The 57,671-nt window shown below is 70.0% G+C and carries 46 protein-coding genes, 1 tRNA gene and 6 rRNA genes (2 of these 53 running past the window's edge); 10 read left to right on the forward strand and 43 right to left on the reverse strand.

Annotated features, from left to right (window positions below):
- From G7072_RS09355 to G7072_RS09395, 9 genes are all read left to right on the forward strand, one after another.
- On the forward strand, positions 1-667 hold the 3' portion of the coding sequence (locus G7072_RS09355; protein ID WP_206063336.1) for a spermidine synthase. The gene continues 44 nt to the left of window position 1, outside the view; the window shows 667 of its 711 coding nt (coding positions 45-711); its start codon lies beyond the left edge, outside the window; its stop codon occupies positions 665-667.
- A 223-nt stretch (positions 668-890) separates the two neighbouring features.
- Positions 891-1,214 carry a hypothetical protein gene (locus G7072_RS09360; protein ID WP_166085712.1) on the forward strand — a complete coding sequence of 108 codons (324 nt, stop codon included), beginning with the start codon at positions 891-893 and terminating at the stop codon, positions 1,212-1,214.
- Positions 1,215-1,410: 196 nt separating this feature from the next.
- Positions 1,411-2,823 carry a chromate efflux transporter gene (gene chrA / locus G7072_RS09365; RefSeq protein ID WP_166085714.1) on the forward strand — a complete coding sequence of 471 codons (1,413 nt, stop codon included), beginning with the start codon at positions 1,411-1,413 and terminating at the stop codon, positions 2,821-2,823.
- 196 nt (positions 2,824-3,019) lie between these two features.
- A complete protein-coding gene (locus G7072_RS09370; protein WP_166085716.1) occupies positions 3,020-3,187 on the forward strand; it encodes a hypothetical protein in 168 nt (55 codons plus the stop codon).
- A gap of 46 nt (positions 3,188-3,233) precedes the next feature.
- Positions 3,234-4,487 carry a TerC family protein gene (locus G7072_RS09375; protein ID WP_166085718.1) on the forward strand — a complete coding sequence of 418 codons (1,254 nt, stop codon included), beginning with the start codon at positions 3,234-3,236 and terminating at the stop codon, positions 4,485-4,487.
- A gap of 105 nt (positions 4,488-4,592) precedes the next feature.
- On the forward strand, positions 4,593-4,976 hold the full coding sequence (locus G7072_RS09380; RefSeq protein WP_166085720.1) for a hypothetical protein: 384 nt from the start codon (positions 4,593-4,595) through the stop codon (positions 4,974-4,976).
- A gap of 121 nt (positions 4,977-5,097) precedes the next feature.
- Positions 5,098-5,721: a hypothetical protein gene (locus G7072_RS09385; protein WP_166085722.1), complete on the forward strand. Its 624-nt coding sequence runs from the start codon at positions 5,098-5,100 to the stop codon at positions 5,719-5,721.
- A gap of 92 nt (positions 5,722-5,813) precedes the next feature.
- A complete protein-coding gene (locus G7072_RS09390; RefSeq protein WP_166085724.1) occupies positions 5,814-6,332 on the forward strand; it encodes a VOC family protein in 519 nt (172 codons plus the stop codon).
- The gene (locus tag G7072_RS09395; protein ID WP_166085726.1) at positions 6,329-7,516 is read left to right on the forward strand and encodes a luciferase family protein; all 1,188 of its coding nucleotides are present in this window, start codon (positions 6,329-6,331) and stop codon (positions 7,514-7,516) included. Before G7072_RS09390 ends, G7072_RS09395 begins: the two co-directional genes overlap by 4 nt.
- Here G7072_RS09395 and G7072_RS09400 read toward each other — a convergent pair.
- Positions 7,483-8,319: a formate/nitrite transporter family protein gene (locus tag G7072_RS09400; RefSeq protein ID WP_166085729.1), complete on the reverse strand. Its 837-nt coding sequence runs from the start codon at positions 8,317-8,319 to the stop codon at positions 7,483-7,485. The genes G7072_RS09395 and G7072_RS09400 overlap by 34 nt on opposite strands.
- 153 nt (positions 8,320-8,472) lie before the next feature.
- On the opposite strand from G7072_RS09400, the gene G7072_RS09405 reads away from it, so the two are divergent.
- Entirely contained in the window at positions 8,473-8,643 is a 171-nt protein-coding gene (locus G7072_RS09405) for a hypothetical protein (protein ID WP_166085731.1), read from the forward strand.
- A gap of 73 nt (positions 8,644-8,716) precedes the next feature.
- Here the strand turns inward: G7072_RS09405 and G7072_RS20210 are convergent, their stop codons facing one another.
- From G7072_RS20210 to glpD, 42 genes are all read right to left on the reverse strand, one after another.
- Positions 8,717-10,096 carry an ATP-binding protein gene (locus G7072_RS20210; RefSeq protein WP_166085733.1) on the reverse strand — a complete coding sequence of 460 codons (1,380 nt, stop codon included), beginning with the start codon at positions 10,094-10,096 and terminating at the stop codon, positions 8,717-8,719.
- Positions 10,096-11,754 (reverse strand): FAD-dependent oxidoreductase, encoded by a 1,659-nt coding sequence (locus G7072_RS09415; protein ID WP_166085735.1) that lies wholly within the window; start codon positions 11,752-11,754, stop codon positions 10,096-10,098. The genes G7072_RS20210 and G7072_RS09415 overlap by 1 nt, the downstream gene beginning before the upstream one ends.
- 379 nt (positions 11,755-12,133) lie before the next feature.
- A complete protein-coding gene (locus tag G7072_RS09420) occupies positions 12,134-12,340 on the reverse strand; it encodes a DUF4262 domain-containing protein (RefSeq protein ID WP_166085737.1) in 207 nt (68 codons plus the stop codon).
- Positions 12,337-12,579: a hypothetical protein gene (locus G7072_RS09425; protein ID WP_166085740.1), complete on the reverse strand. Its 243-nt coding sequence runs from the start codon at positions 12,577-12,579 to the stop codon at positions 12,337-12,339. Before G7072_RS09425 ends, G7072_RS09420 begins: the two co-directional genes overlap by 4 nt.
- Positions 12,580-12,690: 111 nt before the next feature.
- A tRNA-Pro gene (locus tag G7072_RS09430) sits at positions 12,691-12,764 on the reverse strand.
- A 77-nt stretch (positions 12,765-12,841) separates the two neighbouring features.
- On the reverse strand, positions 12,842-13,651 hold the full coding sequence (locus tag G7072_RS09435) for an SDR family oxidoreductase (RefSeq protein ID WP_166085743.1): 810 nt from the start codon (positions 13,649-13,651) through the stop codon (positions 12,842-12,844).
- Between the two features lie 18 nt (positions 13,652-13,669).
- Positions 13,670-14,917, reverse strand: a complete 1,248-nt coding sequence (locus G7072_RS09440; RefSeq protein WP_166085745.1) for a hypothetical protein — start codon at positions 14,915-14,917, stop codon at positions 13,670-13,672.
- A 60-nt stretch (positions 14,918-14,977) separates the two neighbouring features.
- Positions 14,978-16,336, reverse strand: coding sequence for a ribosome biogenesis GTPase Der (der, locus tag G7072_RS09445; protein ID WP_166085747.1), 1,359 nt, complete (start codon positions 16,334-16,336; stop codon positions 14,978-14,980).
- Positions 16,333-17,049: a (d)CMP kinase gene (cmk, locus tag G7072_RS09450; protein ID WP_240917231.1), complete on the reverse strand. Its 717-nt coding sequence runs from the start codon at positions 17,047-17,049 to the stop codon at positions 16,333-16,335. The genes der and cmk overlap by 4 nt, the downstream gene beginning before the upstream one ends.
- Before the next feature lie 122 nt (positions 17,050-17,171).
- Complete coding sequence (locus G7072_RS09455; RefSeq protein ID WP_166085749.1) at positions 17,172-18,260, reverse strand: prephenate dehydrogenase; 1,089 nt, start codon at positions 18,258-18,260, stop codon at positions 17,172-17,174.
- Positions 18,257-18,649: a chorismate mutase gene (gene aroH / locus G7072_RS09460; protein WP_166085752.1), complete on the reverse strand. Its 393-nt coding sequence runs from the start codon at positions 18,647-18,649 to the stop codon at positions 18,257-18,259. Before aroH ends, G7072_RS09455 begins: the two co-directional genes overlap by 4 nt.
- Before the next feature lie 26 nt (positions 18,650-18,675).
- Positions 18,676-19,446: a pseudouridine synthase gene (locus G7072_RS09465; protein ID WP_166085754.1), complete on the reverse strand. Its 771-nt coding sequence runs from the start codon at positions 19,444-19,446 to the stop codon at positions 18,676-18,678.
- Positions 19,443-20,228 (reverse strand): SMC-Scp complex subunit ScpB, encoded by a 786-nt coding sequence (gene scpB / locus G7072_RS09470; RefSeq protein WP_240917232.1) that lies wholly within the window; start codon positions 20,226-20,228, stop codon positions 19,443-19,445. Before scpB ends, G7072_RS09465 begins: the two co-directional genes overlap by 4 nt.
- Positions 20,225-21,160, reverse strand: a complete 936-nt coding sequence (locus tag G7072_RS09475; RefSeq protein WP_166085756.1) for a segregation/condensation protein A — start codon at positions 21,158-21,160, stop codon at positions 20,225-20,227. Before G7072_RS09475 ends, scpB begins: the two co-directional genes overlap by 4 nt.
- Before the next feature lie 7 nt (positions 21,161-21,167).
- Positions 21,168-21,524 (reverse strand): hypothetical protein, encoded by a 357-nt coding sequence (locus G7072_RS09480; RefSeq protein WP_166085758.1) that lies wholly within the window; start codon positions 21,522-21,524, stop codon positions 21,168-21,170.
- Positions 21,509-22,363: an AAA family ATPase gene (locus G7072_RS09485; protein ID WP_240917273.1), complete on the reverse strand. Its 855-nt coding sequence runs from the start codon at positions 22,361-22,363 to the stop codon at positions 21,509-21,511. The genes G7072_RS09480 and G7072_RS09485 overlap by 16 nt, the downstream gene beginning before the upstream one ends.
- A gap of 325 nt (positions 22,364-22,688) precedes the next feature.
- Positions 22,689-23,597: a site-specific tyrosine recombinase XerD gene (xerD, locus tag G7072_RS09490; RefSeq protein WP_206063431.1), complete on the reverse strand. Its 909-nt coding sequence runs from the start codon at positions 23,595-23,597 to the stop codon at positions 22,689-22,691.
- Positions 23,598-23,686: 89 nt separating this feature from the next.
- The gene (locus G7072_RS09495) at positions 23,687-24,289 is read right to left on the reverse strand and encodes an NUDIX hydrolase (protein WP_166085760.1); all 603 of its coding nucleotides are present in this window, start codon (positions 24,287-24,289) and stop codon (positions 23,687-23,689) included.
- Positions 24,290-24,366: 77 nt separating this feature from the next.
- Positions 24,367-26,490: a M14 family zinc carboxypeptidase gene (locus G7072_RS09500; RefSeq protein ID WP_166085762.1), complete on the reverse strand. Its 2,124-nt coding sequence runs from the start codon at positions 26,488-26,490 to the stop codon at positions 24,367-24,369.
- Between the two features lie 63 nt (positions 26,491-26,553).
- Positions 26,554-28,272 (reverse strand): CTP synthase, encoded by a 1,719-nt coding sequence (locus G7072_RS09505; protein ID WP_166085764.1) that lies wholly within the window; start codon positions 28,270-28,272, stop codon positions 26,554-26,556.
- 125 nt (positions 28,273-28,397) lie between these two features.
- Entirely contained in the window at positions 28,398-29,348 is a 951-nt protein-coding gene (locus G7072_RS09510) for a copper transporter (RefSeq protein WP_166085766.1), read from the reverse strand.
- Positions 29,345-30,580 (reverse strand): putative cytokinetic ring protein SteA, encoded by a 1,236-nt coding sequence (gene steA / locus G7072_RS09515; RefSeq protein WP_166085769.1) that lies wholly within the window; start codon positions 30,578-30,580, stop codon positions 29,345-29,347. Before steA ends, G7072_RS09510 begins: the two co-directional genes overlap by 4 nt.
- Before the next feature lie 43 nt (positions 30,581-30,623).
- Positions 30,624-32,369, reverse strand: a complete 1,746-nt coding sequence (recN, locus tag G7072_RS09520) for a DNA repair protein RecN (RefSeq protein WP_166085771.1) — start codon at positions 32,367-32,369, stop codon at positions 30,624-30,626.
- Positions 32,362-33,309, reverse strand: a complete 948-nt coding sequence (locus G7072_RS09525; protein WP_206063338.1) for an NAD kinase — start codon at positions 33,307-33,309, stop codon at positions 32,362-32,364. Before G7072_RS09525 ends, recN begins: the two co-directional genes overlap by 8 nt.
- Complete coding sequence (locus G7072_RS09530; RefSeq protein WP_166085773.1) at positions 33,306-34,145, reverse strand: TlyA family RNA methyltransferase; 840 nt, start codon at positions 34,143-34,145, stop codon at positions 33,306-33,308. The genes G7072_RS09525 and G7072_RS09530 overlap by 4 nt, the downstream gene beginning before the upstream one ends.
- Positions 34,146-34,169: 24 nt before the next feature.
- A complete protein-coding gene (locus G7072_RS09535; protein WP_166085775.1) occupies positions 34,170-34,340 on the reverse strand; it encodes a hypothetical protein in 171 nt (56 codons plus the stop codon).
- A gap of 83 nt (positions 34,341-34,423) precedes the next feature.
- Positions 34,424-35,524: an HAD-IIA family hydrolase gene (locus tag G7072_RS09540; RefSeq protein ID WP_166085776.1), complete on the reverse strand. Its 1,101-nt coding sequence runs from the start codon at positions 35,522-35,524 to the stop codon at positions 34,424-34,426.
- Between the two features lie 19 nt (positions 35,525-35,543).
- Positions 35,544-35,915, reverse strand: coding sequence for a single-stranded DNA-binding protein (locus tag G7072_RS09545; RefSeq protein WP_166085778.1), 372 nt, complete (start codon positions 35,913-35,915; stop codon positions 35,544-35,546).
- Positions 35,916-36,098: 183 nt separating this feature from the next.
- Entirely contained in the window at positions 36,099-36,800 is a 702-nt protein-coding gene (locus G7072_RS09550) for a hypothetical protein (protein ID WP_240917233.1), read from the reverse strand.
- A 290-nt stretch (positions 36,801-37,090) separates the two neighbouring features.
- Positions 37,091-37,207, reverse strand: a 5S ribosomal RNA gene (rrf, locus tag G7072_RS09555).
- A gap of 122 nt (positions 37,208-37,329) precedes the next feature.
- Positions 37,330-40,437 (reverse strand): 23S ribosomal RNA (locus G7072_RS09560).
- Between the two features lie 356 nt (positions 40,438-40,793).
- A 16S ribosomal RNA gene (locus tag G7072_RS09565) occupies positions 40,794-42,311 on the reverse strand.
- A 769-nt stretch (positions 42,312-43,080) separates the two neighbouring features.
- Positions 43,081-43,197: ribosomal RNA gene (rrf, locus tag G7072_RS09570) — 5S ribosomal RNA — on the reverse strand.
- A gap of 122 nt (positions 43,198-43,319) precedes the next feature.
- A 23S ribosomal RNA gene (locus tag G7072_RS09575) occupies positions 43,320-46,426 on the reverse strand.
- A 356-nt stretch (positions 46,427-46,782) separates the two neighbouring features.
- Positions 46,783-48,300 (reverse strand): 16S ribosomal RNA (locus tag G7072_RS09580).
- The 16S, 23S and 5S rRNA genes sit together here, the layout of an rRNA operon.
- Before the next feature lie 517 nt (positions 48,301-48,817).
- On the reverse strand, positions 48,818-49,903 hold the full coding sequence (locus G7072_RS09585) for an alpha-hydroxy acid oxidase (RefSeq protein WP_240917234.1): 1,086 nt from the start codon (positions 49,901-49,903) through the stop codon (positions 48,818-48,820).
- A gap of 66 nt (positions 49,904-49,969) precedes the next feature.
- Positions 49,970-51,262 (reverse strand): tyrosine--tRNA ligase, encoded by a 1,293-nt coding sequence (gene tyrS, locus G7072_RS09590; RefSeq protein WP_166089932.1) that lies wholly within the window; start codon positions 51,260-51,262, stop codon positions 49,970-49,972.
- A gap of 57 nt (positions 51,263-51,319) precedes the next feature.
- A complete protein-coding gene (locus G7072_RS09595; protein ID WP_166085782.1) occupies positions 51,320-52,855 on the reverse strand; it encodes an OFA family MFS transporter in 1,536 nt (511 codons plus the stop codon).
- 89 nt (positions 52,856-52,944) lie between these two features.
- Positions 52,945-54,054, reverse strand: a complete 1,110-nt coding sequence (locus tag G7072_RS09600; protein ID WP_166085784.1) for a zinc-binding dehydrogenase — start codon at positions 54,052-54,054, stop codon at positions 52,945-52,947.
- A 186-nt stretch (positions 54,055-54,240) separates the two neighbouring features.
- On the reverse strand, positions 54,241-54,960 hold the full coding sequence (locus G7072_RS09605) for a DNA-3-methyladenine glycosylase (RefSeq protein ID WP_166085786.1): 720 nt from the start codon (positions 54,958-54,960) through the stop codon (positions 54,241-54,243).
- Positions 54,957-56,351, reverse strand: a complete 1,395-nt coding sequence (argH, locus tag G7072_RS09610; RefSeq protein WP_166089934.1) for an argininosuccinate lyase — start codon at positions 56,349-56,351, stop codon at positions 54,957-54,959. Before argH ends, G7072_RS09605 begins: the two co-directional genes overlap by 4 nt.
- A gap of 74 nt (positions 56,352-56,425) precedes the next feature.
- On the reverse strand, positions 56,426-57,671 hold the 3' portion of the coding sequence (gene glpD / locus G7072_RS09615) for a glycerol-3-phosphate dehydrogenase (protein ID WP_166085788.1). The gene runs 473 nt beyond the window's last position; only the last 1,246 of its 1,719 coding nucleotides appear in the window; the start codon falls outside the window, past its right edge; its stop codon occupies positions 56,426-56,428.

The following is a 57,671-nucleotide window of genomic DNA, read 5'->3' on the forward strand; positions in this document are numbered from 1 at the left end:
CATCGGCGAGATCAGCCTGCGCAAGCGCTGGGACCGCCTCACCGAGCGGTGGGTCCACGAGGTCCGGCTCGGCGACGAGTACCTCATGTCGAGCCAGTTCAACGCCACCGAGATCGCTCTCGCCCGGATCGGGCTGGCCGAGGCGCCGGACCGCGACCTGAGCGTGGTGGTCGGCGGCCTGGGGCTCGGGTTCACCGCCCACGAGGCGCTGACGGACCCGCGGGTCAGCAGCCTCCGGGTGGTCGAGCTGGTCGGGGCCGTCGTCGCGTGGCACCGGGCGGACCTGATCCCGGACACGGCCGGCCTGGCCGCCGACCCGCGGTGCGAGCTCGTCGAGGCGGACTTCTTCGACCTGGTCCGCAGCGGCCGCTGCCCGGCGAGCGACGTGCTGCTCGTCGATATCGACCACTCCCCCGACAACCTGCTGTCGCCCGGCAACCAGGACTTCTACGGTGAGGCCGGCCTGCAGGCGGCCGCCGCGACCCTCGCCGACGACGGCGTCCTCGCGCTGTGGTCCGACGACGACCCGGACGACGCGTTGGTCGCGTTGCTGCTGACCGTCTTCGCCCGCGTGCGCGCCGAGGTCGTCTCCTTCGACAACCCCATCACCGGAGGCAGCTCGTCCTGCACGGTATACGTCGCACACCGGCCGCTCCGCCGCCCCTGACCGCTCGCCGGCCATCGAAAGCGCTCGGCGCGACGACGCCTGAGGCCGCGCGGCCGAGATGTTGTCACGGCGCTGGTAAACCTCGAGACCCTCTGTGGGGCACGTGTCCCACGTCTCCTCGTCGGGCGCGCATGTCCTTCGCGACAAGGGCTACCGGGTGTCCAGGCGGCGTACGGCTTCTCGGGCAAACAGTCTCTCCGTGCCTGCCATGGAAGGAACACCCATGTCCACCACGCAGCACACCCCCACCCAGGGCACCCACACCACCGCTCACGCGAGCACCGGCCACGACCGGTCCGCGCGCGTCTCGACCGAGACCAAGTCGTCGTACAAGACCACCGAGCTCATCGCCTACGTCGTCGCCGTCGTCGGCGTCCTCGTCGCTTCCGCACTGACCGACACCAGCGACTTCGGCCCCCAGGAGGCGTGGTTCTACGTCACCCTGCTGACCATCGGCTACATGGTGAGCCGCGGCCTGGCCAAGGCCGGCAGCCGCGACTTCTACGACACCGACGCCAACGACGCGTACGGCACCGACGCGCGCTGACCCACGCTCGTCGCACGAACCCGCACCCCTGCACGGCCCGCCCACCTCCTGTGGGCGGGCCGTGCGTCGTTCGGCGGGTCCGAGCCGGTCCGTGCGGGTCCGCACGCCTTTGTGCACCACAGTGGTGCAGAATCAGCGGCAGCCGTGACCGCCCCGCGCGGCGGCGACGTGACCCCGCGACGAAGGACGCCCACCGATGAGCCCGACCTCCCCCGAGGGCAGCTCCGTGCCCCGCCCTGCCGCGGCCTCCGACGAGGACGTGGTCCCCTTCCGCGAGGCGGTCAGGGCCTGGTTCGCCATCTCGCTGCAGACCTTCGGCGGACCGGCCGGCCAGATCGCCGTGATGCAGCGCGAGCTCGTGGAGGAACGGCGCTGGATCGGGCAGAAGCGGTTCCTCCACGCGCTGTCCTACTGCACGCTGCTCCCCGGTCCGGAGGCCCAGCAGCTGGCGATCTACGTCGGGTGGCTGCTCAACGGCGTGCGCGGCGGCCTGGTCGCCGGCATCCTCTTCGTCCTTCCCGGCGTGGTCGCCCTGCTCGGGCTCTCCTTCCTCTACGTCGGCTTCGGCGACACCACGGCGGTCGTCGCCCTCTTCGCCGGGCTCGCGCCGGCCGTGCTCGCCGTCGTGGCCCAGGCCGTCGTACGCGTCGGCAAGAAGGCCCTCGGCCACCCCGCCCTGGTCGCGCTGGCGGTCGCCGCGTTCCTCGCGCTCACGGTGCTCCGGGTCCCGTTCCCGGCCGTGGTCGCTGCCTCGGCTGCCGTCGGCTGGGCCCTGGGCCGCTGGGCGCCGTCGACCATGCACGCCGCGTCCGGGCACGGCAGCGAGGACGACGGACCCGTGCCGCTCATCAGCGACGACGCGCTGCACCAGGAGCGACCGAGCCGCGCGCACGCGGCGAAGGTCCTCGCCCTGGGCTCGCTCGCCTGGGGCGTCCCGGTCGGCCTGGTCGCCTCCCTCACCGGCGCGAACAGCGTCTTCACCGACCAGGCGATGTTCTTCTCCGGCGCCGCCCTGGTCACCTTCGGCGGCGCGTACGCCGTGCTGGCCTACGTCGCGCAGAAGGCGGTCGAGGTCTACGGCTGGTTGGCCCCCGGCGAGATGGTCCGCGGGCTGGCGCTGGCCGAGTCGACGCCGGGTCCGCTCATCATGGTGGTGCAGTTCGTGGCGTTCCTCGGCGCCTACCGCGACCCGGGCTCGTTGAACCCGTGGGTCGCCGCGACACTGGCGGCGCTGCTCACCACCTGGGTCACCTTCGTGCCCTGCTTCGTCTTCATCTTCCTCGGGGCGCCGTACGTCGAGCGACTGCGCGGCAACCGCTCGTTGTCCGCCGCCCTGACCGGGATCACCGCCGCCGTGGTCGGCGTGATCGCCAACCTGGCGGTGTTCTTCGCGATCCACACGCTCTTCGCCGACACCGTCCAGGCCGGGTGGGGTGCGATCTCGCTCGAGCTGCCCGTGCTCGACACCGTGCGACCCGTCGCCGTCGTCATCGGGCTCGTCGCCGCCGTGCTGCTGTTCACGCTGAAGTGGTCGGTCCTGCGGGTGCTGGGCGTCTGCGCCCTGCTCGGCCTGGTCCACGGGCTCGTCGCGGCCGCGGTGCAGGGCTGAGCCGGACGAGACCCGCAGCCGACCGTTGACGGACCGGTCACGCGGGGCCGAAAATGGACGCTGAGGGGAGTACCCCGCTCACGACGACGCCGTCACCCCGGCCGGCCGTGCCCGGCCCGGTGCGTCGGCCACCCGGTCCTCCGGGTGGTGGGGAAGACCTCCGGGGCCCGGGCAGTCGGGCGGACGGAGGTGCGTCATGGACGTCGTCAGCGACACCGAGATCCTGGTGGCCGGTCTCATCGACGGGGTCGCGCTCGTCGTGGTGCTGGGCGGTCTCGTCCTGCGGGTGCGACCCGCGACACGGCAGTGGGCACCGCGCGGCCGCTTCGCGCGCGCTCGCGTGCCCGAGGGCGCACTAGTCTGAGCGAGCACCCAGAACCCCGCCCCCACCGACGGTCAGGAATCACCCCATGGACGTATCTCCTCTGGTCTGGGGGCTGACGATCGCCGGGATCGTGGGCCTGCTGGTCTTCGACTTCTACTTCCACGTGCGCAAGGCGCACGTCCCGACCCTGCGCGAGGCCGCCTTCTGGTCGGCGCTGTACGTCGGCATCGCGGTCGTCTTCGGACTCGGCGTGCTCGTCGTCGGCGGCGGCACCCCCGGCGGGGAGTACTTCGCGGGCTACATCACCGAGAAGGCGCTCTCGGTCGACAACCTGTTCGTCTTCCTCATCATCATGACCAGCTTCCGGGTCCCCCGCGAGGACCAGCAGAAGGTGCTGCTCTTCGGCATCGCGTTCGCCCTGGTGGCCCGCACCGGCTTCATCTTCCTCGGCGCCGCGCTGATCAACTCGTTCGCGTGGGTCTTCTACGCCTTCGGCCTGATCCTCATCCTCACCGCGGGCAACATGCTGAAGTCCGACCACGACGACGAGGAGGGCTCGGCCGACAACTTCGTCATCCGGATCGCCCGCAAGGTCATCCACACCACGGAGCACTACGACGGCGACAAGCTCTTCACGATCCAGGACGGCAAGCGGGCGATGACGCCGATGCTGCTGGTGATGGTGGCCATCGGGGGCACCGACATCCTCTTCGCCCTCGACTCGATCCCGGCCATCTTCGGCCTCACCCAGGACACCTACCTGGTGTTCACCGCGGTGGCGTTCTCGCTGCTCGGACTGCGTCAGCTGTTCTTCCTCATCGAGGGCCTGCTCGACCGCCTGATCTACCTGTCCTACGGCCTGGCGGCGATCCTGGCCTTCATCGGCGTCAAGCTGATCCTGCACGCGATGCACGAGAACAACCTCGGGTTCATCAACGACGGCGAGCCGATCAAGGTGACCGAGATCAGCACCGCCGTGTCACTGAGCGTGATCCTCGGCGTCCTGCTGGTCACCGTCCTCGCCTCGCTCTACAGCAAGGCCGGCAAGGCCCAGAACGCCATCAGCAACGCACGGCGCCACGCGTCGTCGTACCTCGACTCGGAGTACACCAAGGACGCGGCCGAGCGCGAGCGGATCTACGGACTGCTGCTCGAGGAGCGCGACCAGATCGTCGCGCTGGGGCCGAAGTACAAGCAGAAGGCCCGTGACGAGCAGGAGCTGATGGAGCTGCTGCAGAGGGCCCGCGACAGCCACGACGCCGCCGTGGACCGGGGCGAGGCCGAGGACCCCGGTCCGTCCAAGCTGCTGCCCCCGCGGGAGAGCAGCTCCCCGAGCTAGGTCGCGGACCACTCCCCGTCCGAGCAGGGCCCGAGGTCCCTGGTCGGGCGGCCGGCGGCGACGTACGGTCACCCGGCACGCACCGCAACCAGCACGGGGGATCCCATGAAGCGCACCACCCAGCACGCCGTCTCCGCACTCGCCACCGGCCTCGCCGCGACCTCGCTCGCCCTGGTCGGGGCCGCCCCGGCGCACGCCGACGGACGCACCTGCGTCTCCGAGGCGGAGTACCAGGACATCCGGTGGGCACCGCGCCCGCCCACGATGGGCAAGGTCCGCGACCACTTCGACACGAAGGGCGTGGTGGTGTGGCGCTGGTCGAACGGCCCGGACACCGAGGTCACACGGTCCTACGTCAAGTGCCCGGAGTGGAACGGCGGTCGCGGCCGCGTCCAGGTCTTCTTCAACGACTACTCCTGGGATGGTCTGATGCGCGTCGACGGCATGGCGCCGGCTCCGCGTGGCGACTGGGTCTTCCCCTGGTCCTGACCCGGCTCACCTCGTCGGCACGTCGACGTCTCGCTCGTCGAGGAGGTGCAGGGGTCGGCCGTTCGTCCAGGTCCTCCGCGTTCTGGCCCGCGGGCGCGGCGTCGTCGCCTACGTTGCGCACATGCGCCCTCACCTGGCTCGGCGGTGGTCCGCCGCTCTCGTCCTGCCCCTGCTCTGGCTCAGCGCCTGCGGTGGGTCCGCCTCGGACGCGGAGTCCTCGGACTCGTCCTCGTCGCAGGGCGAGGAAGCGGAGCCCAGCGACAGCGGGGTCGACCTCGACGAACCCGGCGACGACCTCCTCTCGTCGAACCGCTGGGGCGGGCCGGTGCCGGGCGACACCGTCGCCGGGTCCTGGCGCTTCCCGGAGTCCTACGAGACGACCGGCGAGAACGTGCCGAACAACGAGGCCGAGAGCAGCACCGGCGACGTGGACTACCGGCTCGTCATCGGCGCCTACCCGGGTGACGACGAAGCCGTGGACGCGGCCGACGAGCTCGCCACCAACGCCGAGGAGGCCGGTCAGACCGTCGAGGTCGAGGAGGTCTCGATCGGGGGCCGCGACTTCGTCTCGGTGACCCAGCAGGACGGCGAGGACAGCCGGCGCAACCTCTTCCACCGCCCCGACATCGGGGGCTCGCTGTTCCTCGTCGTCCTCGAGGCGGGCGAGCCGCTCGACGCGACGCCGCAGGAGCGGCTCGACGAGTTCGTCCAGACCGCGGCCTCCCTGGAGTTCGAGGCGGCTTGACGCCGGCAACCGGAGCAACCCGCTACTAGTTGACGGAACAACTATCTCGGGTAGAGTGTTACTTGAAGCATCAACTACTTCAGGAGCACCCGATGACCGTCAACGCCGTCCGCCTCAACCACGCCGTCCTGTTCGTCAGCGACCTCGAGCGCAGCCTCGCCTTCTACCAGCAGGCCTTCGACATGCGCGTCGTCGCCCGGGAGCTGCGCGCCAACGCCGCCTTCCTGCGTCTGCCGCGCTCGGGCAACCACCACGACCTCGGGCTCTTCGGCGTCGGCGCCCAGCCGCCGCGTCCGCGCGGCAGCCTCGGCCTCTACCACCTCGCCTGGCAGGTCGACAGGATCGAGGAGCTCGAGCAGGCGCGCCTCACCCTCGTCGAGCTCGACGCCTACTCCGGCGAGTCCAGCCACGGCGCCACCAAGAGCATCTACGCCCACGACCCCGACGGCAACGAGTTCGAGGTCATGTGGATGCTGCCCAAGGCCAGCTGGGGCGAGTTCGAGAACGCCGCTCCGATCGAGCGCCTCGACCTGCCCGGCGAGGTACGTCGCTGGGGCGGCGTCAGCACCGCCGCCGAGCTGGTCCCCGCCGACGCCGCGGACGTCTCGTGACCACCGCGACGTCCGCCCCTCCGGTCGTCGCGTGGCACGGCAGCACCGACCCGACGGCCCCGCTCGTCGTCCTCCTCCACGGTCGCGGCTCCGACGAGCACGAGATCCTGGGGCTCGCCGGGCACCTGCCGGACGGTCCGTCGTACGCCGCGGTGCGGGCACCGATCGCGGAGGGCGGCGGCTACGCCTGGTTCGCCAACCGCGGCATCGGACGCCCGGTCGCCGAGTCGCTGCGCCGGGGCATGGACTGGTTCCGCGGTTGGCTCGACGGCGTCGCTCCCGCCGGGCGTCCCGTGGTGCTGGTCGGCTTCAGCGGCGGAGCCGCCTTCGCCGGCGGCCTGGTGCTCGACGACCCGGCGCGTCTCGCCGGGGCTGCCCTCCTCTACGGGACGATGCCCTTCGACGCGGGCCTCCCCACGGAGCCCGGGCGGCTGGCTCACCTGCCCGTCTTCGTCGCACAGGGCGACGGCGACCACGTGATCCCCCGGGAGCTGCTGGACCGGACGTGGTCCTACCTGCTGTCGGAGTCCGGCGCCCCCACGGTCGCGCACCGACACCCGGGAGGCCACCAGCTGACGGCGGCGACGGTCCACCACCTCGGCGACTGGATCGCGCACCGGCTCGTCCACCTCGCTGAGGCGGGCGCCGTCCCGGCCGGCCCGCAGCCGCCGACTTCCTGGCCCACGCTGCCGGGCGGGGAGCTGCCCGTGCGGACCGGTCCCCGGCCCGTGGTCAGCTGGACCATCCCGCAGCAGCAGGAGTCGCAGAACGCCCCCGCGCACCTGCAGGAACGCCTCCTCGACGAGGTCCGACGCCTGCCCGGGGTGGACGTCGGCCCCTCGCACATCTCCGTGCCCGGGGCCCGCGCCTTCACGCTGGCCGGCGGGTCCGCCGATGGGAGCGCCTTCCTGGTGCCCGAGGTCGGCGAGTTCGCCCACCTGCACCCGTCGTACGACGGCTCGCTGCACCTGGCGCTGCCCGCCGGGCCGGCGGCCGACGTGGCCGCGAAGGGCTGGGGTCGACCGCACATGTGGGCCGGCACCCGTCTCTCCCCCGGCTTCGTGATGGTCCACGGTCCCCGGGACGAGGAGGAGCTGGCCGTCGTGCTCGCCGTCGTCGAGGCCAGCCACGCCCACGCCCACGCCAGCGGTCAGTCGTCGGTCGCCGAGACGTCCTCCGGCTGATCCTTGAGGAAGAGGTACCAGTAGGACGTCGCCACGAAGATGACGGCTCCCACGAGGTTGCCCGCCCCGGCCAGCAGCCAGTTCAGGCCCACGTCGCCCCAGGTGATGTCGGGGACGCCGGCGAAGATCGCGGCCGGCAGGAAGAACATGTTGGCGACCACGTGGTCGAAGCCCATCGCCACGAAGGCCATGATCGGGAAGAAGATCGCGAGGATCTTGCCCGAGACCGAGGTCGCCGCGAAGGACATCCACACGGCGAGGCACACCAGCCAGTTGCACCCGACCCCGCGCAGGAACGTCTGCCACGCGGTGTGCTCCGAGGACTTGTCCAGCGCGATGAAGGCGAGCCGCTCGTGGGTCAGCGCGGCCGTGGTGCCGGGGTCGGCGTCCGAGGGCCCGATGACGCCGGTCTGCACCGCCAGGAAGTAGGCGACGAACACGGCGCCCAGCAGGTTGCCGAGCAGCACCAGCAGGAGGTTGCGCGCCACCCCGCTCATGTCGACCTTGCCGCGCATGGCGCTCAGCGGGACCAGCATCATGTTGCCGGTGGCGAGGTCCGACCCGGCGATCAGCACGAGCACGAGGCCCAGGGTGAACGCCGCTCCGGTGACGAGCGTGGGCAGCGTGCCCCACGTGGCGGGGTCGAGCCCTGACGAGGTCGTGACGGCCACCAGGCCGCCGAACGCGATGTAGGCGCCGGCGAGGAACGAGCTCAGCAGCACCCGGTCCCAGCCGCGGTCGACCTTCTTCGTCCCGGTCTTGACGGCCGCCTCGGCCATCTCCTGCGGTTCGCGAGCGGACATGGTCACCCTCCAGGGTCGGGTGGCCGCACGCACCCGGCTGCGCCGGCACCCCGCACGGGCGCGCTCACGATGGTCGTGAGGTCCGAGAAGTGCGCGCCCGCTTGGCCGTCATCATGACACCGCGCGTTCACCTTGCGGGCGTAACTTCACGCCATGACCCAGAACGAGCGCACCCAGCGAGCCGAGGCGGTCCTGCGGGCCGTGGACGACAGCGACACCCACGAGGTCCTCGACGAGGAGGCCGGCGAGGTCGAGCGTCAGAGCCGACAGGTCGAGTCCGCCTTCGAGCGTGCCCGGCGACGCCGCGAGGCCTCCCCCGCCTAGGACCCCACCGGTAGCCGGGTCGTCACCTCGCCGCCGGAGTCGCCGGGGCAGCAGCTGCAGCCTGCTGCGCGCCTCACGGACGAGGAGGCAGCCGGACGCGCACCACCGTGCCGCCGGAGCCCGACTCGATCTCGATGGAGCCGCGGTGCCGCTCCTCGACCACACGTCGCGCGATGTCGAGGCCGAGCCCGGTCCCCTGCCCCACGTCCTTGGTGGTGAAGAACGCCTCGAAGGCGCGCTCGACCACCTCCGGCGGCATCCCTGGCCCGGTGTCGGCGATCTCCACGACGACCCCGGCCTCCGCGCCGGCCACCGAGACCCGCAACGTGCCCTGCCCCTCCATGGCGTCGACGGCGTTGTCGATCAGGTTCGTCCACACCTGGTTGAGCTCGCCGGCGTGGGCCTCGACGCTCGGCACGTCGTCGTCGTACTCGCGCACGACCGTCACGCCGCCGCGGAGCTTGTGGCCCAGGATCGCCAGGGTGCTCTCCAGGCCCTCGGTGACGTCGGTGTCCTGCAACGAGCTGCGATCCATCTGGGTGTAGGACTTCACCGACGCGACCAGCCCCGAGATGCGCGACGTCGACTCGCGGACCTCACCGAGGAGCACCTGTGAGGTCAGGCTCGCCGCCACCCACGACAGCGCCGGCTCCAGGGCGTCGGGACCCGTGACCTCCAGGACCCGGTCGCACCACGCGGGAGCGAGGCCGGCCGCAGCCAGCTGCCCGGACAGCTCCCAGGGCCGCTCGACACGGTGGGACTCCAGCCAGGCGGCCAGCTCCTCCTCCCGGTCCGCCACCTCCAGCGCGTCGGACGGCACCGAGCTGGGCTCCCCCTCGACACGGAGCCGCTCGAGCGCGATGTAGGTCTCGGGCGCGATGCCGGCCGCGGCGAGGGCGGCGAGCGAGGACACCGACAGCGCGATCGCCCCGTCGAGGGCCGACACGGCGCGGGTGGCGGCGGCGGCAGGGTTGTTCAGCTCGTGGGCCAGGCCCGCCGAGAGCGTGCCCAGGGTGACCAACGAGGCCCGGGCCCGGGTGCTGGCCTCCAGGTTGCGCGCGGTGTGGAAGATCCCGTCCACCAGGTGGCGCACGAGAGGCAGCCCGTCCAGCAGGACGCGCAGGGCCGTCCCCGGGACGCGCACGACCCGACCGGGGACGACGGCACGTCCGGTCGCGAGGTAGGTGCCGTTCGGGTCCCAGGCCATGAACCCGCCCGCCCAGCGACCCGGCAGGTCGAGCGCTCCCAGGACCGCCTCCTCGTTGCCGACCTGGCGCAGCAGGTCGATCCGCCCTTCGAGCAGGATCCACCAGTACTCCGCCGGCCGAGCCTCGTGCCACAGCACCTCGCCGACGGTGAACTCCACCTCCGTGGACGCGTCCAGCAACCCGTGGAGGTGCTCGTCGGACAGGCCGTCGAAGAGCGCGAGCGCCCGCAGCTCCGCGAAGCTCATCAGATCGTCGCCAGGTAGCGGTGGACCAGGTGGACGGCCATGGCACCCTCCCCGACCGCGGAGGCCACCCGCTTCATCGAGTCGCGACGCACGTCGCCGGCGGCGAAGACCCCGGGGACGCTGGTCTCCAGGGCGTACGGCGCGCGCGGCAGCGTCCAGGCGGGCTTCTCGTCGCCGGCGACGAGCTCCTGACCGGTGCGCACGAAGCCGCGCTCGTCGCGCACGACCTCGGCCCCGAGCCAGTCCGTGCGCGGCGCGGCGCCGATGAACACGAACAACCAGTCGGCCGGAACGTCGTCCGTCCGTCCGGCGTCCCGGTCGCGCAACGTCAGTCCCTCCAGGTGGTCGGTCCCGTGCGTGGCGGCGACCTCGCACCGGGTGCGGACCTCGATGGCGGCGGACGCCTCGATCCGGTCGACGAGGTACTGCGACATGGAGTCGGCCAGCGCGGCCCCTCGCACGACGAGGACCACCCGAGCGGCGTACCGGGCCAGGTTGAGCGCCGCCTGACCGGCGGAGTTCGCACCCCCGACGACGTACACGACGTCGCCGTCGCACTGGCGGGCGTCGGAGGCGTTGGCGCCGTAGTACGCGCCGCGGCCGGTGAGCCCGGCCATCCCCTCGGCCTCCAGCACGCGGTAGGACACCCCCGACGCGACGATGACCGACCGCGTCTCCAGCTCCCCGGAGCCGTCGAGGTGGAGCACGCGGACCGGTCCGCGGACCTCGAGACCCGTGACGTCCTGCGCCAGCACCACCTCCGCGCCGAAGCGCGACACCTGGGCCATCGCTCGCTGGGTGAGGTCGGACCCGCTCAGCCCCTTGGGGAAGCCCAGGTAATTCTCGATCGAGGCGCTCTGGCCGGCCTGCCCGCCGGGCGCCTCACGCTCGACGACGACCGTGCTCAACCCCTCGGAGGCGGCGTAGACGGCGGCGGCGAGACCGGCCGGTCCCCCACCGACGATGCACACGTCGTAGAGCGGACGGTCCGGTCGGGTGCGCAGTCCCAGCGCGTCGGCCAGGTCCCGCGGCGAGGGCGAGCGCAGCGGCTCGCCCTCCGCCGGCAGCACCAGGGGCAGCTCGTCCGGGGCGGCTCCGGCGAGCTCGACCAGACGCCGTCCCTCCGCGTCGACCTCGACGTCGTACCACCGGTAGGGGACGTAGTTGCGGGCCAGGAACGTCTTGACCTCGTGGCTGCGTTCCGACCAGCGGTGACCGACGACCCGGACGTCGGAGGTGTGGTCGGGGTGCTGGCGTGCCCAGTCCTCGAGGAGGTCGTCGACGACCGGGTAGAGGTGCTGATCGGGCGGGTCCCACGGCTTGAGCAGGTAGTGGTCCAGGCCGACGTCGTTGATGGCGCGGATGGCGACCTCGGTGTCGGCGTACGCCGTGAGGAGCAGCGTCTTGGTGCCCGGTGTCACCTCCTGCGCGCGGTGCAGCAGCTCGACGCCGGTCATGCCGGGCATCCGCTGGTCGGTCACGATCAGGGCCACGGCGGCGTCGCGCAGCGCGAGGCGCTCCACCACGTCGAGGGCCTCAGCACCCGACGTGGCACGCACGACGCGGTAGTCGGCGCCGTAGCGGGACCGGAGGTCACGCACGATGGCCGCGACGACGCTCGGGTCGTCGTCGACCGCGAGGATGGCAGGTCTGCCCACGGACACCTCCGGAACGAGTGTCCCGGAGGCGAGATGAATCCGGCGGGACGTGCTCCCCGGTCACGATAGTCACGGTCCCGCGGGCCGCAAGGGACCTTCGGCCGCCCCTGGCCGCCCCGTCGGACCTCCGACAGGGCTCCATGCGTGCCGCGGAACCGCGTCTGACCTGCAATTTCTGTCGGGCTGACAGGATTTGAACCTGCGACCCCTTGACCCCCAGCCAAGTGAGTCGCACGCATGAATGGCAGAGAACCCTTCTCTCAGGCGTAATCTAATGGCACTGAGTGCCTCGTAGCGACGCTGATTCCGCGCAGATTTCGCGCAGATTCGGGAGCACCGCGCAGATCTGACGCAGATTCACGAGACCCTCGACGCCCGTTCAGACGGGGAACGTCGGCTGCGTCAGGGTGAAGCCCGGCTCCCCCGGGAAGCGGCCCTCGGGGTCCGGCCACAGCACCTGCAGAGCCGTCACCTCGTCACCGAAGAAGCGGAGCGCCATGTTCATCTGCGCGTCCTCGGGGTCGGCTCGGATGATGCGTGCGGGGAAGCCGCGGAAGAGGCCGTCGAGGGTCAGCGCGTTGATCACTGGGGGGACAGCCAGTGGTCCTCGAAGTACTGGGTGAGGGTCAGCTGCCCGGCGCGCGGGTCGACCCAGGTGCCGCGACGGACACGAGCCTCCTGCTCCTCGGCGGCGTGCTTCGCCTCCCGCTTGCTCGTGAAGCGGACGGACTTCCCGTCCTCGCCACGCACCGACTGCGTGCGCCCAGCGGCGTCCAGGTAGCGGCCCAGGTAGTGCTTCGCTCCGGTCTTAGCTGCGTAGGCCATGTGCTGATGCTCCTCACGGAATCTAGGACCTTCGCGCAGATCCACGCAGATTGCGTGATCTGAGCGAGCCATCCGTGCGAGCAAAACACTGTCTGACCTGCTGTTTCTCGGTCGGGCTGACAGGATTTGAACCTGCGACCCCTTGACCCCCAGTCAAGTGCGCTACCAAGCTGCGCCACAGCCCGTGGCACCCGTCGGGGATCGCCCGACGAGCCGTGGGAGACGATATCGCACCACCCGCCACAGTCCGAATCGAGGTGGGCTACCGAGTCGCCGGGTGCACCCGGGTCAGCAGCTCGACCAGCACACGACGCGGCGCGACCTGCGACATGCGGGCGCCGACGCGGTTCGCCAGCCCGGGGATCGCGGAGAGACGGCCCTTGTCGAGCGCCTCGACGCCGCACGCCGCCACCTCCTCCGGCGAGACCCACATCACCTTCGGCAGGGCGCTGTCGAAGTCGCCCTCGGCGAAGCCGGCGCGCTCCCCGAAGCCGGTCGCCACCGGTCCCGGGCACAGGCAGGTCGCCGTCACCCCGGTGCCCTTGAGCTCCCCGGCCAACGACTGCGAGTAGGACAGCACGAACGCCTTCCCGGCGCCGTAGCCGGCCTGGCCGGGCAGCGGCTGGAACGCCGCCGTCGAGGCCACGTTGAGCACTCCCCCGCGCCCGCGCGCCACCATGCCGGGCACGAAGCGGGTGCACAGGTCGAGCACCGCGACGACGTCGACCTCCACCATCGCCATCTCGTCGACCGGGTCCGCCTCGGCCACCCGCCCGAGGGTGGAGAAGCCGGCGTTGTTGACGAGCACGTCGACGTCGACCCCCAGCGCGGTCACCCGGTCGAGCAGCTCCGCGCGCGCCGTGCGGTCCCCGAGGTCGGCCGGTACGACGTACGCCGTGCCGCCCTCGGAGCGGATCCCGTCGGCCACCGCCTCAAGCCGGTCCTCCGAGCGCGCGACCAGCACCACCTGGTGACCGCGGCTGGCCAGGTTGCGGGCGATCTCCACCCCGATGCCGGAGGAGGCTCCGGTGACGAGGCAGGCACGGTCGGGTCCGGGTGCGGGCAGGCTCATGCCCGCACCCTAGGGCCCTCAGGCGCCCCCGGCGGTGTCCAGCTCGTTCCGGGCCCGCGTGTGCCGCCGCACGGCGTCGGCGGAGCGCTGACCGAGCGAGGACCCGGGGGCGGCGTACCGCAGCGCCTGGGCGGCGTCACGCAGCGCCCTCGCCAGGCCGTCAGCCATCTCGGTGGCACTCGCGCGCGCCTCGGCCTCCACCACCACGACCAGCGGGTCGCCGAGGTCGACGGCCTCCAGCGCACGTCGGCGGAGGTCGGTCGCCGGGTGGTCGTCGTCCACGCGGTGGCCGTCCTCGACGGAGGCCCGGCGCCGGCTCGCCAGCGACTCCGCCGGGACGGCCGCGACGGCGGTGCGCAGGCTGGTGGTGAGGTCCTCGTGGCCGGACAGGCCACGGGTGAGCGCAGTCTCCCAGGTGGCGGCGCCGAGGCCCAGGTCCCACACCTCGTAGACGGCGACCCCACCCGCAACCCGGGCCGCCACCCGGTCGGCGAGAAGCTCTCCGCGTGCCGTGACCGGCGCCTGCAGGCGCAGCAGCGACCGGGTCCACAGCACGACCACCACCCGCAGCGGGGCCAGCAGGACCGCGCTCACGGTCGTCACGAAGCGGCGGGCGTCATCGGCGCCGGCCGCACGTCGCGGAGGCTCCCCGCCCGCGATGAGCCGCCACTCCTCGAGCGTGGCCTCGGCTCTCGCCGTCACCCGCCCCAGCCGGAGTTCGGGCCGCACCAGGTGCGCCATCTCGTGCGCCACCAGCGCCACCCGCCCCTGCTCGGACAGTCCCGCCCACGCCACCGCGCCCACGGACAGGACGGGCCGACGGGACGGACCGGAGCGGTGGACGCCCGCCCCGAGCGCCGGGGCCAGCTCGAGCCGGTGCAGCGGTGGGGCACCGACCTGGGCGCCGACGCGGCCCAGCACGGCGAAGGTGGCCGGGGCCTCCGGAGCGGTCAGGGTCGCCGACGGGTCGAGCCTGCGGGAGCGACGGGGCCAGGACCCCACCGCCACGAGAAGCAGCGCGACCGCGAGGAGCACCGCCAGAGGTCCGCCTCCGGAGGCCAGCACCCAGCCGGCTGCGGCCAGGGCGACCGGCGACGCCAGGAGCGCGGGCGCGGCGACCAGCCCGACGGCCGCCATGCGCCCCCAGGGTGGCTGGTCCCGCTCGTCGGTCCGGTCCGCGTGGTCCACGACCCGGCGGCAGGACGAGTCGAGCGCCGCCGTACGACGTGACGGGGCGCGACTGCCGACCCGACGGTCACCGCGCATGGGGCCATTGTGCACCCGGCGGCGGGGGCGAGCGTCGAGGCGACACACTCGTCCAGACCGTCAGCGCCGGCGCTTGTCCCGCTTCTCGCGCGGCTTGACCTCGATGTGCACCGGGGTGCCGACGAAGCCGAACTCCTCGCGCAGCCGGCGCTCCACGAAGCGGACGTAGGAGGCCTCCAGCGGGCCCGAGGTGAACAGCACGAAGGTCGGCGGCGACGTCGAGGCCTGGGTGGCGAACATGATCTTCGCCTGCTTGCCGCTGCGCACCGGGTGCGGGTGCTCGGCGACGAGACGGCCCAGGAACGCGTTGAGCTGGCCGGTCGAGATGCGTGTCTCCCAGCCCTCCAACGACTTGTCCAGCGCCGGCACCAGCCGGTCGATGTGCCAGCCGGTGCGTGCGGTGATGTTGACCCGCAGCGCCCAGGGCACCCGGACGAGGTCGCGCTCGATCTCGCGCTCGAGGTAGTAGCGGCGCTCCTCGTCGACCAGGTCCCACTTGTTGTATGCCACCAGCAGCGCCCGACCGGTCTCGGCGACCGCGGTGATGATGCGCTGGTCTTGCTCGGTCAGCGGCTGCGAGGCGTCGACGACCATGACGCACACCTCGGCGCGCTCGATGGCGGCGTTGGTGCGCAGCGAGGCGTAGTACTCGTGCCCCGAGGCCTCCTTGACCCGCTTGCGGACGCCGGCGGTGTCGATGAAGCGCCAGGTGCGCCCGCCGAGCTCGATCAGCTCGTCGACCGGGTCCACGGTGGTGCCGGCGGCGTCGTCGACGACGGCCCGCTCCTCCTTGGCCAGCCGGTTCAGCAGCGAGGACTTGCCGACGTTCGGCTTGCCGACGATCGCCACCCGGCGCGGGCCGCCCGGCGGGTCGAAGTCGGTCTCCGGCGCCGCCGGCAGCGCGGCCAGGATGGCGTCGAGCATCTCGCCCGACCCGCGACCGTGCAGCGCGGAGACGGGGAAGGGCTCCCCCAGCCCCAGGCTCCACAGCGACGCGGCCTCGGCCTCGGCGCGCTGGTCGTCGACCTTGTTGGCCGCCAGCACGACCGGCTTCCCGGCCTTGCGCAGCACCCGCACGACACCCTCGTCGGTGTCGGTGATGCCGATGGTGGCGTCGACGACGAACACCACGGCGTCGGCCACGGTGACAGCGATCTCGGCCTGGATCTTGATCTGCTCGGCCAGACCGCGGGCGTCGGGGTCCCAGCCGCCGGTGTCGACGACGGTGAACGCGCGGCCGTTCCAATGGGCGTCGTACGAGACGCGGTCACGGGTCACTCCGGGCACGTCCTGGACGACCGCCTCACGGCGGCCGATGATGCGGTTGACCAGCGTGGACTTGCCCACGTTGGGTCGTCCGACCACCGCGACCACGGGCACGCGGCCCCCGGTCGTCGGGTCGGTCTGGATCTCGGTCACGAGTGCTCCTCGACGAGGCCGACGACCAGGTCGACGACCTCGTCCAACGTCAGGTGGGTGGTGTCGACGGCGAGTGCGCCGTCGGCCTGGACCAGCGGCGCGGTCACGCGGCCCGAGTCGATGGTGTCGCGCTCCAGCAGCTGCGCCTGGGTGCTCGTCACGTCACCGAGGTGCGCGTGCTCGGCCGTACGCCGCTGCGCGCGCGCCGAGGCGTCCGCCGAGAGGTAGAGCTTTACCTCGGCCGTGGGCCACACGACCGAGCCGATGTCGCGTCCCTCGACGACGATGCCGACGCCGTCGCCCGCGCCGATGATCTCGCGCTGAAGGCCCAGCAGGCGGGTGCGGACCTCCGCGACGGTGCTGACCGGACTCACGGCGCCGGTCACCTCGGTGGTGCGGATCGCCACCGAGGCGTCCTCGCCGTCGACGGTGATGGTCGGGTCGGCCGGGTCGGTGCCCGACTCGATGACCGGCGTGCCGGCGTGCGACGCCACGGCGTCGGCGTCGTGGACGTCCACGCCGTGCTGCAGCATCCACCAGGTCATCGCGCGGAACTGGGCGCCGGTGTCGAGGTAGCGCAGCCCGAGCCGGGAGGCGACCGCCCGCGAGGTGCTCGACTTGCCCGAGCCCGAGGTGCCGTCGACGGCCACCACCACCGGGGACGGGGCGTCGGTGGCGGGTCGGTCGCTCGGTCGGTCGGTCGGGCCGGGCACGGCGGTCTCCTCGGGGTGGCGGGACAGGGACGACAGGGACGACGGCCAGGACGGCGACGTCACGGTCGGACATGAACATCGCCCCGACGGGTCGTGGGGCGAAACCTCGATTCTACCTGGCTCTAGCCGTGCCCTGCCCACCCGCGATCGGCCAGCGCCGACAGCAGGTGGTCGGCCTCCGCCACGGCCACCCGCAGCTCCACCAGACCGGTGGGCCGACCCGGGTCGTGGTCGATGTGGAGGTCCTCCAGGTTGACCCCGATCGCCCCGACGTCGGCCAGCAGCCGCGCCAGCTCGCCCGGGTGGTCCGGCACGACGACGAAGACGCCGGTCTCCTCGACCGGCGGGCCACCGTGCTTGCCGGGGATGGCGGCGGTGCCGTCGACCCCGCGCCCCAGGATAGCGGCCAGGGCGGGGCGCTCGGCGTCCTCGAGGGCGGCCACGAGCCGGTCGAGCTGGTCGCCCACCTCACGCAGCAGGCCCACCACGGGGGCCGCGTTGGCCGACAGGATCTGCTGCCACAACCCGGGATCCCCGGCTGCCACGCGCGTGACGTCACGGACCCCCTGGCCCGACAGCGACAGGTGGGTCGCCGGCGCGTCGGCGAGGGCGCCCGCCATCAGGGAGGCCACCACGTGGGGCACGTGGGAGGTGCGCGCCACCGCGTCGTCGTGCTCCTGCGGGGTGAAGAAGAACGGGGTGGCGCCGCACAGCTCCGCCAGCCCGACCACCGCCCGCTGGGCCTCCGGCGTCGAGGTCTCGTGGCTGGTCACCGCCCACGGCCGGCCCTCGAAGAGCCGGGCCGAGGCCGCCAGCGGTCCCGAGCGCTCGCTGCCGGCCAGCGGGTGCGAGCCGACGTAGCGGGACAGCTCTTCAGCCGACACCCGCGCCCGGACCGCGGCCAGCGGCGCCGCCTTCACGCTCCCGACGTCGGTGACCACGGCGTCGGTGGTCTCCAGGGCGTCCGCCACGGCGTCGGCCAGGTGGTCCGGGGGCACGGCGACCACGACGAGGGCGGGGCGCGCTCCTTCCGGCACCGGCGACCCGGCCCCCAGGCCGGTGGCGGTCCGCACGTGCTCGTACTGGAGGTCGCGCAGCCACACCTCCACGCCGCGCCCGCTCAGGGCCAGTCCCACGGAGGTGCCCAGCAGGCCGGCGCCCACCACGAGGACCGGCCCGGCCGACGGCGTCGTGGGAGCCGGTGCGCTCACGCGTCGTCCTCGTCGGGGACCTCGCGCACGCGGGTGAGGTCGCGCCGCAGCCGGGCGGCTCCGTGGAGGTAGACGTGGGTGATCTCGGCGCGCGACAGGTGCGTCTCGACGTGCGCCATCATCCGCACCACGCGCGGCATCGAGCCCTCGATCTCGAGCTCGCGCGCGCACATCAGCGGCACGTCGTCGAAGCCGAGCCGGCGGGCGGCGTACGCCGGGAACTCGGCGTTGAGGTCCTCGGTCGCGGTGAAGAAGATCGAGATGAAGTCGTCGACGGTCAGGTCGTTCGACCTCATCACGTCGAGCACCATCTCGGCCACCCGCTCGAGCATGTGCTCGCGGGTGTCCTCGTCGAGCTGGGTGGCCCCACGGACCGCTCTCACGCGCATGCGCCCACCCTAGTCAGAGGCGACACTCAGAGCTTGGCCGCGTCCAGCAGGGTGCCGAGCTCGTCGCGGGTCAGCTCGCGCAGCTCGCCGGCACCCAGCCCACGCACGTGCACCGGACCGACGCGGGTGCGCGTCAGCCGGGTGACGGGGTGACCCACCTCGTCGAGCAGGCGACGCACGATCCGGTTGCGGCCCTCGTGGATCGTCAGCTCCACGATCGAGCGGTCCTTCGTCGACGAGAGCACCTTGCACGCCGACACCTCGACCGGCCCGTCGTCGAGGGTGACGCCCTCGCGCAGGCGGCGCACCGTCGCCTTCTCGACGACACCGGTGACCTCGGCGACGTACGTCTTGTCCAGCTCGTACGACGGGTGGGCGACACGTTGGGCGAAGTCGCCGTCGTTGGTCAGCAGGATGAGGCCCTCGGTGTCGGTGTCGAGGCGCCCGACGTGGAACAGCCGCTCGGGCCGGTCGGCCACCAGCTCGCCCAGCGAGCGGCGGCCCTCCGGGTCCGACATCGTCGAGACCACGCCGCGGGGCTTGTTGAGCGCGAGGTAGACGTGCGCCGAGACCGGCGGCAGCCGCTTGCCGTCGACACGCACCACGGCGACCGCAGGGTCCACCTTCGTGCCCAGCCTGGTCACGACCTCGCCGTCGACCTCGACGAGGCCGGCCAGCATCAGCTCCTCGCACTTGCGCCGGCTGGCGACGCCGGAGGCCGCGAGCAGCTTCTGCAGGCGGACCAGGCCGTCGTCGTCGGTCGGGATCGCCGCGCGTGGGTCGGAGGGCTCCGTCATGGCGGCGGGGGGCCGACCAGCTCGGGGTCGGTGACCGAGCTGACGTCGTCGGGCACGGACAGCGACACCACGGGGTCGGGCCCGTCCATGGCGTCCATGTCGTCCATGTCCTCGAGGTCGGGCAGGAACGGTGCCAGGTCGGGCAGCTCGCCGAGGTCGGTGATGCCCAGCCGCTCGAGGAAGTAGCTCGTGGTGCCGTAGAGCACGGCGGTGGTCTCGGAGTCCTGACCGGTCTCCTCCACCAGGCCGCGCGTGACCAGCGTCCGCATGACGCCGTCGACGTTGACCCCGCGCACGGCGGACACCCGGGCCCGGCTGACCGGCTGCTTGTAGGCGACCACGGCCAGGGTCTCCAGCGCTGCCTGGGTCAGGCGCGCCTGCTGGCCGTCACGGACGTAGCGCTCCACGACGGGCGCGAACTCGTCACGCGTGTAGTAGCGCCACCCCCCGGCCACGCACCGCAGGTCGAAGCCGCGCCCCTGCTCGGCGTACTCCTCGGTGAGCGCGGTCAGCGCCGCCGCGACGTCGTCGGCGGGGTGGCCGACCGCGGAGGCCAGCGTGAGGTGGTCCATCGGCTGGTCGGCGACCATGAGCAGCGCCTCGAGCGCGGGCCGCAGCTCGGCCAGGGGCACGGCGAGCGTCTCCTCGGCGAGGGCCTCCTCCGGGTGCGTGTCGCCGACCGAGACTGGGGCCTCGACCGGGGCCTCGACCGGGGCCTCGACCGGGGCCTGGTCGTCGGTCGGGTCCTGCTGCTGAGCCTGCTCGGGGATCTGGTCGTTCACGTCTCGTCCTCCTCGGTCGGGGTCCCGGCCTGGTCCTGCGGCAGCTCGCCCGGGGCGTCGGCCGGGGCGTCGTCCGGTGCGTCGTCCTCGTCGAACTCGTCGCTGATCTCGACGTCCGCCTCGTCCTCGGCGGTCCACCGGACCGTGAGCTCTCCGAGCGGCGTCACCTGGTCGAAGGCCACCGCCCCCTCGCGGAACAGCTCCAGCAGGGAGAGGAACCGCGCCACCTTCGTCAGCGTGTCGGGGGCGTCCCCGCACAGCGCGCGGAAGGTCATCGTGCCCTGCCGGCGCAGCCGGTCCATCACCAGGGCGCCCTGCTCCCGGACGCTGACCTGGGGGGCATGCAGGTGGGCGAAGGAGACCTCGGGCACCGGCTTGGGCGTCATCGCGGTGGCGGCGAGGGAGGCGAACTCCTCCAGCCCGAGGCCGATGAGCACCTCGGGCAGCAGCGTCGCGTAGCGCTCCTCGAGCCCGACCGCGCGCGGGAACCGCTTGGCCTCCTGCGCCAGCCGGTCCTCGAAGACGGCGGCGACGTCCTTGAAGGCGCGGTACTGCAGGAGCCGGGCGAAGAGCAGGTCGCGGGCCTCCAGCAGCGCGAGGTCCTCCTCGTCCTCGACCTCGGACTTCGGCAGCAGCCGGGAGGCCTTGAGGTCGAGCAGGGTCGCGGCGACCACCAGGAACGACGACGTCTGCTCGAGGTCCCACACGCCGCCGAGCGCCTTCACGTGGGCGATGAACTCGTCGGTCACGCGCGAGAGCGACACCTCGGTGACGTCCAGCTTGTGCTTGGAGATCAGGCTCAGCAGCAGGTCGAAGGGTCCCTCGAAGTTGTCGAGGTGGAGCAGGAACGGCTCCGGCCCCGTCGACGCCACGGCGTCGGCGGGGTGGACCGGACCGGCGTCCTCCCGGGCCGCCTCGTCGACGAGCGTCATCGCCGCCTCACGACCGGCGCAGCCGCTGCACCAGCTGGCTGTCCTCGCCGTGCTCGTCGAGGTCGGCCAGAGCGAGGGCGACGGCGGCCCGCACGATGCGGCCTCGGTCGACGGCGAGCGCGTGGTGGCGCCGCATCTCCAACCGGGCGTGCTCGATGTCGAGCAGCTCGTCGGAGGTGACGTAGACCGTCATCTTCTCGTCGTGCTTGACCCGCCCGCTGGCGGCGCGGGCGGGCTTCTCGGCCGGCGCCGGGGAGGCCAGCTCGACCACCGACGCCTCGGCGGGCGCGGGGGCCTCGGCGAGCGGCGGCGGGACGGCGGTCGGGCGGAAGAGGTCGTCGGGGACGGTCACACGTCGAGGCACCGCGCCATCACCTCCCGCGCCAGGGTGCGGTACGCCGTGGCGCCGGGGCTGGCGTCGGCGAAGCTCGTGATGGGCTCGCCGGCGACCGTGGAGTCGGAGAATTTCACGGTGCGCTTGATGACGGTGTGGAAGACGTCGTCGCCCCAGGCCTGGACCAGCCGCTCCATGACCTCGCGGCTGTGCAGGGTGCGGCCGTCGTACATCGTGCCGAGCACGCCGTCGATGTTCAGGCGCGGGTTGAGCCGCTCCTTGACCTTGTCGATGGTGTTCTTCAGCAGCGCCACGCCGCGCAGCGCGAAGTACTCGCACTCCAGCGGCACGATGACGCCGTCGGCGGCGGTGAGGGCGTTGACCGTCAGCAGGCCGAGCGACGGCTGGCAGTCGATGAGGATGACGTCGTAGGTGTTCACCGCGTCCTGCAGCACCCGCGACAGGGTCTGCTCGCGGGCGACCTCCTGGACCAGCTGCACCTCGGCGGCCGAGAGGTCGATGTTGGAGGGCAGCAGGTCCATGCCCGGCACGTCGGTCTCGACGATGACGTCGTCGACGGTGACGTCGCGCTGCATGAGGAGGTTGTAGACCGACAGCTCCATGTCGTGCGGGTTCATGCCCAGGCCCACCGACAGCGACCCCTGCGGGTCGAAGTCGACGAGCAGCACCTTGCGCCCGAGCTCGGCCAGGGAGGCGCCCAGGTTGATGGTCGTCGTGGTCTTGCCGACGCCACCCTTCTGGTTGCACATCGCGATGATGCGCGCGTTGCCGTGGATGCCGATGACCCGCGGCTCCGGCAGCGCGGGCCAGGGGCGCCCGGTCGGGCCGGGCTCGCCGACGGCCGGCATGTCGAGCTCGCGGAAGCCGGCGTGCACCGCGGGCAGCGGCTCGGGGGCCGCCTCGCGCTGGCGGAACGGCAGCGGTGCCGACGGCGCCGACCCGGCGGTGTCCTCGACCCGAGGCGGTGTCGGGGGCCGCATCAACGGAGGCATCTCCGTCGCGCTGGAGCCGTAGGAACCTGAGCCGAAGTCGTTCACGGTGCTCTCCTCGAGGTGCGTGGGGCCGACCCCCAATTCACCAGGCACGGGCACCGCGGGACCGCAGGCGCGCCGGTGTCGTCGGTGATTTGTCGACTTTTCCGCGGTCCGGCGTCGCGCCGGCCCTGCGACCGGCTCAGCCGGCGTCGCGCGCCCGCGGGTGCGCGGTCGCGTAGACCTCGCGCAGCGAGTCCACCGTCACCAGCGTGTAGACCTGGGTGGTCGTGACCGAGGCGTGCCCGAGGAGCTCCTGGACCACGCGGACGTCGGCCCCGCCCTCGAGCAGGTGGGTGGCGAAGGAGTGGCGCAGCGTGTGGGGCGAGACCTCCGCGGTGACACCGGCCAGCTCGGCCGAGCGACCGAGGATGGCCCAGGCGCTCTGCCGCGACAGCCGCCCGCCGCGCGAGTTGAGGAACATGGCGGCGCGGGCCGGTCCGCCGGTCACCAGCGTGGGCCGCGAGCGCGTCAGGTAGGCGCCGAGGGCCTCGGCGGCGAGGGTGCCGAAGGGCACGAGCCGCTCCTTGCTGCCCTTGCCGCGCAGCAGCACCGTGCGGGTGTCGAGGTCGACGTCGTCCACGTCGAGCCCGACCGCCTCGGAGATGCGCGCGCCGCAGCCGTAGAGCAGCTCCAGCAGGGCCCGGTCACGCAGCGCGAGGGCGGTGCCGGCGGCGCCGGCCGCCTCGAGGATCCGCTCGATGTCCGAGAGTGGCAGCGCCTTGGGCAGGCGCTTGGCCGGCGCCGGGGGACGCACGGCGGCGGCGGGGTCCACGGTGGTGAGACCGTCACGGACGGCGAAGCGGTGGAAGCCGCGCACCGCCACGACCGCGCGCCCGGCGCTGGAGGCGGACAGCGGCGGGTGGTCGGCGTCGCCCTCGCGCAGGCGCATGAGGAAGCCGGTGACGGTCTGCTCCCCGACCCCGGCGAGGTCGTCGACGCCGAGCCCGGCGAGGTAGGAGGCGTAGCGGCGCAGGTCCCGGCGGTACGACGTCAGCGTGTTGGCCGCCAGCCCGCGCTCGACGCTCAGGTGGTCGAGGTAGGTCCGCACCGCACGCTGCACCGCGGTCAGCCGGAGCGGCGCGGCCGGCGGTGCGGTGGCTGTCGTGGCCGCCGGGGCCGAGGGGGCCGTCGTGGTGCTCACGACCGGCTCCGGCTGCCGCGGGTCAGCTCGTAGGTCAGCACCGCGAGCGCCAGGGGGCCGTCGGTCAGCCGTCGCGCCAGCACGCCCTCGACGAGCTCGGCCATCGGCACCCAGTGGGTGGTCATGTCGGCCTCCTCGTGGGCCGGCTCGAAGCCGCCGCGGTCCTCGACGGCGCGGAGGCCGCGGGCCAGGTAGACCTCGATCCGCTCGGCGCTCAGCCCGGGCGAGGGGTAGAGCGTGTTGAGCGGCGTCCACTCCTCGGCCTCGAGCTGGGCCTCCTCGAGCAGCTCGCGGCGCGCCGCCACCACCGGATCCTCGCCGGGGACGTCGAGCAGGCCCGCCGGCAGCTCGACGAACCTCAGGTTCGACGGGTGGCGGTACTGCCGCAGCACCATGACCTGCTCGTCGTCGTCGACGGCGAGGACCACCACCGCCCCGGGGTGCTCGACGACCACCCGCCCGAACACCTCGTCGGGGTGCCCCGGGCGGCTGATCTCGTCACGGCGTACGGCGAAGGGCGCGGCCCCGCGCCAGACGTCCGTCGAGGCGTGGACGGGCCAGTGCTCGGGCTCGTCGGTCCAGGTCGGGGTGCTCTCCACCCGCTCACCCTGCCACCCGGGCGTGTCGGGACCGCGGCACCACACCGCGGGCCCGACACGTTATGTCAGTCCGCCCGTCAGAACCTGCGGGCGCACGCCCCGAGGTCGACCCGGGAGATCCCGCCCCGGTCCACGCGCACCTGGAGGGTCTGGAGCACCCGCCCCCGCTTCTCGCAGGTCAGGGTCCACCGCTCGATCGTGCCGGGCACGGTCTGCGTCCCGGTCACGCGCTGGTCGAGCACGTCCGCGGTGAGCGTGTACTCGGGCGTGACCGAGGCGAAGTTGGTCACCCGCAGGACGTAGTCGCCGGCGACGGGGTCGGTCACCTCCGCCTGCTCCTTCTCCCCCGGCGCGTTGCCCGAGGTCGCGACCTCCACGAGCTGGTCGCCCTGCCGGCGGTAGACCTCGAGGTCGAGGTCGTCCGGGGTCGGCCACTCGAGCGTCACCTCGAGGCTGTCCGCGCCCGCCGCGACGTCCTCGGCGGTGAGGGTGAACGCGTGGTCCACGGACTCGTTCGGGGGGATCGCACCGCCGTCGTAGGTCTGGCTGCGCGTCGTGAACTCCTCGACCGTCTCGACCGTGCGGGGCTCGGAGACCGGGCGGGTCGACGGGTTCACGTGCCAGGTGAAGCGCCCGCCGCGCGAGGAGTAGACCGACTCCAGGTGGTCGCGGACCGAGCCCTCCCAGGTCGGGGTCCGGAAGGTCTTCTCCACGCGCAGCGTCGCGCCCCGGGGGGCCGAGCCGACGATGCGACCGTGCGAGGCGTTCGCGGCCGCGTGCTCCAGGGCGATCAGGTAGGCCTCACGGTTGCCCTTGCCGGCGTGCTCCCCCGCTCCGAGGTACTCGTCGATCACCTCGGGGAAGGGCGGGTGGAACTCGTCGGGGCCGATCTCGAAGGTGTAGCCGAAGCCACCGGTGGCGTTGTAGGACCAGTCCTCGGTGGTGCCGGTGGTGTCGTAGAGCTCCCAGCCGTGGATGTTGCGGTAGCCGTTCTGCGCGGTCATCCGCGCCCCGAGCCGCTTGAGCGCCTCCTCGTCGGGGGCGTCGCCGACGGGCAGCCCGTCGTGGCCGATCGTCTCGGGGTGCACGCCGTTGGGGCGCAGGACGAGGTTCGAGAACGTGTGGTTGGAGATCAGCGTGGTGACCTGCCGGCTGCTCACCAGGTCGCGCACGTTGAGGATCTCGGGCTCCGAGAACGCCTCCGGGCCGCGGTACGTCGGGTCGGCGAACGTCTCGGAGGCGCCGGGGCCGCCCCAGAAGCCGCCGTAGTTGCGGTTGAGGTCGACGCCGGTGCCGAAGCCGCCGGGGCTGCTCAGCGACGCGGCCCGGCAGGTGCCGTCCGGGGTGTCCTGACCGTCGACGACGCGGCAGTTCTTGCGCTTGTAGGCGTTGCCGGGGGTGCCCAGGATCGTGGCGGTGCCGCCGCCGTCGACCTCGCGGAGGTCGACGAGCGCGCCGTCGGTGCGCGAGAGGTCGAAGCCGTCGACGTTGACCACGGGCACGACCACCACGCGGGCGCGGTCCAGGAGGTCCGTGATCCGCGCGGACCGGCCGTAGCCCTTCACCAGGTCCACCGCGAACTCCATGGCCAGCTCGCCGGAGGGCCACTCCCGCGCGTGGTGCACGCCGAGCAGGGCGAACGTCGGGCGGCCGTCGTTCCTCGCCCTGACGTCGCCGGCGATCTCGATCGCCCGGACGGGGCGGCCGTCGAGCGAGGGCCGCTCCAGGGTGAAGGTGCGGGCCACACGGGGCCGGTCCTCGGCCAGCTCGGCCATGTCGTCGCCGTAGTCGGCCAGCGTCCGGTAGGACGTGCGCCCCGACGGCAGCGGCGAGACGTCGGTGGCGGCGGCGTACGCCGCGTTGGCGCGGTTGTTCTCCGCCTCGCGCCGCAGCAGGTCGGGGATCCGCACGTCGAAGCCGAAGCCGGCGGTCTCCAGGGCCGTCAGGTCCGCGGCGTGGTGCAGGACCACCTCGACGTAGTCGTGGCCGGCGTGCTCGGTGAGGTCCAGCCCGAGCGCCTGCAGTCGCTCCTTGTCGGCGCGGGTGGGCGTGTCCACCGTGACCAGGCGGGGGGCGAACGCCGTGCTCGTGGCCTCCGCCCGGGTCGCGCCGACGCCGCCGAGGACCGGCACGAGGGCGGCTGCGAGCGCAGCGGTGCTGAGGACGGCGAGGGCTCGCGCGTGCCGACGGTGACGGGCCATGAGGATCTCCCCGGGTCGAGGTCGTGTGGCAGCCCCAACGACGTCACCGCGAAAAGGTCACGTTCAGGACGTTTGTCCGGGCTCCTCCGGGGTACGCCGCTTGGCCGCCTCGCCCACCGGGATCTCCAGCTCGCGCTGGCGGTCGACCGCGGCGCCGATGAGCCCGGCGAACAGCGGGTGCGCACGCGTCGGGCGGGACTGCAGCTCCGGGTGGGCCTGAGTCGAGACGTAGTACGGGTGGACCTCGCGCGGCAGCTCGACGAACTCCACGAGCTTGTTCTGCGGGCCGATGCCGGAGAACACCAGCCCCGCCTCGGCGAGCCGGTCGGTGTAGGAGGCGTTGACCTCGTAGCGGTGGCGGTGGCGCTCGTGGACCGAGGTCGCCCCGTAGGTCTCGGCGACCACGCTGCCCGGTGTCAGGTCCGCCGGGTAGCGCCCCAGCCGCATCGTGCCGCCCAGGTCGCCGGCACCCTCGACGTACGCCTCCTGCTCGGCCATCGTCGCGATGACCGGCTCCGGGGAGTCGGGGTCGAACTCGGAGGACCCGGCCTTGGTCAGCCCGACGACGTTGCGGGCGTACTCGATGACCATGCACTGCAGGCCCAGGCAGATGCCCAGGGTGGGGATGCCGTGGGTGCGGGCGTAGTGCAGCGCGCCGATCTTGCCGTCGATGCCGCGCACGCCGAAGCCGCCGGGGATCAGCACGGCGTCCACCTCGGACAGGTGCCGGGCCGCGCCCTCCGGCGTCTCGCACTCGTCGGAGGGGACCCAGACGATCTTGACCCGCGCCTCGTGGGCGAAGCCGCCGGCCCGCAGCGCCTCGGCCACCGACAGGTACGCGTCGGGCAGGTCGACGTACTTGCCGACGAGGGCGACGCTGACCTCCTCGTTGGGGTGGTGCACCCGCCGCAGCAGGTCGTCCCACCGGGTCCAGTCGACGTCGCGGAACGGCAGGTTCAACCGGCGTACGACGTAGGCGTCGAGGCCCTCGGCGTGCAGCACCTTCGGGATGTCGTAGATCGACGGCGCGTCGACCGCGGCCACCACGGCCTCGGTGTCGACGTCGCACATCAGCGAGATCTTCCGCTTGATGCTGTCCGAGATCTCGCGGTCGGCGCGGCACACGATGGCGTCGGGCTGGATGCCGATCGAGCGCAGCGCGGCCACGGAGTGCTGGGTGGGCTTGGTCTTGAGCTCGCCGGACGGGCCGATGAACGGCACGAGCGACACGTGGAGGAAGAAGCAGTTGTCGCGCCCGACGTCGTGGCGGACCTGGCGGGCGGCCTCGAGGAAGGGCAGCGACTCGATGTCGCCCACGGTCCCGCCGATCTCGGTGATGACCACGTCGGCGGTCTCGCCGGACTCGTCGCCGAGGTCGGCCATCGCGCGGATCCGCGCCTTGATCTCGTTGGTGATGTGCGGGATCACCTGCACGGTGTCGCCGAGGTAGTCGCCGCGCCGCTCCTTGGCGATCACGCTCGAGTAGACCTGGCCGGTCGTGACGTTGGCGATGCCGTTGAGGTTCGTGTCGAGGAAACGCTCGTAGTGGCCGACGTCGAGGTCGGTCTCCGCGCCGTCGTCGGTGACGAACACCTCGCCGTGCTGGAACGGGTTCATCGTCCCGGGGTCCACGTTGAGATAGGGGTCGAGCTTCTGCATCGTCACCCGCAGGCCGCGGGCCTTGAGCAGACTGCCCAGCGAGGAGGCGGTGAGCCCCTTGCCGAGTGACGAGGCGACTCCGCCGGTCACGAACACGTGCTTGGTGGGCTGCGCAGCGGCCAAGGGAACTCCCGCGGGAAGATGTGCGGCGAGAAACCCTCGCCCGTCCACGGGGTTCTAGGCTAGCAACACTCGGGCCGGTCTGCGGAATCCACGCGCCAGGTCTCGGCGGTTTCTGCCGGAGCCGGTCAGCGCAGGGCGGGCCGCGGACCGTCCGGTGCACCGGCGGACCCGTAGTGTCCCGATCGCCCGGGGACGTCGGCGGACAGCGCCAGCACGCTCGTGATCCGCCCCGCGACCCGGTCGGCCGCGTCGACGGTCGAGACCGCCGTACGGGCGGCCTCGTCGGTCCGCACCCGCCCCACCAGCCCGTCGGGGGCGGCCGCTCCCACCGGACCGGCGAGCAGGACCGCGCGCGCCGTCCGGGTCGCCTCGAGCAGCAGCGTCGCCACGATGGTGCCGGCGCCGTCGCGCTCGTCGTCACCGCCGTAGGGCTCCCCCGCCACGGCCAGCAGCAGCGATCCCCGGGTGCCGGCGTCGCCGGTGGTCGTGACCAGACCGGCGGTCTCGAGGCCGGCCAGGATGCCGCGCGCAGGGGCGTCGACCGGGGTCCCCGCACGTTCGGAGGTGAGGGTGGCGCGGGCGAGCAGCCGACCGAGGCGCTCGTAGTCCCCGGCGGCGGCCGGCACCCGGACCGCGTCGCCCGCGGTCTCGGCCATCTGCCGGCCCAGCTCGCCGACGAGCTGGCGGTTGCCGACGTCGACCAGGCGCCGCTCGACACGGACCTCCCCCGTCACCCGGCCTCCGGCACGGGCCACCATGTCGGCGATCCCCGCCACGGTGCCGGCCGCGGCCCCGGGCAGCACCAGGAGCGTGACCGTGCGGTCGGCGAGCGCGCCCCGGACGAGGCGGCCGCTGACGGAGAGCGCGAAGTCGTCGGCGTACGTCGTGCCGCTCGCCAGGGCGGCGGCGCGGGAGCCGGCCGACGAGGGCTCCTCGGCGTCGTCGGAGGCGACCGGTCCGGACCCGACCTCGGCCCGGAGCGGGCCCTGGAGCGGACCCGAGCCGAGCGCGACGCCGACCGCCAGGGCCAGCAGCGCCGCGAGCAGGGTCAGGACGTGGGTGCGCAGCGAGCTCACGGGCCGGCGCTCCCGAGCCGTGTGCCGACCTGTGCGCCGAGGTCCTGAACGGCCCGGAGCAGTTCCTCGCCCCAGGCCTGGCCGACGGGGGTCGCGGCCACGGCCGCGGCGAGAGCCAGCAGGCCGACAAGCAGCACGAGCCAGATCTGCCACAGCCGCACCCGTCCGGTGTAGAGCGCGGGCACCGTCGCGGCGTCGACGACGCGGGGCCCCACCCGCAGGCGGGTCAGGAAGCTCGACGACATCCCCGTGCGCTGCTGGTCGAGGAGCTCCTCGAGCGTCGCGCGGGTGCCCACGGTGACGATGAGCGAGGCGCCCTCGTGGTCGGCGACCAGCAGGGCGACGTCCTCGGTGGTGCCGCCGGCCGACATCCGCCGCGCCCGGACGCCGAGCCCGTCGAGGCGCTCGGTGCCGATGACCCGGTTCGCCGGGTCGGCGTGCAGCAGCACCTCGCGGGCGCGCGTGAGCGCCTCGTCGGAGACCCTCCGGTGGTGGCCCGGGTCGGCGTCCGCACCCAGCCCGGCCTCGCCGACGACCAGGAGGTCGGGCACCAGCCCGCGCGCGAGCAGCGCGTCGCCGCCCGCGTCGACCCCGACGAGCACCGGTCGCTGCTCGCGGATGAACCGCCGCAGGCCGCGGAGGTCCCGCTCGTGCTCGAAGTCGCGGACCACCACGACGACGGGGCGTCGTCGCATCCGCGTGACCGTCTCGGGGAACCCGCGACCGTGCAGGAGGAGGTCCTCCTCGCGTCGCAGCAGCTCGGTGGTGTTGTGGGTGAAGCTGGCCAGCTGCGTCGTCAGGCCCCCGCGGGCGAGCTCCATGGCGGTGAGGACGTCGGCCAGGTCGAGACGGGTGCCGACGGCCACGGGCTCGCCGTCGACGAGCACGTGCCCGTCCTCGAGGCCCACGACGGTGCCGTCCCGGACGGCCGAGAGCACCTCGGGCCCGACCTCCTCGACGAGCGCCACGCCCGCGCGTGCGAGCACCTCGGCGCCGAGGCTGGGGTAGCGGCCGGAGATGAACGCCGACACGTTGACCACCGCCGCGACGCCGTGACCCAGGACCGCCTCGGCCCCGGCGCGGTCCAGGTCGAGGTGGTCCACGACCAGCACGTCCCCGGGGCGCGCGCGGCGCAGGGCGACGGTGAGGCGACGGTCGACTCGGGCCGGGCCCCGCGGACCGTCGAGGCCGGCGCGACGCGGTGCGAGGACCTGGCGTGAGGGCAGCTTCATGGCTGCCTCATCGTGACACGCGACCGCGTGCGAGCCGGGGAGGTCAGGCCTCGGCGCGTGCGGTGTCGAGCAGCTCCTGGGCGTGCGCCGCAGCCGTCTCCGAGCCCTCGAGCCCGGCGAGCATGCGCGACAGCTCGCGCACCCGGCCGGCGTCGTCGAGCGAGGTCAGGCCGGAGCGGGTGACGCTGCCGTCGGCGCTCTTGGTGACGACCACGTGCCGGTCGGCGAAGGCGGCCACCTGGGGCAGGTGGGTGACCACCACGACCTGGGCCGAGCGTGCCAGGAGCGCCAGCCGGCGTCCCACCTCGACCGCGGCCTTGCCGCCGACCCCCGCGTCGACCTCGTCGAAGACGAAGGTGGGGACGGGGTCGGTGCCCGCCAGCGCCACCTCGAGCCCGAGCATCACCCGGGAGAGCTCGCCGCCGGAGGCCCCCTTCGCGAGCGGCCGGGGCTCGGACCCGACGTTGGCCGCGAGCCGCAGGTCGACCTCGTCGATGCCGTGGCTGCTCATCGTCACCCGCCGCCCGTCGGGCAGGTCGAGGACGTCACCGCTCCCGTCCCGCTCGGACGCCACCTCGTGCTGCCCGACGGCCACGGTGAGGACGGCGTGCGGCATGGCCAGGGCGGTCAGCTCGTCGGTCACGACCTCCCCCAGGCGTCCGCCCGCCTCCTGCCGCAGCCGCGACAGCTCGGTGCCGATCCGCGCCAGCTCGGCCCGGATCGCGGCGCACCGCTCGCGGAGCTGCTCGATGCGCCCGTCGGTGTCGTCGAGGTCGGTGAGCCGCTCGGCCGACGTCCGGGCCCAGGACAGCACCTCGTCCACGGACTCGCCGTACTTGCGGGTGAGGGCGAGCAGCGACGACCGCCGCTCGGACACCGCGGACAGGCGCGCGGGATCGGTCTCCAGCCCGGCGGCGTACGACGCCACGTCGGCGGCCAGGTCGGACAGGACGTAGCTGAGCTCGGCGAGCCGGTCGGCCAGCGACGCCGCCTCCGGGTCGTGATCGCGCACCCCGTCGAGCTGGTGGCGGGCCGCGGCCACCGCTCCCAGGGCGTCCGGGTCGTCCTCGTCGGAGGACAGCGCGGCGCGCGCCTGCTCGGCCGCCACCCGCAACGTGTCCGCGAAACCGAGACGCGACTCCTCGGCCGCGAGCTCGGTGTCCTCCCCCGGCTGGGGGTCGACGGCCTCGATCTCCTCGAGGCCGAAGCGCAGCAGGTCGGCCTCACGGGCCCGCTCGCGCGCGGTGGCGACGACCTCGGCGAGCTCCGCCTCGGACGCGCGCAGCGCCGCGTGCCCCGCGCCGAAGCGGTCGCGCAGCGCCGTGACCGTCTCACCGGCGAACCGGTCGAGGGCGTTGCGCTGGGCCGCGGCGCGCAGCAGCCGGTGCTGGTCGGACTGGCCGTGGACGGCGACGAGGGACTCGGCGAGCTGGCCCAGCAGGGCGGCGGGCACCCCGGCCCCTCCGGCGAACGCGCGCGAGCGGCCCTCGGCCGAGACGTGGCGCCCCAGCAGCAGCCGGCCCTCCTCGAGCTCGCCGCCCGCGTCCTCGACGACGTCCGCCAGCCCGGCCACGTCACGGGCGTCCACGACGCCCTCGACGAGGGCGCGGGGCGACCCGGTGCGCACGGCTCCGGGGTCGGCGCGGCCCCCCATCAGCAGGCCCAGGGCCGTGACGACCATGGTCTTGCCGGCGCCGGTCTCACCGGTCACCGCGGTGAACCCGGGACCCAGCTCCAGGACGGACTCCTCGATGACGCCGAGGGCCTTGATCCGGATCTCCTCAAGCATCGGTGCCGCCCTCGCGCCACCGCCGCTCGGCGGCACCTCGCCAGCCGCTGACCGGCAGCCCGAACTTCGCGACGAGGCGGTCGGTGAACGGCGCCTCGTGCAGGCGGGCGAGACGGATCGGGGTGCGGCCGCGGCGGACCTCGATGCGGGACCCCGGGGCGAGCTCGACGGTCCGGCGACCGTCGCACCACAGCACGCCGGCCGCGCCCGTGCCGGCGATGACTTCGACGGCCAGCACCGACGTCGGGGCGACCACGAGCGGGCGCGCGAAGAGCGCGTGCGCCGAGATCGGGACCATCAGCAGCGCCTCGACCTCGGGCCACACCACCGGTCCGCCCGCCGAGAAGTTGTACGCCGTGGAACCGGTCGGGGTGGCGCACACGACGCCGTCGCAGCCCCACCGGCTCAGGGGCCGGCCGTCGACCTCGACGACCACCTCGAGCATGCGCTCACGGGCGGCCTTCTCCACGCTGGCCTCGTTGACGGCCCAGGTCGAGGCGACCTGCTCCTTGCCCTCGAACACCGCGACGTCGAGGGTCAGACGCTCCTCGGACCGGTAGGTCCGACCCACGATCGCGGCGATGGTGTGGTCGATGTCCTCCGGCTCGGCCTCGGCGAGGAAGCCGACGTGCCCCAGGTTGACCCCCAGCAGCGGGGTGCCGCAGTCGCGCGCCAGCTCCGCCGCCCGGAGGATGGTGCCGTCGCCGCCGATGACCATGACCAGCTCGGCGGCGGCGCACGCCTGTGCCCCGTCCGTGACCGCCTGCACGACGGCTGGGTCCGGGAGGTCGAGGGAGCGGGCGTCGTCGTCGAGCATGGACACGGCGATGCCGTGCGCCCCCAGGGCGGTGCACATCTGGGTGGCGACCTCGCGGGCGTTGGCGCGCCGGGTGTTGACGACGAGGAACACGCTCCGGTCGGGGGGCTCGGGGGTCGTCACGGGCCCACCCTCTCATCCGGTGGCGACACGGGCGGTTCGCCGGTCACGGCGGCGTGGATGTCCTCGTCGATGAGCCGCGGCGGGCCGTGGCGGAGCCAGAGGAAGAACTCGACGTTGCCCGACGGGCCGGGCAGCGGGCTCCGTGCCACGGCCACCGCGCCCCACCCCCGCTCGGCGGCCGCGGAGGCGACGGCCGCGACGGCCTCCGCCCGCAGCGCCGGGTCGCGGACGACCCCGCCCTTGCCCAACCGGTCCTTGCCGACCTCGAACTGCGGCTTGACCATGAGCGCGAGGTCCCCGTCGGGGCGGGTCGCCCCGACCAGGGCGTCGAGCACCAGCCGCAACGAGATGAAGGAGAGGTCGCCGACCACGAGGTCGACCGGACCACCGATGGTCGCCGGGTCGAGCTCGCGGACGTTGGTGCGGTCCACGACCGTCACCCGCTCGTCGGTGCGCAACGACCAGGCCAGCTGCCCGTAGCCGACGTCGACGGCGACGACCTCCGCGGCTCCGGCACGCAGCAGCACGTCGGTGAAGCCGCCCGTCGACGCCCCGGCGTCCAGGCAGCGACGGCCCTCGACCCGCAGGCCCTGCGGACCGAGAGCGGCGAGGGCGCCGGCGAGCTTGTGCCCGCCGCGGGAGACGTACTCCGGCCCCGTCGGCTCCTCGCGGACAACCAGGGCGACGTCGGTGGTTACGCCGGTCGCGGGCTTGCCGGCCACGACGCCGGACACGGTCACGCGACCGGACTCCACCAGCTCGCGGGCGTGGTCGCGCGAGCGCGCCAGTCCGCGTCGCACCAGCTCCTGGTCCAGCCGGAGCCGGCGGGCCGCCATCAGGCCGACCTCACACGGTGCGCCTCAGCGACCCGGGGTCGCCGAGGCGCCCGCGTCGTCCAGGGTGGAGCGGAGCTGGGCGATGGCGGTCTCGAAGACGGCCACGTGCTCGGAGACCGGGCTGGTCTCCAGCGGCGCCAGGGACGCCAGCACGGCGTCGACGCGGGGGTCACCGGTGCTGATGGTCTCGCTCATCGTGCCTCCGGGTCGGGTGACGGGATTCGGGAGCGCGGCGCGCGCGGATCAGCGCAACCCCGCTTCGCGGTCACGCTACCGCGTCACGCGGGCGGCTCCAGGTCGGACACGTCGACGGCCTCGCCGGTCTCGTCGAGGTGCCGCCACGCGGCAGCAGCAGCCGCCCGCCACCAGTCGGAAGCCTCACCTTCACCTTCAACGTGAAGGTTGCCGTCGCTGACCGTGGCGTCCCACCCGCCGACCGAGACGCCGTTCTCGCCGTCCTCACCGGCCTCGACCGCGTGGTGCTCGTGGTTGAGCCCCGCGAGGTCCGGCGCCAGGTACGTCGGTCGCGACCCGGGCCCCGCCGCGACCAGCTCGGGCAGACCCGTGACGCCGGTGAGGACCAGCAGGCTGTCGAGCCCTGCGTTGACGGCGCCCTCGATGTCCGTGTCGAGACGGTCCCCCACCACGAGGGGCCGCTCGCCGCCGACCCGGCGGACCGACTCCTCGAAGAGCGGCGGCTCGGGCTTGCCGGCCACCTCGGGCTCCACTCCGGCGAACTCCTGCACCGCGAGCACGAGGATGCCGTTGCCGGGGCCCGGGCCCTTCGGGGTCGGCACCGACCGGTCGGTGTTCGACGCCACCCACGGCAGACCGCCGGCCACCAGGATCGCCCCGTCCATGACCTGGCGCCAGGGCAGGTCGGCGCTGAAGCCGGACACCACGGCGACGGGGTCGTCCTCGGCTGAGGTGACCGGTCGCAGGCCCTGCTCCTCGAGGGCCGTCACCAGCCCCTCGCCACCGATGACGAAGACGGCAGCGCCGTCGTCGAGCCGGTCGCCGAGGAGACGTGCGGCGGCCTGGGCGGAGGTGACGACGTCCTCGTCCTCCGCCGGCACGCCCAGCTCACGCAGGTGCTCGGCCACCCGTGCGGGCGGCCGGGAGGCGTTGTTCGTGACGTAGGCCAGTCGCATGCCGGCGTCGGCGGCCTCGGCGAGGTGGTCCGGTGCCCCGGGCACGGCGTCCGGACCGACGTAGACCACGCCGTCGAGGTCCAGCAGCGCGAGGTCGTAGGCCGCCGACAGCGGTTCGTCGCAGCCGCTCAGCACCCTCGACCTGCTGCTGCCGCCGACTCCGTCGTCCCCGCTGGTGGTCCCGCTCGTCGGGGGTGCGTCGTCCTTGCTCGTCTCACGCGTCGCCATGACCGAAGCGTGTCACAGCTCAGGAGGGCGCCCGTCGGGACAGGCGTCTGGCCCGCAGCACCTCGACCTCGAGGCGGGTGCTCGTGCCCTGACCGGCACGGTAGAAGCGACGACGCAGCGCACCGACCACCTCCACCTCGTCGCCCAGCTGCCACGAGCCGACCGTGCGCCGCACGCCGGCGCCCCACGCCGTGCAGTCGAGCCAGTCCACGGTCTGCCGGGATCCGGCCGTCATGGCCGTCTGCGAGCGCGCCACGGTGACCCGGAAGGTCACGATCACGCTGCCGCTCGGCAGCTCGCGTGCCTCGGGCGCCGTGGACACCCGTCCGCGCAGGGTGACCTGGTTGTCCTCGCTCGTCCCGGGTCGTGGGGACGTCCTCTCCTGGGTCATGGCTGACCACCTCCTCGCCCCCACCCTCACGTCCCGCGGCGACGACCGGGGCGCCGGGACCGGGCACGGGGAGAACGCACGGGTTCGTCGCGCTGGGGAGAAGGTCCGGCCCCACGACGTCGAGGACGCCGCTCCCCCGCGGGCCGGAGGCGAGCGGCCTCAGGGGCCCGGAGGCGGCCGACCTCAGTCGTCCGCGCCGGCTCCCGCAGCCTCGAGCTCGCTGATGCGGTCGGCGGCGTCGGTGATCTCGTTGCCGTCGATGCCGACGGTGCGGTGGAACCACTCCAGCGCCTCGTCCGGGCGCCCCGCGGCCGCCAGCGTGTGGGCGTAGGCGTAGCGCAGCCGGACCAACCAGTCCTCGCGGGTGACCGAGCGGAGCGGTGCCCGCTCGAGGGTGCGCAGTGCCCCGGCGGTCTCCCCCAGGTCGAGCCGTGCCCCGGCCTCCACGATCGTCATCTCGATGCGCAGCGACTGGCTGAGCTTCTCCACCGACGGGTTGGCTGCCAGCGCCAGAGCACGCTCGGGCCGGCCCAGGGCTCGCTCGCAGTCGGCCATGACGGGCAGGTAGTCGGTGGCGGCGTTCATGCGCTTCGCGGCCTTCAGCTCAGCCAGCGCCTCCGCGAAGTGCCCGGCGGCGTAGGCGGTCTCCCCCACGGCCTCACGCACGACCGCGACCCGGGCGGCGCGGGCCCGCGCCGCCAGCGCGTGGCGGTACGCCGTCTCCGGGTCCTCGTCGACCAGTGCGCCAGCGGCGGCGAGGTGGCGGGCGACGCGTGCCGCCAGCTTCTCGGGCAGACCGGCGAGCTGGTCCAGCACGGACCGGTCGAGCTCCTTGCCGGTGATCTCCTCGGGCAGGTCGGGACCGTCGTAGACGGACTGGTCCACCGTCCGCTCCCCGCGGGCCTCCCGGCCGCGGCGGTCGTCACGGCGGTCGTCACGGCGGTCGTTCCTGCCGCCGGCGCGCGGGTCCGACCGGTCGGGCCGCGCGTTGCGGTCCGGCCGCCCGTCGCGCTGGCTGCCCCGACGTCCGGCTCCCGCAGCCGGCTTGCCCGTGCCGTCCGGTCGTCCGGACTCGCGTCGTGGACGTTGCGATGAGCCTGCCATCTGTTCATGCCTTCCGTACGTGAGGTGAAAAAGCGTAAGGGCCACCCGAAGGTGGCCCTTACGAAAGAAATGTCCGGCGACGTCCTACTCTCCCACAAGTTCTCACTTGCAGTACCATCGGCGCTGAAAGGCTTAACTTCCGGGTTCGGAATGGAGCCGGGTGTTTCCCTTTCGCTATGGCCGCCGAAACTCTATGGAGTTATCAGTGTGACCTTCATACGACCGACGCCACCACAAGGGTGGGCCTCGACCGAGGTCCCCGACCGTAACTCGGGAACCACACAGTGGACGCGTGCATTACTTTTGTAGATGAGACAAGCCCTCGGCCTATTAGTACCGGTCGGCTCCGTGCATTACTGCCTTCTACCTCCGGCCTATCAACCCAGTCATCTACTGGGGGCCTTACCCGGTTACCCGGTGGGAAACCTCATCTTGAAACGAGCTTCCCGCTTAGATGCTTTCAGCGGTTATCTCTTCCGAACGTAGCTAACCAGCCGTGCTCTTGGCAGAACAACTGGCACACCAGAGGTTCGTCCATCCCGGTCCTCTCGTACTAGGGACAGCCTTTCTCAAGTTTCCTGCGCGCGCGGCGGATAGGGACCGAACTGTCTCACGACGTTCTAAACCCAGCTCGCGTGCCGCTTTAATGGGCGAACAGCCCAACCCTTGGGACCTACTCCAGCCCCAGGATGCGACGAGCCGACATCGAGGTGCCAAACCATCCCGTCGATATGGACTCTTGGGGAAGATCAGCCTGTTATCCCCGGGGTACCTTTTATCCGTTGAGCGACGCCGCTTCCACATGCCAGCGCCGGATCACTAGTTCCGACTTTCGTCCCTGCTCGAGTTGTCACTCTCACAGTCAAGCTCCCTTGTGCACTTACACTCGAAACCTGATTGCCAACCAGGCTGAGGGAACCTTTGAGCGCCTCCGTTACATTTTAGGAGGCAACCGCCCCAGTTAAACTACCCATCAGGCACTGTCCCTGATCCGGATCACGGACCTAGGTTAGATATCTAGTACGACCAGAGTGGTATTTCAACGTTGACTCCACAACCACTGGCGTGGCCGCTTCACAGTCTCCCACCTATCCTACACAAGCCGAACCAAACACCAATACCAAACTATAGTAAAGGTCCCGGGGTCTTTCCGTCCTGCCGCGCGTAACGAGCATCTTTACTCGTAGTGCAATTTCGCCGAGTCCATGGTTGAGACAGCGCCCAAGTCGTTACTCCATTCGTGCAGGTCGGAACTTACCCGACAAGGAATTTCGCTACCTTAGGATGGTTATAGTTACCACCGCCGTTTACTGGGGCTTAAGTTCTGCGCTTCGCCAATAAATTGACTAACACGTCCCCTTAACCTTCCAGCACCGGGCAGGAGTCAGTCCGTATACATCGTCTTGCGACTTAGCACGGACCTGTGTTTTTAGTAAACAGTCGCTTGGGCCTGGTCTCTGCGGCCATCATCGCTTCCTCACGCAAGGTGATTGACGAATCCGGCCCCCCTTCTCCCGAAGTTACGGGGGCATTTTGCCGAGTTCCTTAACCATGGTTCACTCGATCGCCTTAGTATTCTCTACCTGATCACCTGAGTCGGTTTGGGGTACGGGCGGCTCGCAGCTCGCTAGAGGTTTTTCTCGACAGCATAGGATCATCCACGTTTCCCTTAAAGGTACGCGCTTTCGACTCTCAGGCACATGAGACACGGATTTGCCTATGTCTCGCCCTACAGCCTTGGCCACGGTCTACCATCGCCGCGGTTGGACTACCTTCCTGTGTCACCCCATCGCTTGACTACTACTGACTCGGGTCGTGCGCTCCATCGACACCTCTCCCGAAGGAGATGGCGCAATTTCGGGCACTTAGCATCATCAGGTTCGTCATGGGCGCTGCTTCGCCGGTACGGGAATATCAACCCGTTGTCCATCGACTACGCCTGTCGGCCTCGCCTTAGGTCCCGACTTACCCAGGGCAGATTAGCTTGACCCTGGAACCCTTGATCATTCGGCGGAAGAGTTTCTCACTCTTCTTTCGCTACTCATGCCTGCATTCTCACTCGTATGGCGTCCACGGCTGGTTCACACCGCCGCTTCTCTCGCCATACGACGCTCCCCTACCAATCCACACTCCTGGATCCGAAGACCGAGATATATGTGTGAATTCCATAGCTTCGGTGGATAACTTGAGCCCCGCTACATTGTCGGCGCGGAATCACTTGACCAGTGAGCTATTACGCACTCTTTCAAGGGTGGCTGCTTCTAAGCCAACCTCCTGGTTGTCTCTGCGACTCCACATCCTTTTCCACTTAGTTATCGCTTAGGGACCTTAGCTGATGGTCTGGGCTGTTTCCCTCTCGACTACGGAGCTTATCCCCCGCAGTCTCACTGCCGCACTCTCACTTACCGGCATTCGGAGTTTGGTTGACGTCAGTAACCTTGTCGGGCCCATTAGCCATCCAGTGCTCTACCTCCGGTAAGAAACATGCGACGCTGCACCTAAATGCATTTCGGGGAGAACCAGCTATCACGGAGTTTGATTGGCCTTTCACCCCTATCCACAGGTCATCCCCTCAGTTTTCAACCTAAGTGGGTTCGGTCCTCCACGCGGTCTTACCCGCGCTTCAACCTGCCCATGGATAGATCACTCCGCTTCGGGTCTTGATCGTGCGACTCAATCGCCCTATTCGGACTCGCTTTCGCTACGGCTGCCCCACACGGGTTAACCTCGCCACACAACGCAAACTCGCAGGCTCATTCTTCAAAAGGCACGCTGTCACCCGTCACAAGGACGAGCTCCAACGGATTGTAGGCACATGGTTTCAGGTACTATTTCACTCCCCGCCAGGGGTACTTTTCACCTTTCCCTCACGGTACTTGTCCGCTATCGGTCACCAAGGAGTATTTAGGCTTAACGGGTGGTCCCGCCAGATTCACACGGAATTTCAGGGGTTCCGTGTTACTTGGGGTGACGTCGCAGAGCCATCGTCTTACGTGTACGGGGGTATCACCCTCTACGCCGGGACTTTCCAGTCCACTTCAACTTCAACGATGGTTTCTTACTCTGTGCCGGATCGGCAGATCCGGCTCGACGGCCCCACAACCCCTCATACGCAACGCCTGCCGGCTATCACACGTATGAGGTTTGGCCTCTTCCGATTTCGCTCGCCACTACTCTCGGAATCACTTTTGTTTTCTCTTCCTGTGGGTACTGAGATGTTTCACTTCCCCACGTTCCCTCCAACTACCCTATGTGTTCAGGTAGAGGTAACTGGACATGACTCCAGCTGGGTTTCCCCATTCGGAAATCCCCGGATCACAGCTTGATTGCCAACTTCCCGGGGCTTATCGCAGGCTTCTACGTCCTTCATCGGCTCTTGGTGCCAAGGCATCCACCATGTGCCCTTAGTAGCTTGTCATTTACTACTAAAGATGCTCGCGTCCACTGTGTAGTTCTCAAATTACGGGCGGTACCGGTCCCTGATCCGCGCTTGCACCGACACGAGTCGAGGACTCGATCGGTGCAGTTCGCGGGAAATCCGGCCCAAGAAAGATCGAAGACTCGATCCCTCAGGACTCAACAGTGTGCCTGAAACCGCCACACCCTCACTGTCGCTTTCCACTCCGCCGAAACGGTTGTACTCACTCCAACTCAAGCATGACGATGCCAAATAATCGACGTTCCACTAGTGAGCTGCCGGACCGTAGGACGTTTGCCTACGCAATCCAGCGATGGACGAGCAAGCCCGAAGGCCACTCGCCAAGTGCTCCTTAGAAAGGAGGTGATCCAGCCGCACCTTCCGGTACGGCTACCTTGTTACGACTTCGTCCCAATCGCCAGCCCCACCTTCGACGGCTCCCTCCACAAGGGTTGGGCCACCGGCTTCGGGTGTTGCCGACTTTCGTGACGTGACGGGCGGTGTGTACAAGGCCCGGGAACGTATTCACCGCAGCGTTGCTGATCTGCGATTACTAGCGACTCCGACTTCATGGGGTCGAGTTGCAGACCCCAATCCGAACTGAGACCGGCTTTTTGGGATTCGCTCCATCTTGCGATATCGCAGCCCTTTGTACCGGCCATTGTAGCATGCGTGAAGCCCTGGACATAAGGGGCATGATGACTTGACGTCATCCCCACCTTCCTCCGAGTTGACCCCGGCAGTCTCTTATGAGTCCCCACCATTACGTGCTGGCAACATAAGACGAGGGTTGCGCTCGTTGCGGGACTTAACCCAACATCTCACGACACGAGCTGACGACAGCCATGCACCACCTGTATACCGACTAAAAGGGGCCATATCTCTATGGCTTTCCGGTATATGTCAAACCCAGGTAAGGTTCTTCGCGTTGCATCGAATTAATCCGCATGCTCCGCCGCTTGTGCGGGCCCCCGTCAATTCCTTTGAGTTTTAGCCTTGCGGCCGTACTCCCCAGGCGGGGCGCTTAATGCGTTAGCTGCGGCACGGAACTCGTGGAATGAGTCCCACACCTAGCGCCCAACGTTTACGGTGTGGACTACCAGGGTATCTAATCCTGTTCGCTCCCCACACTTTCGCTCCTCAGCGTCAGGTAATGCCCAGAGAACCGCCTTCGCCACTGGTGTTCCTCCTGATATCTGCGCATTTCACCGCTACACCAGGAATTCCGTTCTCCCCTGCATACCTCTAGTCTGCCCGTATCGGAAGCAGGCTCAGGGTTAAGCCCTGAGTTTTCACTCCCGACGCGACAGACCGCCTACGAGCCCTTTACGCCCAATAATTCCGGACAACGCTCGCACCCTACGTATTACCGCGGCTGCTGGCACGTAGTTGGCCGGTGCTTCTTCTGCGCCTACCGTCACTTTCGCTTCGTCGGCGCTGAAAGAGGTTTACAACCCGAAGGCCGTCATCCCTCACGCGGCGTTGCTGGATCAGGCTTTCGCCCATTGTCCAATATTCCCCACTGCTGCCTCCCGTAGGAGTCTGGGCCGTGTCTCAGTCCCAGTGTGGCCGGTCACCCTCTCAGGCCGGCTACCCGTCGAAGCCTTGGTGGGCCATTACCCCACCAACAAGCTGATAGGCCGCGAGCTCATCCATCACCGCCGGAACTTTCCACCACCGTCAGATGCCTGAAGTGGTTGTATTCGGTATTAGCTTCGGTTTCCCGAAGTTATCCCGATGTGATGGGCAGATTGCTCACGTGTTACTCACCCGTTCGCCGCTCGTGTACTCCCGAAGGAGCCTTACCGCTCGACTTGCATGTGTTAAGCACGCCGCCAGCGTTCGTCCTGAGCCAGGATCAAACTCTCCGTTGAAATCTCGTGATGGCCACCCAAAGGATGGATTCATCGACTCGATATGGAGTATCCCGGCAAGAGTGGCCCCGAGCAAAGCCCGGAACCGGTCTTACCAAAGGAACCATCGACAAACATCAAGAACCGAACCGAAATCCGGACCTCGCAGCCTGCCGACGGGGCGTTACAAATTAATTCGTCGACTTTTGGCACACTGTTGAGTTCTCAAGGATCAAGCGCACACCGGACTCAGCCTCACAGCCTCGCCCCCGGGGCAACCTGGTCAAACTTACCGGTCCGAGCCGGGCCCGTCAAATCGACCGATGGCCGTTCCGAAGGGCCCTGACAGCTGGCCGGCCGGGGCCTCCGAGGGCCCCGCGCTGCGGGTTCCGGGGGGCTTGCGCCACCGCCGAACTCGCAAGACAGAACTGTACTGGACGAGCCGCAGATCTCCCAATCGGGGACAGCCGGCTCCCGCTCCGACCGGACCGCAGCGACGCCAGGGTCGCCCACCTGGAGAGGTCGCAGGTCGCGTACCCCTCATACCGCGCACCCGAGGCCCCCCGGGGCGCCCCAGGACGGTCACCGACTCCCGCACCTGACGGGGCCTAGGACACCGGCCGGGCTCCCCGCCCGTGGGGAAGCTCGAGCGAGCCACGCGGGCACCGCGGCTCGATCGAGCGCAGCCGGACGCCGGCGTGGGCCGCGGGAAGCGGCCCTCGAGGAGCTCGACCGGTGGCGCGACAAAAATGCGTAAGGGCCACCCGAAGGTGGCCCTTACGAAAGAAATGTCCGGCGACGTCCTACTCTCCCACAAGTTCTCACTTGCAGTACCATCGGCGCTGAAAGGCTTAACTTCCGGGTTCGGAATGGAGCCGGGTGTTTCCCTTTCGCTATGGCCGCCGAAACTCTATGGAGTTATCAGTGTGACCTTCATACGACCGACGCCACCACAAGGGTGGGCCTCGACCGAGGTCCCCGACCGTAACTCGGGAACCACACAGTGGACGCGTGCATTACTTTTGTAGATGAGACAAGCCCTCGGCCTATTAGTACCGGTCGGCTCCGTGCATTACTGCCTTCTACCTCCGGCCTATCAACCCAGTCATCTACTGGGGGCCTTACCCGGTTACCCGGTGGGAAACCTCATCTTGAAACGAGCTTCCCGCTTAGATGCTTTCAGCGGTTATCTCTTCCGAACGTAGCTAACCAGCCGTGCTCTTGGCAGAACAACTGGCACACCAGAGGTTCGTCCATCCCGGTCCTCTCGTACTAGGGACAGCCTTTCTCAAGTTTCCTGCGCGCGCGGCGGATAGGGACCGAACTGTCTCACGACGTTCTAAACCCAGCTCGCGTGCCGCTTTAATGGGCGAACAGCCCAACCCTTGGGACCTACTCCAGCCCCAGGATGCGACGAGCCGACATCGAGGTGCCAAACCATCCCGTCGATATGGACTCTTGGGGAAGATCAGCCTGTTATCCCCGGGGTACCTTTTATCCGTTGAGCGACGCCGCTTCCACATGCCAGCGCCGGATCACTAGTTCCGACTTTCGTCCCTGCTCGAGTTGTCACTCTCACAGTCAAGCTCCCTTGTGCACTTACACTCGAAACCTGATTGCCAACCAGGCTGAGGGAACCTTTGAGCGCCTCCGTTACATTTTAGGAGGCAACCGCCCCAGTTAAACTACCCATCAGGCACTGTCCCTGATCCGGATCACGGACCTAGGTTAGATATCTAGTACGACCAGAGTGGTATTTCAACGTTGACTCCACAACCACTGGCGTGGCCGCTTCACAGTCTCCCACCTATCCTACACAAGCCGAACCAAACACCAATACCAAACTATAGTAAAGGTCCCGGGGTCTTTCCGTCCTGCCGCGCGTAACGAGCATCTTTACTCGTAGTGCAATTTCGCCGAGTCCATGGTTGAGACAGCGCCCAAGTCGTTACTCCATTCGTGCAGGTCGGAACTTACCCGACAAGGAATTTCGCTACCTTAGGATGGTTATAGTTACCACCGCCGTTTACTGGGGCTTAAGTTCTGCGCTTCGCCAATAAATTGACTAACACGTCCCCTTAACCTTCCAGCACCGGGCAGGAGTCAGTCCGTATACATCGTCTTGCGACTTAGCACGGACCTGTGTTTTTAGTAAACAGTCGCTTGGGCCTGGTCTCTGCGGCCATCATCGCTTCCTCACGCAAGGTGATTGACGAATCCGGCCCCCCTTCTCCCGAAGTTACGGGGGCATTTTGCCGAGTTCCTTAACCATGGTTCACTCGATCGCCTTAGTATTCTCTACCTGATCACCTGAGTCGGTTTGGGGTACGGGCGGCTCGCAGCTCGCTAGAGGTTTTTCTCGACAGCATAGGATCATCCACGTTTCCCTTAAAGGTACGCGCTTTCGACTCTCAGGCACATGAGACACGGATTTGCCTATGTCTCGCCCTACAGCCTTGGCCACGGTCTACCATCGCCGCGGTTGGACTACCTTCCTGTGTCACCCCATCGCTTGACTACTACTGACTCGGGTCGTGCGCTCCATCGACACCTCTCCCGAAGGAGATGGCGCAATTTCGGGCACTTAGCATCATCAGGTTCGTCATGGGCGCTGCTTCGCCGGTACGGGAATATCAACCCGTTGTCCATCGACTACGCCTGTCGGCCTCGCCTTAGGTCCCGACTTACCCAGGGCAGATTAGCTTGACCCTGGAACCCTTGATCATTCGGCGGAAGAGTTTCTCACTCTTCTTTCGCTACTCATGCCTGCATTCTCACTCGTATGGCGTCCACGGCTGGTTCACACCGCCGCTTCTCTCGCCATACGACGCTCCCCTACCAATCCACACTCCTGGATCCGAAGACCGAGATATATGTGTGAATTCCATAGCTTCGGTGGATAACTTGAGCCCCGCTACATTGTCGGCGCGGAATCACTTGACCAGTGAGCTATTACGCACTCTTTCAAGGGTGGCTGCTTCTAAGCCAACCTCCTGGTTGTCTCTGCGACTCCACATCCTTTTCCACTTAGTTATCGCTTAGGGACCTTAGCTGATGGTCTGGGCTGTTTCCCTCTCGACTACGGAGCTTATCCCCCGCAGTCTCACTGCCGCACTCTCACTTACCGGCATTCGGAGTTTGGTTGACGTCAGTAACCTTGTCGGGCCCATTAGCCATCCAGTGCTCTACCTCCGGTAAGAAACATGCGACGCTGCACCTAAATGCATTTCGGGGAGAACCAGCTATCACGGAGTTTGATTGGCCTTTCACCCCTATCCACAGGTCATCCCCTCAGTTTTCAACCTAAGTGGGTTCGGTCCTCCACGCGGTCTTACCCGCGCTTCAACCTGCCCATGGATAGATCACTCCGCTTCGGGTCTTGATCGTGCGACTCAATCGCCCTATTCGGACTCGCTTTCGCTACGGCTGCCCCACACGGGTTAACCTCGCCACACAACGCAAACTCGCAGGCTCATTCTTCAAAAGGCACGCTGTCACCCGTCACAAGGACGAGCTCCAACGGATTGTAGGCACATGGTTTCAGGTACTATTTCACTCCCCGCCAGGGGTACTTTTCACCTTTCCCTCACGGTACTTGTCCGCTATCGGTCACCAAGGAGTATTTAGGCTTAACGGGTGGTCCCGCCAGATTCACACGGAATTTCAGGGGTTCCGTGTTACTTGGGGTGACGTCGCAGAGCCATCGTCTTACGTGTACGGGGTATCACCCTCTACGCCGGGACTTTCCAGTCCACTTCAACTTCAACGATGGTTTCTTACTCTGTGCCGGATCGGCAGATCCGGCTCGACGGCCCCACAACCCCTCATACGCAACGCCTGCCGGCTATCACACGTATGAGGTTTGGCCTCTTCCGATTTCGCTCGCCACTACTCTCGGAATCACTTTTGTTTTCTCTTCCTGTGGGTACTGAGATGTTTCACTTCCCCACGTTCCCTCCAACTACCCTATGTGTTCAGGTAGAGGTAACTGGACATGACTCCAGCTGGGTTTCCCCATTCGGAAATCCCCGGATCACAGCTTGATTGCCAACTTCCCGGGGCTTATCGCAGGCTTCTACGTCCTTCATCGGCTCTTGGTGCCAAGGCATCCACCATGTGCCCTTAGTAGCTTGTCATTTACTACTAAAGATGCTCGCGTCCACTGTGTAGTTCTCAAATTACGGGCGGTACCGGTCCCTGATCCGCGCTTGCACCGACACGAGTCGAGGACTCGATCGGTGCAGTTCGCGGGAAATCCGGCCCAAGAAAGATCGAAGACTCGATCCCTCAGGACTCAACAGTGTGCCTGAAACCGCCACACCCTCACTGTCGCTTTCCACTCCGCCGAAACGGTTGTACTCACTCCAACTCAAGCATGACGATGCCAAATAATCGACGTTCCACTAGTGAGCTGCCGGACCGTAGGACGTTTGCCTACGCAATCCAGCGATGGACGAGCAAGCCCGAAGGCCACTCGCCAAGTGCTCCTTAGAAAGGAGGTGATCCAGCCGCACCTTCCGGTACGGCTACCTTGTTACGACTTCGTCCCAATCGCCAGCCCCACCTTCGACGGCTCCCTCCACAAGGGTTGGGCCACCGGCTTCGGGTGTTGCCGACTTTCGTGACGTGACGGGCGGTGTGTACAAGGCCCGGGAACGTATTCACCGCAGCGTTGCTGATCTGCGATTACTAGCGACTCCGACTTCATGGGGTCGAGTTGCAGACCCCAATCCGAACTGAGACCGGCTTTTTGGGATTCGCTCCATCTTGCGATATCGCAGCCCTTTGTACCGGCCATTGTAGCATGCGTGAAGCCCTGGACATAAGGGGCATGATGACTTGACGTCATCCCCACCTTCCTCCGAGTTGACCCCGGCAGTCTCTTATGAGTCCCCACCATTACGTGCTGGCAACATAAGACGAGGGTTGCGCTCGTTGCGGGACTTAACCCAACATCTCACGACACGAGCTGACGACAGCCATGCACCACCTGTATACCGACTAAAAGGGGCCATATCTCTATGGCTTTCCGGTATATGTCAAACCCAGGTAAGGTTCTTCGCGTTGCATCGAATTAATCCGCATGCTCCGCCGCTTGTGCGGGCCCCCGTCAATTCCTTTGAGTTTTAGCCTTGCGGCCGTACTCCCCAGGCGGGGCGCTTAATGCGTTAGCTGCGGCACGGAACTCGTGGAATGAGTCCCACACCTAGCGCCCAACGTTTACGGTGTGGACTACCAGGGTATCTAATCCTGTTCGCTCCCCACACTTTCGCTCCTCAGCGTCAGGTAATGCCCAGAGAACCGCCTTCGCCACTGGTGTTCCTCCTGATATCTGCGCATTTCACCGCTACACCAGGAATTCCGTTCTCCCCTGCATACCTCTAGTCTGCCCGTATCGGAAGCAGGCTCAGGGTTAAGCCCTGAGTTTTCACTCCCGACGCGACAGACCGCCTACGAGCCCTTTACGCCCAATAATTCCGGACAACGCTCGCACCCTACGTATTACCGCGGCTGCTGGCACGTAGTTGGCCGGTGCTTCTTCTGCGCCTACCGTCACTTTCGCTTCGTCGGCGCTGAAAGAGGTTTACAACCCGAAGGCCGTCATCCCTCACGCGGCGTTGCTGGATCAGGCTTTCGCCCATTGTCCAATATTCCCCACTGCTGCCTCCCGTAGGAGTCTGGGCCGTGTCTCAGTCCCAGTGTGGCCGGTCACCCTCTCAGGCCGGCTACCCGTCGAAGCCTTGGTGGGCCATTACCCCACCAACAAGCTGATAGGCCGCGAGCTCATCCATCACCGCCGGAACTTTCCACCACCGTCAGATGCCTGAAGTGGTTGTATTCGGTATTAGCTTCGGTTTCCCGAAGTTATCCCGATGTGATGGGCAGATTGCTCACGTGTTACTCACCCGTTCGCCGCTCGTGTACTCCCGAAGGAGCCTTACCGCTCGACTTGCATGTGTTAAGCACGCCGCCAGCGTTCGTCCTGAGCCAGGATCAAACTCTCCGTTGAAATCTCGTGATGGCCACCCAAAGGATGGATTCATCGACTCGATATGGAGTATCCCGGCAAGAGTGGCCCCGAGCAAAGCCCGGAACCGGTCTTACCAAAGGAACCATCGACAAACATCAAGAACCGAACCGAAATCCGGACCTCGCAGCCTGCCGACGGGGCGTTACAAATTAATTCGTCGACTTTTGGCACACTGTTGAGTTCTCAAGGATCAAGCGCACACCCGGACTCAGCCTCACAGCCTCGCCCCCGGGGCAACCTGGTCGATCATACCGGGCGAGCGGTGGAGCCGCATCAGCGGCTCCGTGCTGCCTGGCTTCCCCAGCGTCGCGTCCGTGGTGGGCCCTCCGACCTCACGGTCAGGAGCACCCGATCTGACGGACGTCAGTGGTGGGGCTGGTCTACCTGGGGGCCGGCCGCCCGACCTCTCGGTCTTGCGTCCCGCCGCTCCCTGGCGACATGGAAGACACTAGGGGGCGCTCTCGCCGCCGGTCAAATCGAGCGTCCGTGCCCACTGTCACAGCGTCGTCCCGGCCGGTGGAGCCGGTCCTGCGGCCGTCGTCGTGGTAGTGCGCAGGAGGTCGCCGGTCACCGCGGTCCATCCGGCGGCCCCGGCCAGCGTGAGTCCCTCGCGGAGGTCCTCGGTCACCGCTCCCAGGACGTGGCGCACCCCGTCGTACCCGTCGGCGGCCAGGCCCCAGAGCACCGGACGCCCGAGGAAGACGGCGTCGGCGCCCAGCCCCCGCGCCACCAGGGCGTCCAGCCCGGAGCGGATGCCGCCGTCGGCGTACACCTCCGCACCCTCTCCCTCGCTGCCGGCGCCCCCGACCTCGGCCGCGATCTCGGCCAGCACCTCGGCGACCGCGACGGCGCGGTCGAGCTGGCGCCCCCCGTGGTTCGACACCCACACCGCACGGGCGCCGGCGTCGACGGCGCGCCGGGCGTCGGCCGGGTGCAGCACGCCCTTGACGACCACCGGCACCCCGAAGCGACCGGCCAGCCAGGCGACGTCCTGCGGACCGAGGTCGCGGGCCTTCTCGGCACCGTCCTCGGTGAAGTTGCGCCGCACCCAGGACGGGTCCGTCACCTCCCAGACCGAGCGCTCCCCCTGCTCCTTGCGCGCCACCACGGGGGTGTCCGCGGTCAGCACGACCGCCCGCGCGCCGGCGTCGACGGCGCGCTGCACCACGTCGGTGGTGCGCGTCCGGTCGGAGGTCACGTAGAGCTGGAGCCACCAGTCGACCCCGGTCGCCGCCACGTCCTCGAAGGTCGAGCCCGCGTTGCTCGAGAGCACCAGCAACGCCCCCTCCGCGGCGGCCGCCCGGGCCGTCGCCACCTCGCCGTCGGGGTGCGCAGCGCGCTGGAGCGTGGTGGGCGCGATCCCGACCGGGGTCGACACGTCCGTCCCGAGCAGACTCGTGCTCAGGTCGACGTGGGTGACGTCGCGCAGCACGCGCGGCACCAGCCGGTGGCCCGACCACGATCCCTCGGCCTCGGCGGCGCTCAGACCCGCGCCGGCACCCTGCGCGAAGTAGCGGTGGACCTCCTCGGGCAACCGGGGCCGTGCACGCTCCTCGAGCTCACGCAGGCGGGGCAGGGGCACGACGGACTCCTCGAGGCTGCTCGGCACCCGTGGGTGCTGCCCGGCTCGCGGGCGGGACGGGACGGTTCACACCGGACGGACGCCGGCGAAGCTCTTCTTCCCCCGACGGAGCACCCACCAGCCGCCCGCCACGAGGTCATCGTCACCGGGGCGGAGGTCGGGGTCGGTCACCCGCACGTTGTTGAGGTAGGCCCCGCCCTCACCGACGGTGCGACGCGCCGCACCCCGGCTCTCGGACAGACCGGACTCGACCAGGAGGTCGACGACCGTGGGCTCGGAGCTGCGGGCGACCTCGGTGCCGCCCGCCTCGCTCAGGGCTGCTCCCAGCGTGGCGGCGTCGAGCGACGCCAGGTCGCCGCCACCGAACAGCGCCGCGGCGGCGGCCTTGATGCGCTCGGTCTCCTCGAGCCCGTGCACGGTGGAGGTCACCTCGTGCGCCAGCGTCTTCTGCCCCGCCCGCAGGAAGGGCTTGTCGGTCGTCTGCTGCTCGAGCTCCTCGATCTCCTCGTGCGAGAGGAAGGTGAAGACCCGGAGCAGCTCGCCGACCTTGGCGTCCTCGACGTTGAGCCAGAACTGGTAGAAGGCGTAGGGCGACATCATCTCGGGGTCCAGCCAGAGCGCTCCCCCCTCGGTCTTGCCGTACTTCGTGCCGTCGGCCCTGGTCATCAGTGGCGTCGCGAACGCGTGGACCCGCGCACCCACCGAGCGCCGGATCAGCTCCACGCCACCGGTCAGGTTGCCCCACTGGTCGGACCCGCCGAACTGCAGCCGCACGTCGTGGCTGCGGTGCAGCTCGAGGAAGTCCAGGGACTGCAGCAGCACGTAGCTGAACTCGGTGAAGGAGATGCCCGACTCCAGCCGGGACCGCACCACCTCCCGGGCCAGCATCCGGTTGACCGGGAAGTGCTTGCCGACATCGCGCAGGAAGTCGAGCGTCGACAGGTTGGCGGTCCACTCGTAGTTGTCGACCATGGTGGCGGCGTTCTCGCCCTCGAAGGACAGGAACGGCTCGATCTGGCCGCGCACCCGTCCGACCCACTCCCGGACGGTCTCGACCGGGTTCATCGTGCGCTCGCCGGACTCCTTGGGGTCGCCGATCATGCCGGTCGCCCCGCCCACCAGGGCGTAGGGCACGTGCCCCGCCTCCTGCAGCCGGCGTGCGGTCAGCACCTGGACGAGATGGCCCATGTGCAGGCTCGGTGCCGTCGGGTCGAAGCCCACGTAGAAGCGCACCGGGCCGGCGTCCATCTCCTCGCGCAGGGCGCCGAGGTCGGTGGAGTGCGCGATGAGACCGCGCCACACGAGGTCGTCGAGCAGGTGCTGCTGGGACACGGACCAGCCTCTCGGTCGGGGGGCCATGACCGTCATGACCCCGCCCTAGCCTGCCGTATCGGTCCGGCCAGGCCGAACCGCGTCTCAGCCGAACAGGGTGGTGGTCTTCCGGGCCGTCTCGATCAGGCCGTAGAGCAGCGGACCGCCCACGACCACCCACGCGATCGCCGCCAGCAGCGGCTTCTTGCTGTGGGTGCTCTCCTGCGTGGTGAGCTGCGCGTCGTCCCGGTCGGCCGCTCGGTCCCCCGCGTCGGCCCGGTCGGCCTCCTGGAACTTCTCGGCGACCGGCCGGACGAGCAGGTTGGCGACGAAGCCGACCGCGAGGATCGCCACCATCGTGAAGAAGGCGGGCCGGTACGCGTCGGCGGTCAGCTCGCCAGGCGTGCCCTCGGCGTCGAGGAAGCCGTTGATGATGAGGGGCCCCACCACGCCCGCGGCGGCCCAGGCTGTCAGCAGGCGTCCGTGGATGGCGCCGACCTGGAGGGTGCCGAAGAGGTCCTTGAGGTAGGCCGGGATCGTGGCGAAACCGCCGCCGTAGAAGGAGATGATGACGCCGGCGATGAGCACGAAGACGAGCGTCGACGAACCGCCGACGACGGCCAGCGCTGCGTAGAGCAAGGTGCCGAGCCCGAGGTAGACCATGTAGATCGCCTTGCGGCCCACGGCGTCGGAGGTGGACGACCACACGAAGCGGCCGAGCATGTTGCACACCGACAGCAGCCCGACGAAGCCGGCGGCCGCAGCCGAGGAGACGCTGGTCTCGCTGCCCTCGCGGAAGAAGTCCTGGATCATCAGCGAGGCCTGCTCGAGGATGCCGATGCCAGCCGTGACGTTGCAGAACAGCACCGTCCACAGCAGCCAGAACTGCGGGGTGCGCATCGCGTTGTTGACGGTGACGGACGCGGTCGTCTTCATCGCGTCCTTCTCGTCCTCCTGCGGCGACCAGCCCTCGGGCTTCCAGTCGTCGGCGGGCACCTTGACGAGGTAGGCGCCGAAGAGCATGACCACCAGGTAGACCACGCCGAGGACGAGGAACAGGCTGGCCACGGCCGAGCCGTCGGCCACTGAGGTGACGTCGGTCGGGTCGAAGCTGCCGTCGAAGGAGGCCAGGAGCTTGCCGCTGACCGCCGAGGCGACCAGGGCGCCGCCGCCGAAGCCCATGATGGCGAGCCCGGTGGCCAGGCCCGGACGGTCGGGGAACCACTTCATCAGCGTGGAGACCGGGGAGATGTAGCCGATGCCCAGGCCGATGCCGCCGATCACGCCGTACCCGAGGTAGACCAGCCACAGCTGGGTCGAGGCGATGCCCGCGCTGCCGATGAGGAGACCGGAGGACCAGCACACCGCCGAGGCGACCATCGCCCGGCGGGGGCCGCCGCTGTCGACCCAGGTGCCGAACAGGGCGGCCGACAGGCCGAGCATCACGATCGCGATCGAGAAGATGAACCCGATGTTGGTCAGGCTGGTGTCGAAGTGGGCGACCAGCGAGGCCTTGTAGACGCTCGTCGCGTAGACCTGGCCGATGCACAGGTGGATGGCGAGCGCCGCCGGGGGGATGAGCCAACGGTTGTAACCCGTCGGAGCGACGGTCTTCTCCCGAGCGAGGACGTCGATCGCCATGAATTCTCCTGGTCTGGGCACATTGACATCACAGGCTTTCCCGTTGAACGCCGTTCAAAACCTCAGGCCCGTCCGGGCGGCTCCGCGGGTCAGCGTCGCGGCCGCACCACGATCTTGCCGACGTGGCTGCGGGTGGCCAGCTCGGCGTGGGCCTCGTGGATCTGCTCGAGGTCGAAGGTCCGGGCGACCCGCGGAGCCAGCGACCCGGCCCGCGCCTCCTCGGCGAGGGCTGCGAAGTGGGCCGCGGTGTGCATCGTCGAGCCGACGAGACGCCGGTTGCCGAGGTAGAGCCGCCGGAGGTCGAGCCGCACGACCGGGTCGGCGACGGCACCGGCCACCACCCACCGTCCGCCCTCGCGCACCTGCGGGAGCAGCGCGTCCAGCTGTGGACCGGCCACCACGTCGATCACAGCGTCCAGCCCGTCAGGGACGAGACCGGCCAGCCCCTCACCGCTCCGCGGGACCACCGCGTCGGCGCCGGCCTCCCTGACCAGCTCCTCCTTGCCCGCGCTCGTCTGGGCCACGACGCGGCACCCCCGGGCCGCGGCCAGCTGGACGGCGGCGAGCCCCACACCACCGGACGCACCCGTCACCAGGACGGTCTCCCCCGCGACGACCTCGCCGCGCTCCAGCATCCCCATCGCCGTCCCGTAGGCGATCGGGAGGCAGGCCAGCTCCTCGTCGGTGAGGGGCGAGCCCGTCATGTCGTGGACGTGCTCGGCGTCGACGACCACGAGCTCGGCGAAGCCGCCGTCGTGCTCGCTGCCTAGCACGGCCACGAGGCGCGGCTCGCGTCGCGGGCTCTCGCCGTGGGCACCGCCGTGGGCACCGCCGTGGGCACCGCCGTGGGCGCCGCCGTGGGCACCGTCACGGGCACCGGGGTCGTCGAACGTCGCCGGGTCGACGAGCACCCGCCGCCCGACGAGGGCAGCGTCGACGCCCTCACCGACGACGTCGACCGTGCCGGCCACGTCCGCGCCCTGGACGCGCGGGAAGTCGACCGGCCCGAGCCACCCGGCCAGCGCGTCCGGGTCCCCCGGCAGTCCGTAGGCACCCTCGCGCGTCCACAGGTCGGTGTTGTTGGTGGCGGCGGCCGACACCCGGACGAGGACCTGTCCCGGTCCCGGGCGCGGGTCCGGCACGTCACGCAGCTCGACCGCCTCCGGTCCGCCGAATCGGGTCAGCACCGCAGCGCGCATATGGCCTCCTGGGTCGGGGTGAGGCGGAGTCTGGCACGCGGTGCAGGGCTGTGGCGCTCCTGGCCCGTCGACGCTCGGGAGCGGCGCCACTCGGGAGCCACGCCGTTCAGGAGCCACGCCGCTCAGGTGCGGTGCGACGCAGCAACGGTGCCACTCAGGATCGGCGGCGCTCAGGAACGGTGACGCTCAGGAACGGCGGCGGCCGACCGGCGCGGCAGGGCGGTACGTCGACACCGTCGCCTCCCCGGTCAGCCAGAACCGCCACGGCCTCTCGGGCGCGCCCCGCAGACCCACCCGGGGGCCGCTCGACACCGCGTCGGCCCCGACGGCCGGGCCCGGGACCAGGACGGGACCCGGCTCGACGACGGGCCCCTGCTCGACGACGGGCCCCCGCTCGACGGCGGGATCCCGTTCGACGTCTCGCCCGCCCTCGTAGCCGGTGAGGTCCGCCCCGTCATGTCGCCGGTCGATGCCCAGCGCCTGGCACAGCCGCGCCGGGCCGCGCGCGAGGTCGCGGTCGGGCGGCGTGCGCCCACCCGACGACGTCCGGCGGGCGCGGGCCACCTCGAGGCCCTCGACCACCTCGCCCGCCCGCAGCAGCACGGCGGCGGCCTCACCCTCGCCGGCCACGACCACGTTGCAGCAGTGGTGCATCCCGTAGGTGAAGTACACGTAGAGCCGCCCGGGCGGTCCGAACATGACGGCGGTCCGCTCCGTCCGGCCCCGGAAGGCGTGGGAGCCCGGGTCGTCGGCGCCGGCGTACGCCTCGACCTCGGTGATCCGCACGGCGACCGGAGGGTCGGCTCCGCCCGCGCCGCCGTGGCGCAGCGTCGAGCCGAGCAGACGGGGCGCGACCTCGAGGACCGGGCCGTCCAGCAGCTCCGCGAGGGACGGAACCCGGCTCACCCGATCCAGGTCCGGTGGTCGGCCACCGTGGCGCGCAGCTCGGCGAGCTGCTCGCGCACGCGGTCCGGAGCCGTGCCGCCGCGACCGTCACGGCTCGCGACCGAGCCCTCCACGGTCAGCACCTCACGCACCCCCGGCCCCAGCCGCGGGTCGATGGCGGCGAAGTCGTCGTCGGTCAGGTCGGCGAGCTCGGTCCCCCGCTGCTCGCACACCCGGACGCACGCGCCGGCCAGCTCGTGCGCCTCCCGGAACGGCACCCCCTCGCGGACCAGCCACTCGGCGACGTCGGTGGCGAGCGAGAAGCCCTGGGGCGCCAGCTCGGCCATGCGCGCGGTGTCGAAGACCAGCGTCGCGACCTGGCCCGTGAAGGCCGGCAGCAGCACCTCCAGCGTCGTGACCGAGTCGAGGACCGGCTCCTTGTCCTCCTGCAGGTCGCGGTTGTAGGCCAGCGGCAGCGCCTTCAGGGTGGCCAGCAGGCCCGCGAGGTTGCCGATCAGCCGGCCCGACTTGCCGCGGGCGAGCTCGGCGATGTCGGGGTTCTTCTTCTGCGGCATGATGCTCGACCCGGTCGAGTAGCCGTCGTGCAGGCGCGCGAAGCCGAACTCCTTGGTCGCCCAGAGGATGACCTCCTCGGCCTGCCGCGAGACGTCGACGCCGATCATCGCCAGCACGAAGGCGATCTCGGCCACCACGTCGCGCGACGCGACGCCGTCGATGGAGTTGGGGGCCGAGCCGTCGAAGCCGAGGTCGCGCGCGACCGCCTCCGGGTCGAGCCCGAGGCTGGTGCCGGCCAGCGCGCCGGAGCCGTACGGCGAGTCGGCGGCGACCCGCGCGTCCCAGTCACGCAGCCGTGCCACGTCCCGCACCAGCGGCCAGGCGTGCGCCAGCAGGTGGTGGCTCAGCAGCACCGGCTGGGCGTGCTGCAGGTGCGTGCGCCCCGGCATGATCGCGCCGAGGTGGGCGTCGGCCTGGTCGCTCAGGGCGTCGACGAGGTCGAGCACCATCCCGGCCACCGTGCGCGCGTGCTCACGCAGGTAGAGCCGGAAGAGCGTCGCGATCTGGTCGTTGCGGCTGCGGCCCGCACGGAGCTTGCCGCCCAGGTCGGGTCCGAGCAGGTCCACCAGCCCGCGCTCGAGCGCGCCGTGGACGTCCTCGTCGCTCGGCGCGGCGGTGAACGACCCCTCGGCGACGGCCCGGTCGAGGTCGTCGATGCCGGTGAGCATCCGCGCCAGCTCGTCGTCGGTGAGCAGCCCGGCGGCGGCCAGCACCCGGGCGTGGGCCCGCGACCCCGCGAGGTCGTAGGGCGCCAGCACCCAGTCGAAGTGGGTGCTGCGGCTCAACGCCTCCAGCGCCGGGCTCGGACCGCCGTCGAAGCGGCCGCCCCAGAGCATGCCGCTGTTCGTCGTACCGGGGGCCTCGCGCGTCGTGTCGTCCACGGCCCAAGCGTGTCAGACCCGGCCGCGGCTCAGGTGAGCGCCCGTCCCACGCTGCGCGCGCGCACGTCGGGCGCCGCGAGCCGCTCGGCGTTGGCCTCCTGGTCCTCGGCCTCGGTCTGCGACTCACGCTCGGCGGTGACCCGGGCCTCGTAGGCGCGGACCTCGTCGTCGACGCGCTCGGCGTCCCACTGCAGCGCCCCGGCCACCAGCTCGGCCACGGGCCGCGCGCACTTCACGCCGCGGTCCTTGGTCTCGATGGAGATGCGCGTGCGGCGTGCGAGCAGGTCGTCGAGGTGCAGGGCGCCCTCGTGGACCGCGCCGTAGAGCAGCTCGACCTTGAGGTACTCCTCCGCGCCCGGCACCGGCTGGGCCAGCGTCGGGTCGTCGGCGATCATCGCGAAGAGCTCCTCGACGAGCGAGCCGTAGCGGTCCAGCAGCCGCTCGACGCGCCACACCGGCAGCTCGCGGCGCCGCGCGATCGTCTCCACCTGGTTGCTGAGCGCGTGGTAGCCCTCAGCCCCCACGAGCGGGATGTTCTCGGTGACGCTGGGCGGCACCGATCCCGGCAGGTCCGGGCGGGCGGCGTCCACGGCGTCCTCGGCCATCACCCGGTACGTCGTGTACTTGCCGCCGGCGATCGAGATGAGCCCGGGCTGGGGCCGGGCCACGGCGTGCTCGCGCGACAGCTGCGAGGTGCTCTCGCTCTCGCCCTTGAGCAGCGGCCGCAGGCCGGCGTAGACGCCCTCGATGTCGTCGTGCGTCAGCGGGTGCGCGAGCACCGTGTTGACGTGGTCGAGGATGTAGTCGATGTCGGCGCGGCTCGCCGCCGGGTGCGCGCGGTCGAGCTCCCAGTCGGTGTCGGTGGTGCCGACGATCCAGTGCATGTGCCACGGGATGACGAACAGCACCGACTTCTCGGTGCGCAGGATCAGCCCGGTCTCGGAGTTGATGCGGTCGCGCGGCACCACGATGTGCACGCCCTTGGAGGCGCGGACCTTGAACTGGCCCCGGCCGCCGGCGAGCTCCTGGACGTCGTCGGTCCACACGCCCGTGCAGTTGACGACCACGCTGGCGCGCACGGTCGCCGTACGCCCGGTCTCGACGTCGCACACGGTGGCACCGACGACCCGCTCCCCCTCGCGCTCGAGCGACTCCACGCGGGCGGAGTTGAGGATGCGGGCGCCGTACGACGCCGCGGTCCGGGCGACCATCAGCGTGTGGCGCGCGTCGTCGGCCTGGGCGTCGTAGTAGAGCAGGGCTCCGGCGAGGGCGTCC

Origin of the sequence: Nocardioides sp. HDW12B, assembly GCF_011299595.1 — a bacterium.
GTDB lineage: Bacteria > Actinomycetota > Actinomycetes > Propionibacteriales > Nocardioidaceae > Marmoricola_A.

What these genes read in the sequence shown, in the direction of transcription:
- G7072_RS09535 (WP_166085775.1), bottom strand. Translation starts at nt 34,340, where the DNA reads ATGAGCGAGACCATCAGCACCGGTGACCCCCGCGTCGACGCCGTGCTG.
- G7072_RS09475 (WP_166085756.1), bottom strand. Translation starts at nt 21,160, where the DNA reads ATGACGCTCGTCGACGAGGCGGCCCGGGAGGACGCCGGTCCGGTCCAC.
- recN (WP_166085771.1), bottom strand. Translation starts at nt 32,369, where the DNA reads ATGCTTGAGGAGATCCGGATCAAGGCCCTCGGCGTCATCGAGGAGTCC.
- G7072_RS09400 (WP_166085729.1), bottom strand. Translation starts at nt 8,319, where the DNA reads ATGTCCGCTCGCGAACCGCAGGAGATGGCCGAGGCGGCCGTCAAGACC.
- G7072_RS09425 (WP_166085740.1), bottom strand. Translation starts at nt 12,579, where the DNA reads ATGGCCTACGCAGCTAAGACCGGAGCGAAGCACTACCTGGGCCGCTAC.
- G7072_RS09600 (WP_166085784.1), bottom strand. Translation starts at nt 54,054, where the DNA reads ATGCGCGCTGCGGTGCTGACCCGATTCGGCGGACCGGAGGCGGTCGAG.
- G7072_RS09405 (WP_166085731.1), top strand. Translation starts at nt 8,473, where the DNA reads ATGACCCAGAACGAGCGCACCCAGCGAGCCGAGGCGGTCCTGCGGGCC.
- G7072_RS09390 (WP_166085724.1), top strand. Translation starts at nt 5,814, where the DNA reads ATGACCGTCAACGCCGTCCGCCTCAACCACGCCGTCCTGTTCGTCAGC.
- G7072_RS09530 (WP_166085773.1), bottom strand. Translation starts at nt 34,145, where the DNA reads ATGGCGGCCCGCCGGCTCCGGCTGGACCAGGAGCTGGTGCGACGCGGA.
- argH (WP_166089934.1), bottom strand. Translation starts at nt 56,351, where the DNA reads ATGCTCTGGGGCGGCCGCTTCGACGGCGGTCCGAGCCCGGCGCTGGAG.
- G7072_RS09435 (WP_166085743.1), bottom strand. Translation starts at nt 13,651, where the DNA reads ATGAGCCTGCCCGCACCCGGACCCGACCGTGCCTGCCTCGTCACCGGA.
- G7072_RS09540 (WP_166085776.1), bottom strand. Translation starts at nt 35,524, where the DNA reads ATGGCGACGCGTGAGACGAGCAAGGACGACGCACCCCCGACGAGCGGG.
- G7072_RS09370 (WP_166085716.1), top strand. Translation starts at nt 3,020, where the DNA reads ATGGACGTCGTCAGCGACACCGAGATCCTGGTGGCCGGTCTCATCGAC.
- aroH (WP_166085752.1), bottom strand. Translation starts at nt 18,649, where the DNA reads ATGCGCGTGAGAGCGGTCCGTGGGGCCACCCAGCTCGACGAGGACACC.
- G7072_RS09440 (WP_166085745.1), bottom strand. Translation starts at nt 14,917, where the DNA reads ATGCGCGGTGACCGTCGGGTCGGCAGTCGCGCCCCGTCACGTCGTACG.
- G7072_RS09500 (WP_166085762.1), bottom strand. Translation starts at nt 26,490, where the DNA reads ATGGCCCGTCACCGTCGGCACGCGCGAGCCCTCGCCGTCCTCAGCACC.
- chrA (WP_166085714.1), top strand. Translation starts at nt 1,411, where the DNA reads ATGAGCCCGACCTCCCCCGAGGGCAGCTCCGTGCCCCGCCCTGCCGCG.
- G7072_RS09595 (WP_166085782.1), bottom strand. Translation starts at nt 52,855, where the DNA reads ATGGCGATCGACGTCCTCGCTCGGGAGAAGACCGTCGCTCCGACGGGT.
- tyrS (WP_166089932.1), bottom strand. Translation starts at nt 51,262, where the DNA reads ATGGCCCCCCGACCGAGAGGCTGGTCCGTGTCCCAGCAGCACCTGCTC.
- G7072_RS09485 (WP_240917273.1), bottom strand. Translation starts at nt 22,363, where the DNA reads ATGCCGGCCGTCGGCGAGCCCGGCCCGACCGGGCGCCCCTGGCCCGCG.
- G7072_RS09360 (WP_166085712.1), top strand. Translation starts at nt 891, where the DNA reads ATGTCCACCACGCAGCACACCCCCACCCAGGGCACCCACACCACCGCT.
- G7072_RS09385 (WP_166085722.1), top strand. Translation starts at nt 5,098, where the DNA reads ATGCGCCCTCACCTGGCTCGGCGGTGGTCCGCCGCTCTCGTCCTGCCC.
- G7072_RS09545 (WP_166085778.1), bottom strand. Translation starts at nt 35,915, where the DNA reads ATGACCCAGGAGAGGACGTCCCCACGACCCGGGACGAGCGAGGACAAC.
- steA (WP_166085769.1), bottom strand. Translation starts at nt 30,580, where the DNA reads ATGAAGCTGCCCTCACGCCAGGTCCTCGCACCGCGTCGCGCCGGCCTC.
- G7072_RS09375 (WP_166085718.1), top strand. Translation starts at nt 3,234, where the DNA reads ATGGACGTATCTCCTCTGGTCTGGGGGCTGACGATCGCCGGGATCGTG.
- G7072_RS09465 (WP_166085754.1), bottom strand. Translation starts at nt 19,446, where the DNA reads ATGACGGAGCCCTCCGACCCACGCGCGGCGATCCCGACCGACGACGAC.
- G7072_RS20210 (WP_166085733.1), bottom strand. Translation starts at nt 10,096, where the DNA reads ATGAGCTTCGCGGAGCTGCGGGCGCTCGCGCTCTTCGACGGCCTGTCC.
- G7072_RS09380 (WP_166085720.1), top strand. Translation starts at nt 4,593, where the DNA reads ATGAAGCGCACCACCCAGCACGCCGTCTCCGCACTCGCCACCGGCCTC.